The following is a 57,671-nucleotide window of genomic DNA, read 5'->3' as shown; positions in this document are numbered from 1 at the left end:
AAATTTATATATTAATTTTTGAAAAATTATTAACAAGGTGGACAACTCATGGCGAAAGAGCAAATTTTGACGCCCGAAGATGTGTTTTCGAAAGTCAAAGAATATATGAACGATGAACATGTCGCCTTCGTAGTAAAAGCTTACGAAGTGGCGAATGAAGCACATAAAGAGCAGCTCCGTAGTTCTGGCGAGCCGTATATAATACATCCGATTCAGGTAGCAGGTATTTTAGCGGAACTACAAATGGATCCAGAAACTGTGTCAGCTGGGTTCCTTCACGATGTCGTTGAGGATACAACGGTTACAAGAGAAGATTTAGTCCGTGAATTTAGTGAAGAAGTAGCGATGCTAGTCGATGGCGTAACGAAATTAGGGAAGATTAAATATTTATCCAAAAAAGAACAACAGGCTGAAAATCATCGAAAAATGTTCGTTGCAATGGCGCAAGATATCCGTGTCATTTTAATAAAGCTTGCAGACCGACTACATAATATGCGTACATTGAAACATTTGTCTGCTGAAAAACAACGTCGTATTTCAACTGAAACATTAGAGATTTTTGCACCTCTTGCTCACCGCCTCGGAATTTCGAAAGTAAAATGGGAGCTAGAAGATACGGCATTGCGATACTTAAATCCGCAGCAATATTATCGCATTGTTAGCTTAATGAAACGAAAACGTGTAGAGCGAGAAGCATATTTAGATAATGTGATGAAAGAAATTAATTCACAGCTTCACGATGTTGAAATTGATGCGGAACTGTACGGAAGACCAAAGCATATTTATAGCATTTATCGTAAAATGGTACTACAAAATAAGCAGTTTAACGAAATTTATGACTTATTAGCAGTTCGAATTTTAGTAGATAGCATAAAAGATTGCTATGCAGTACTCGGGATTGTGCATACTTTATGGAAACCAATGCCAGGTCGATTTAAAGACTATATTGCAATGCCTAAACAAAACCTGTACCAATCGCTTCATACGACGGTGATTGGGCCATATGGTGACCCGTTAGAAGTTCAAATCCGTACAAAAGAAATGCACAACATTGCAGAATACGGGATTGCAGCACATTGGGCATATAAAGAAGGCAAATCCATCACGAACAACAAAGAAAGTATCGATCAAAAACTTACGTGGTTCCGCGAAATTTTAGAATTCCAAAATGAATCGTCTAATGCAGAAGAATTTATGGAATCGTTAAAATTTGATCTTTTCTCCGATATGGTCTATGTCTTTACGCCAAAAGGAGAAGTAATTGAATTGCCAGCCGGTTCGGTTCCAATTGATTTTGCTTACCGTGTCCATTCAGAAGTTGGAAACCGTACCATTGGCGCAAAAGTGAACGGCAAAATGGTGCCATTAGATACACCGTTAAAAACGGGTGATATCATTGAAATATTAACGTCAAAGCAATCATTTGGACCAAGTAGAGACTGGTTGAAACTTGCTCAAAGTTCACAAGCTAAAAACAAAATTAAACAATTTTTCAAAAAGCATTTGCGTGAAGATAATATTGTAAAAGGGAAAGAATTAATCGAAAAAGAAATTAAAGCCCAAGATTTTGACATGAAAGAAGTTCTTTCAGCGGAAAATATGAAACGGGTTTTAGATAAATTAAACTACACAAATGATGAAGATTTGTATGCAGCAGTTGGTGTAGGTGGCATTACAGCGCAACAAATTGTGAATCGTTTAGCAGAGAAGAAACGGAAAGAACGCGAACAAGTAGAAGCACTTGAAAAAATTGTTAAGGAAATGCAAAATCCTTCTACAAAAAAGCGTAAAGCAGAATCAGGCGTCATCGTAAAGGGAATCGACAACCTTTTAATCCGCTTATCGCGTTGTTGTACACCTGTTCCTGGAGATGAAATTGTTGGGTTTATTACGAAGGGACGAGGCGTTTCAGTCCACCGCGCGGATTGCCCAAATATTCAAGAAGGGGATAATGCAGACCGCTTAATTGAAGTTGAATGGGAACATGGCGGGGAGGCACCAATCCGTAAAGAATACCCTGTAGACATTGAAGTTTCGGCTTTTGATCGTCCAGGTATTTTAAATGATGTGATGCATGCAGTAAGTGAAGCAAAAACAAATATTTTAGCTGTAACGGGTCGTGCAGATCATGATCGAATTGCGACCATTCACTTAACAATTTCGATTTCGAATATCTCCGGCTTGCATAAAGTGGTTGAACGTATCAAGCAACTTCCAGATATATATTCGGTTCAACGAGTAATTAATTAAGGCAGGGTTTGGAAATGAGAGTAGTGATTCAACGGAGTAAAGCGGCATCTGTAACGGTAGATGGACAAATTACAGGTGCTATTGATAAAGGCTATGTATTATTAGTAGGTTTGACGCATACGGATACGCTAGAAGATGTTCAATATGTCGCAAAAAAGATTGTAGATATTCGTCTTTGGGAAGATGAAGAAGGAAAAATGAACAAATCCATTATCGAACATGGTGGGGATATTCTTTCAGTTTCTCAATTCACTTTATATGGGGATACAAGAAAGGGAAGAAGACCTAGTTTTATCGAGGCCGCTCGTCCAGAAATCGCTTTACCGCTATGGGAATCTTTTAATGCAGAACTTCAAAACTATGGATTAAAAGTGGAAACGGGTATTTTTGGTGCGATGATGGATGTTGCTTTAGTAAATGATGGCCCGGTTACGGTCATTGTCGAATCTAAGAGTAAATAAAAAAACAGGAGTCAGGTGTGAATTCACACCGTGGCTCCTGTTTTTTCTAATCTAATTGATTATCAAAATAATTTAATAAACCTTGGTAAATTCCAAGCGTGGCCTGTTCTCGATAAAAATCACTTGTCACAACACGTTCTTCACTTGGATTACTTAAATAGCCTAATTCGATTAATATTGCATTTTGTTTATTTTCTCGTAGTACTAAGTAATTCCCCGGCTGAACACCACGATCACGTAATGACACTTTTTTTGCAAGTCCTTCATGAACATACTTGGCTAAAGGCTGCTGGTAAGAATTCATATAGTACGTTGTAAATCCTGATATGGAACTATCCTCTGTTGCATCATAATGAATACTAATAAAGGCATCTGCTGTATGTTGGTGAGAGATTGATACACGTTTACGTAAATCGACATAGACATCCGATTCCCGAGTTAAAATGACTTCAGCCCCACTTGCACGTAATTTTTCTGTAAGTAATTCTGCAGTTTTTATATTGATATCTTTTTCTTCCGTACCTCGAACACCCGTTGTTCCTACATCATTCCCACCATGACCAGGGTCAATTACAATCGTAACCCCTTTTAAAGTACCTTCTTTTCGTTTCTCTTTTGTTTCAGTTTTTTTATTTTCTTCAGATGATTCATTAATGGAAACAACCCAATTTGCTACAAAAGCGGTCGTATCGTCGGTTATTTGAACTTCAAACCAATCGCCTTGGGTACTAACAATCGGATATTTTTCCCCAGCACTTGCATGAACAGCTACTTCTGATGAGGTAGAAGGGGACGTTCGAAGGTTTGTCCCATTATAAATAATCGTCACGACTTGATCAAATGATGATTTTTTAGTTGAGTTTGTGGTTGTAGGCTGATCTTTTTGTTCTACATGAAATGATCCATAAAAACTATAAACCCACCCCTTTTTATTCCCGTATTGTATTTTAACCCAATTATTATTTCGCTCTAAAACCTCGTATTTTTCACCGTTTTTTGCTACTCCGATTTTTTTAGAAGAGAGGTCTGGTTTTTTACGGATATTAACAGCGTCAACCAAAATAGTAAAAGAATTTGGATCAATTATTACATTCTCTTTAGTCTCTGGCTCTTTCTCTTTAGGTACCTCGGTTGGTTTGTTTTCTTCGATTTTTTTTGTTTCATTCATCGAAACATATTTAGAAGAAACCCACCCAATTGTCCCATTATAATTGATTTGCACCCAGTCATTTTGCTGCTGCACGACTTGTGCTTCAACGCCTGCATTTAATTGATCTAGCACTGGCGAAGTAATAGAAGGTTCAGCACGTAAATTAAGATGGTCAACTTGAGAAATGACCGTCTTGTCAGGTTCAGTTTGGTTGTTCTTTTCTTTTGAAGAAGTTAACCAAGAGGCAACCCATCCCTCATAATTTTTAAATTTTACATGGTACCAATCATTTTGTTTTTCAATAAATGCAAGTTCCTGTCCATCAGTTAATGTCGTAAGAATCGGGTAGGACAATCCTGGCCCTTCCCTTAAATACAATTTTTCAGCTGATACAACTAAATCTACACTGTCATCTACATTCGCATAGACTAGATTAGAATGATCGGAACGGTAGAATGATGTGGAACAAAGTAAAATACCTGTAAGTATAAAGGTAATAATTTTATGCTTCATTTTTTACCTACCTTCTATAATAAACGTTGTAAGATTCATATATTTTCTATTGTAAAATCAAATCTCTACTAAAATCTACTTCTTTTTGACAAATTAGGTAATAAGCATTAGAAATCAATTTTGACCGTGGTCTGTTTCTCTTAAAATAGTTGACAACATAAGTCGACACAATTATGATAAGACTAATGTGAAAATTCATTACCATTGACCAAGAAAGTAGCAATTACCAATGCTGACAAGAGAGGGAAAGACTAGGCTGAAATCTTTCCTACAGTAAGTAAATGTGAACAACACTTGTGAGGTTTTTTTTCGAAAAGCGGATGGCTTAGTAGGGAAAAACGGAAGACGGCCGTTATCCGTTTACGAGAGGGTGTACTTAAGTACGCCAACTAGGGTGGAACCGCGGAAGATAACTAAGCTTTCGTCCCTTGCATTTGCATGGGATGAAGGCTTTTTTTATATTCATTAACAAGTGTATGGACAATTACGTTTAATCGTAATTGATTGAGAAAGGAGTATGAAAATGGCTTTTAAAGTACCTAGAGGAACACAAGATATATTGCCTGATCAAACACCGAAATGGCAAAAAGTTGAATCGATTTTACGTGATTTAAGTCGTGTATATCGTTATAAAGAAATTCGAACACCGATTTTCGAACAAACGGAATTATTCCAGCGTGGTGTAGGTGATACAACGGATATCGTTCAAAAAGAAATGTACACTTTCGACGATCGAGGTGGACGCTCATTAACATTGCGACCTGAGGGGACTGCTTCAGCGGTTCGTTCATATGTAGAGCACAAAATGTTCGGCTATCCTGATCAACCAGTGAAACTTTCTTACATTGGTCCAATGTTCCGCTACGAGCGCCAACAAGCTGGTCGTTATCGTCAGTTCGTTCAATATGGTGTAGAAGCGATAGGCAGTGCAGATCCAGCTATTGATGCAGAAGTGATTGCTCTTGCGATGGATATTTATCAAACAGTAGGGTTAAAGGATTTAAAATTAGTCATTAACTCATTAGGTGATAAAGAGACGAGAGATGCCCATAGAACGGCTCTGATTAATCATTTTGAACCAAGCATCAATGAATTTTGTTCAGACTGTCAAAACCGTTTAGAAAAAAATCCGTTACGTATTTTAGATTGTAAAAAAGATCACGAACATCCATTAATGAAGTCAGCACCTGCATTAACGGATTATTTAACTGAATCTTCAGCACAGTATTTTGACCAAGTGAAAAAATATTTAGATGTACTGGGTATTCAATATGAAGTAGATCCAAACTTAGTGCGCGGTTTAGATTATTATAATCACACTGCTTTTGAAATAATGAGCACGTCACAAGGCTTTGGTGCCATTACAACTCTTTGTGGTGGTGGTCGTTATAACGGGTTAGTTGAGGGCATTGGGGGTCCAGATGTACCGGGAATTGGTTTTGCCATGTCTATTGAACGTCTGTTGCTTGCGTTGGAAGCTGAAGGTGTAGAACTTGAGGTAGAAGATCGATTAGACATTTATGTAGTCGCAATGGGCGATGAAGCAAAGTTAAAATCAGCTGAACTCATTAGCTCATTCCGCACAAAAGGAATTGCAGCAGATATGGACTATATAGATCGTAAAATGAAAGCCCAAATGAAATCAGCTGACCGTTTAGGCGCGAAATTTGTCATCGTGATTGGTGACTCCGAGCTAGAAGAAAGCGCGGTAAACGTAAAAGAAATGGAATCAGGTAATCAAGAAAAAGTACCATTCCACAATTTAGTGAATTATATCCTAGATCATAAATAATTTTTGTCTATAACTGGAGGAAATAAAGAATGGCTCAGAGAACACATGCTTGTGGAGAAATAACAGAACAACACGTAGGGCAACAAGTAGTATTAAAAGGATGGGTACAAAGACGACGCGATTTAGGGGGACTAATTTTCGTTGATGTTCGCGATCGTACGGGTATCGTTCAAGTAGTTTTTGGTGATGAAGCAAAAGATGCATTAGCAATTGCTGATAAAATCCGTAACGAATATGTGATTGAAATTGACGGGAAAGTTATTTTACGTGATGAAAGTCAAGTAAACTCAAATATTCCAACGGGTAAAATTGAAGTTGTCGCATCTACTATTACAATTATTAATGAAGCGAAAACACCACCATTTGCAATTGATGATAAAGTGGAAATTGGCGAAGATATTCGCTTAAAATATCGCTATATTGATTTACGACGTCCCGTAATGTATAACACGTTCAAATTACGTTCAGACATTACACGTTCAATTCGTAACTTCTTACAAAATGAAAGCTTCTTAGAAGTTGAAACACCAATTTTAACGAAATCAACTCCAGAAGGTGCTCGTGACTATTTAGTGCCTTCTCGTGTACATGATGGTGAATTTTATGCATTACCACAATCACCACAACTATTTAAACAGTTATTAATGGTATCAGGCTTTGAAAAGTACTTCCAAATCGCGCGTTGTTTCCGTGATGAAGATTTACGTGCAGACCGTCAACCAGAGTTCACACAAGTCGATATCGAAACATCATTTATGTCAATGGACGAAATTATTGAAATGAATGAGCGTCTAATTCAAACGGTTATGAAGGAAGCAAAAGGTGTAGACGTAACACTTCCATTCCAACGTATGTCGTACAAAGAAGCAATGGACCGTTTTGGATCAGATAAACCGGATGTACGTTTTGGGTTAGAACTTGTAGGACTTTCTGAAATCGTAAAAGACTCTTCATTTAAAGTGTTTGCTTCTACAGTTGAATCAGGTGGAGAAGTAAAAGCAATTAACGTAAAAGGCAATGCAGATAAATACTCTCGTAAAGATATTGATGCATTAACAGAATTTGTTGCGATTTACGGTGCGAAAGGGTTAGCTTGGTTAAAAGTAACGGAAGAAGGCTTAAACGGACCAATCGCAAAATTCTTTGAAGGTGAAATTGCAGAGAATCTAATTTCTGCTATGAATGCAGAAGCTGGAGATTTATTACTATTCGTAGCGGATAAACCATCAGTAGTAGCCGCTTCACTGGGGGCATTACGTAATAAATTAGGAAAAGAGTTAAACCTAATTGACGAGTCACAATATGCTTTCTTATGGATTACAGATTGGCCATTACTTGAGTATGATGAAGAAGCTGGCCGTTATACTGCAGCTCACCATCCATTCACACGACCATTTGATGAAGATATCGAAAAAATGGATACAGATCCAGCTAGTGTTCGTGCACAAGCCTACGATATCGTATTAAATGGTTATGAACTTGGTGGAGGATCTTTACGTATTTATGAACGTGACCTACAAGAAAAAATGTTCAAACTTTTAGGATTTAGTGAAGAAGAAGCGCAGGAGCAATTTGGTTTCTTACTTGAAGCCTTTGAATATGGAGTGCCGCCACATGGAGGACTTGCATTTGGTCTTGACCGTTTTGTAATGCTATTAGCGGGCCGTACAAATCTACGCGACACTATATCATTCCCGAAAACAGCTACAGCAAGTTGTCTATTAACTTCAGCGCCAAGTGAAGTTTCAGATGCACAATTACAAGAATTAAACTTAAGTGTAACGAAGAAAAAAGAGAACTAATTTATAGTAAAAGGAGTCACCTGTGAAGTTGTAGGTGGCTCCTTTATTTATGCGATGAGGGATTTGAGTGCTTTTTAGTAGATTAGGATTTAGCGAGTATAATAGTTTTAAATATATAATAAGTATATGATAAAGATAACATTTATTATATAATTTCTTAAATTTAATGAATAAGACCTTCTTAGTTTTTGTCAAATAAATGTTAGTTTTAAAAATTTTTTAATATTTTTAAAAATTTATATTGAAAATTCAGATAATTGGTGATAAGATTAATTTAACAACGAATCCTGAACTGTTTGTAATCCCATTCATAACAGTTTTGACCGAACAATAAATCGTTGGGAATCCATATTTTGACTTGTGCAAACAGGCCCTCGAACGAGTTGGGGAAGTTTAAGCAGTTGAAGAGGTTACCCACCTGCAAGGGAAGCGGGTTCAAAACATTAAAGTTACGGCAATTTGGGATTCGTCCTTACTAACTCTTCTGAAATTTTACAGAAGGGTTTTTATTTTTTTGCCATACTACATTCAAGTTTTACATGATAAATTTACTTCATTATTTTGATATGATATAATTCCGAGTAGTAAAATGTAGATTGAGAGGCATAAAAAATGTTACATCAGTTTTCAAGAAACGAACTAGCAATAGGTAAAGAAGGGCTAGAAAAATTAAAAAATACGACTGTTGCAGTATTAGGTGTAGGTGGCGTTGGATCATTTGCCGCTGAAGCCTGTGCAAGAAGTGGTGTTGGTCGTATTATTTTAGTGGATAAAGATAATGTAGATATAACAAACGTAAACCGTCAATTAGTGGCATACTTATCAACAGTGGGCAAATCAAAATCAGCTGTGATGAAAGAGCGTATTGCAGATATTAACACTGAGTGTGAAGTGATTGATATGCACATGTTTTATACAGAGGAAACGTACGAGAAATTCTTTGAACTAGGAATTGATTATGTGATTGACGCTTCGGATACAGTCATGTATAAAATTCACCTAATGAAAGAATGTTTGAAACGAAATATACCGATTATTTCAAGTATGGGTGCTGCCAACAAAACAGACCCAACACGATTCCAAATTGCAGATATTTCAAAAACCCATACGGATCCACTAGCGAAAGTCATTCGTACAAAGCTTCGTAAAGAGGGAATTCGAAAAGGCGTAACCGTTGTCTTTTCGGATGAGTCGCCAATCGTGGTTCGTCCAGATGTAGTGGAAACGGTTGGAAATCCGAATGCACAAATTCGTAAAGCAAAAATGCCACCATCATCTAACGCATTTTGTCCGTCTGTTGCAGGACTCATTGCAGCTAGCTGGGTAATTAATGATATCTTAAAGGATATAAAAATTACACGAGTACAACAATAATAAAATGGTAAAAGGTGCGTCTTCAAAATGACCGCACCTTTTTCATTTACTGTCGAATGCTTAATGTATCTTGATACGTATCTTGTATATGTTGTGAAATTTGTTGTTGCTCCTTGTTGACAGTTGTTAAAACCGCGCTCAATTGTTCAACGGCAGCGGAGCTTTGTTCGATAATGGAAGCAAATTCACTTGTACTGGCTTGAATAGATTTCCCATTTTCTTCAATGGCATTGACCGCTTGAGCAAACTCTTTTATTTCAATTAAAATGTCATCCATTGAATGCATTAAAGCTGTAAATGTTTCGTTTGATTTTTCGGCCGTTTCAATTTGTGTAGTAATCTGCTTTAAACCACTCTGTAACTTTTTCAGGGCATCTTCGTTGTATAAATTTACTTCGCTTAGGTTTTCGTCAATTTTTGCTAATGTTTGATCTGTAATACCTGCGAGCTTTCTAATTTCGTCGGCAACTACTTTGAATCCATTCCCATGGCTACCAGCTCGAGCCGCTTCAATCGATGCATTAAGTGCAAGAAGGTTTGTCTGTGTCGTGATTTTTTGGATATCTAACGTAAATTGATTTGTTTCTGCAATTTTCTTTGACAATAAAAGAAAGGTTTCGTTCAGTAATGAGAAGAAACTTTTAAACGAATCGATTTCGTCTTTTAATTGATGCATTGCTTCTGTGCCATTTGAAGCATGTTGACTAGCGTTATCTACACTTTGCACAATCTCATTTAATTGATCTGTAATTCTAGAAATTTCGGTTGTGGTTGCATCGGTACTTTGCACAATATCAAGTACATAATCGGATTGACGTTGTGCTCCAACACTTACTTCTTGGATAGATGAAAGCATTTCATTTTGCGCTAACGAAGCGGTTTTCATACTCATTGTGATGGTTTCAAGCTTTGATGTAATTCGATCGACTAAAGTTTCTAAATGGTGGTGTAAGTTTTGTTCGTGAAATGCCTTTTCATTTGCTGATCTCATTAATGCTTCTATGTTAGTAAATAAATATTTGTTTTGACGAACTTGTAGTAAAATCCCTAATCCCATCAACGTATGAACGACAAAGACATTTGCAGGATCAACAGCAAAACCGGTTGTATCCAATGTAAAATTAAAAATTAAACAAATAAGAGAACCGACATATCCAACAGTAAATACCGTTAGTTTATTGTGTATGCTTCCTAATATTAAAACGAAGAAACTCAAGACAATCGTCGCTAAAGTTACTTTGAATGAGGCGATTGCTCCGTAAACCGTAATAATGCCTAATATTAAAACAATAAATGGGAAAGCTGGACGTAGCGTAACGATTTTACGTTGTACAATAAATAGCAAGCAGGCAATAGATACAGGAATTAATAGTGAAAGGGCTAAGCCAAGTGGTCGGCCAATAATAAATTGAGCAATACCTCCTAAGTAAGCAGCTAAACCATAGACAAGCATTAAGATTGAATTTTTCTTAAATAAGTCATCTTTCTTTAAAATATCGATGTTCATAAGAAAATCCTCCTTTCAAAATTTGAATTATTATTTTAATAAATAGATAGAAAGTATTGTACTTAAAGTTCTATATTATTTATCTATGATTTTCAAGGGATATACTTGCATAGTTTTTTAGAGAAATTTTCAAATTATTATATTAATAAAATAAAATGAGCGTGTTAGGAGTGTAGTATAGTGGAGAAATTTTTTGAAATGGAATATCGAGGATTAAATATCTTGGATGAAATAAGTGTAGTTGAACTAGCGATAAATCTAGAGTTACAGACAATCCATGTACTTGATCAACATCAAGTTGTTGAACCGGAGTATGACTTTTCTACTAAGAAGTTTCGTGAAAGTGAAGGGTTTATTAATATGACAAAAGTATTGTACGACAAATATTTTCTTAGAAAAAATATGGATGAAGATTTAGGGAATTGGGTGAAAAGAATGAAGTGGATTTTTTATGGATCAAAACAATGGATCTTCCAAATGGAGAATGGAAACGTGAAAGAAGTTATAAAAAAGACAGAAATAGATCACCAGGGTGTAAATGACCATGATTTTTATCGTAAATATATTGAGAGAATATTATAGACTGCTGAATATAATTGTTATCATAAAATAGTATAATTCGACAAAATACGATTGCGAAGATTCTGAATATAGCCGTTAGAATATTGTTGAAAATGAATAAATTTTACAGTTATATCCCATTTTTAGCGCATTTTTTTATTTTCTAAAAAAACATTTGAATATTATTGTTATAGTATTGAAGATAGAAAGTAAGGAGTTAAGGGAGGATTCAATATGACGACTAAAGTACCAATGGCGAATAATGCTTTAAATATTCTTTCACTCAAAGAGAGCATGGACGAAATCATTTTTAATTATATTGACACGAGTAAAAATTGGGAAAAAGCTTATTCAAGTATTGGTGAACTTTTAGATGATGCGGTTGAATATTTCAGTAATTATGTAAAAGGAAATAATGGGCAACTTCCAAATGAAAATACGTATTGGGTATTATTTATGGACCTTACTTCAAAATTACTTTATTTTCAAACACTTGCATTTTTCCGTTTAAAATTACAGAGAAAAGAAGTTGTGAGCGAAGAAATCAAAACATTATTTTTATTAGCTGCGAATTGTATTCCAGATGTACAAAAAATTGTGAATGCGCAATTTTTAAATGAGGTTGGAAGAACGTATGAAGAAATTGAGCTGTACGATGGCAAAGAAGGTGGTTTTGAACGATTAATTTTAAAACAAAATAATCGAGCAAAAGATTGTCTGGAAGCGTTTTCGAACTACATTCATAAATTTCATAGATAACTAAACCATTTAGGTGAAATCGAAAAGTCGGTTTCACTTTTTTTGTTTTCATGTCATAAATTCTTACATTTAAGTGGTAACTTCATTATTTAATTATAATTTTTTTTCAAGGAGTTCCACTTAGGAGAATTAAGTGTTTCTATTATTGAACAGGGGGCAATTGGGGCGAAATGTAGGTTGACAGATTCACGTCCCTGATTGAAAACAGCCATTTAATTGGCGTAAAATGGTATTAATTTATTATTTGAAAAATATTTCTATTTTAATAATGGATCTATTCGTAGGAGGGTGATCTGGAGTGGGTGCATTTGGATGGTTAAATTTTATAGAAGGACTTCCTCTATGGTGGTCATATAAGCTAAACGAAGGAACAAAAAAACAAAAAGAAGATATTTTTGAAAGTATTGCAAAAACTCGTGTAAATTTGTTGAATGGATGGGCAACAGATCGCTGGGTTTCACTCATTTCCAGAGCAGAAGAAATTATTCATTATCCACCTGAAAGCTATGATTCATATTTAATAGATTCCAAAAATAAAAGCACATATTTTACGGAATTGTTTTTATTAGACAAAGGAATCAATGTTATTGCCTCAAGCTATTCACCACATATTGGGACAAGCTATTCCACGGGGAAAACAATGGTATATCAAAAAGCAGTACGTAACGTATGGGAAACAGGTGAACCTTTACTGTATGGACCGTTTATTGATCCAATTACATTAAAAATTGGCGCAAGAACTTCAAAGTTTCACGATGTCGTAACATTATTATTTTTACAACCAGTCTATAAAGAAAATGTATTACAGTTTATCATGGCAGCTCGCGTCCCCAATGATGTGATTTCGGATTTAATACAACGCGAAGCAGGTCATATTTATGAAGATTCAGGCGACAACTATATCTTTATGACCAAGTCGAACTTAGATCCATCCATTGAGCCGGGGACCGCATTATCTCGCAGTCGCTTTGAAGATGAGACTTTTACATTAGGAGAAAACTTAAAATTAGGCATCTATACGAAACATTGGGGAATTGTAAAAATAAAGCATCATACAGAGTTTGAAATACGCTTTACAGATCCCGCAACGAAGGAATTGCATCCAGGTGTTATCAATACGATAAAAAATGGGTCCAATCTATTTGTAGAGTTTCCTGGATATTCCGATTATCGTCATATCCCCGTAATTGGAAAAGGTGTTACATTTCAGATGCCTCATAGTCCAGATATTTGGGGAATGATGTGTGAAGCTGATTTAGAAGAAGTTTATCGAACACGTTCCATTGGCTTTCATTTAGGCATTAGTTTTATTTCTTTCATGATGATGAACATTTTGCTATTCCAAGTTTTAACAGCCTTTCATGTACTACATCCACTCATTGTACTAGCCATCAATGTGACGTATGGAGTTATCGGAACATTTTATTTTACTCGAAAACGCTTGAAGCCGATTATCGATCGAATTAATCGCGTAACGGGCATGATTCAAACAATCGCTGAAGGTGAAGGGGACTTAACGATCCGGATAGATAAATCTTTGTTAGGGAATGATGAAACCGGTGAAATGGGACGCTGGGTAAATAACTTTGTCGATTCACAGGCAACACTCATTCAAAAAGTGCAAAAGTCAACAACCGATGTACAAACGACAAATTACCATTTGCAACAACAAACTAAAAATGTTGAAAATAGTTCGCATCAGTTAATTAACCAGATGAATGAAATGTTTATGACAATTCAACACCAATTAGATGATGTGAAAAATGCCATGTTCCAAGTGGATGAAATTAGTAAAACGATGGCGAGTATAGAGCAACAATCTCATCAACAATTATGTGCTGCACAAGATGAAGTGAGTGGAATCGATGAAAAAATGAGTACCATTGTTGAGAAAGTTCGAGAAACGTTGAAATTAACGTCTACCTTTGTGGAATCATCCACTAGTATTAGTAAAGTTGTTGTAACAATTAATGCTATTGCAGAACAAACAAATTTATTAGCCTTAAATGCTTCCATTGAGGCTGCTAGAGCAGGTGAGCATGGAAAAGGCTTTGCTGTTGTTGCAGAAGAAATTCGAAAATTAGCATTACAAACAAAAATAGCCACAGAAGAAATTGATACAACGTTAGAATTAATAAGTAAAAATTCAAACGTTATTCGTAACGCGATTGAAGGTAATAGTGTAGAAGTAGAAAAAGGTTCGGAATATATCCATGTTGTAAAAGAAGTGCTGGCAACGATGACAAATACACCTTCCCAACAAAAAAATGTGACCGATCAAATACGTGATATTATTCGAAATATTGCAGCGAGTAGTGAGCAGAATGTGCGCGTTGTAGAAAATGTAGAAGATACGATGAAACAGATGATTGAGTTAATTAAAAGTGCCCATTACGATACAGAAAGAAGCACATTATTAATCGGTACGCTATCGCAAAGTGTTTCAAAATTCCATATTAAACAATAAGAGGCTGTCTATAAGGTGGACAGCCTCAGTTTCCTCTACCTATCTTAGATACTCAAATTGAACAATAACATTACATTTTTCTAACACTATCAGTTAAATAAAAGTGAAAGGTAATGTATAATCATTAATAGTTTCTGTAAAATTTTTCAAAAGGGAGTAGGAGTTTAATTGTTTAGGAAAATCTTTTTATTCTTATTATTTATTTTTATAACTAGTCACCTTACTGGGTTACAAGTGAGTGCACAGTCGTTTGGAGTGCAAGAGGAAAAAACATATCGAACGCTTGTACCAATTCGAATGATATCTGAAGCGTTTAACGTATCGGTTGATTGGAATGCAAATACAAAACAAGTAACCATTGATCAATTTACGCTAACGTTAGGAAGTAAGTCTATTAAACAAGCTGGACAAGTAGTGAAAGAAATGGATTCCATTCCAAAAGTAATCAATAACTCAGTTTACGTTCCATTAAGAGATGTCGGTTTTATATTTAATACTCCCGTAAACTGGAATCAACAAAAAGGACAAGTTGAGTTTGAAGTAAATGGACAACCTATTCATATACCTGTTTATGCAGAAACTTTTGTTAAGAGACCGAAAGTTTCGTATACAAAGCAAACGATTAGTGCAGAAGGAAAGAATTTTAGTGTCAATGTAGTTACGGTTAATTTATTAGCTCCGAATACTTCCCTTCATGTGGAAGTAGCGAAAGATCAATTAGGAAGTGTTGAGTCACTAGCTTCGATTGCTAAAAGACATGGCGCGATTGCTGCGATAAACGGTAATTATTTTGATGCATATTCAGATAATACATACCGCCAAATATACAATGGACTAGTCATGAATGGAAAGTTAATGCAGACATTTGATAAAAAGTTTTCGGTTTTTTATACGATGAAAGATGGGCAAGTGGGGATTTTACCTGGGGCGAAATTTATGGAACTATTTGAGCGAGGCGACGTTCAAGAAGCAATCCAAGTTGGACCACGTCTAGTGACGAATGGTGCAATTACTGTAAATCCTATAGAAGAAGGTTTTAATAGCCATAAAATATTAAGCTCACCAGGAGCACGGAGCGCTATCGGCATAGTAAAAAATCGTCAAGTACTATTAGTGACAACGTCCGGTGCTACAGTTACACAATTAGCAACTATTATGCAAAAGCTCGGAGCAATTGATGCGATGAACTCAGATGGTGGGGCATCAAGTGGTTTAATAATGAACGGAAACTATATAACATCTCCTGGACGCCAAATTGCGGTGACATTATTAGCGAAATAAAGTAGATTAAAAAATGTACCAAAAACCTTTTAAGAAGAAATATCAACTTTTGCAAAAAAAAAACGGGGTTGTCTAGTGAGTGACAGCCCCTTATTTTTTCTTAAAACCTTTTAAACGTTCATAAATGGCGGCCATTCGTTTTTCCTCACCGGCAATCACTGGGTTATAAAATTCTAAGCTTGCAATGTTATCTGGTAAATATTGTTGATCTATCCAGCCGCCAAATGTCCCGATTGGGGTATCGTGTGGGTATTGATAGCCGATATGCCCTAAAACTTTTGCCCCCGCATAGTGACCGTCCCGTAAATGGGGTGGGATGTCCCCAGTTTTCCCGTCATGGATTGCGGCAATAGCATTATCTAATGCAGCATAAGCCGAATTGGATTTTGGAGATAAGCACATTTCAATGACTGCATTAGCTAAAGGAATTCTTGCTTCTGGTAGACCAAGTACTTTAGCAGATTCTGTGGCCGCATATACATGGGCGCCGACTGCCGGATTTGCAAGACCGACATCTTCATAAGCCATCACAAGCAATCTTCTACAAACCGCAATCAAATCACCGTTTTCCAGTAAGTGAGCTAAATAGTAAAGTGCCGCATTTGTGTCACTACCGCGAACGGATTTTTGCAAAGCGGATAATAAGTTGTAAAAATGAGAGCCTCCCTTGTCCCCATAAACACCAATTCGCTTTGCTAAATGTTCAATTGTATGATCTTTTACGATCGTTTGTCCATCTTCTTCATCTGATGCATAATAAACGGATTCGAGTAATGTTAATGCTTTTCTTGCATCCCCATTAGAAGCCATCGCGATATGCTCGATTTGCTCCTCGGTAATAATGATGTTATGTTTCCCAAGCCCTCTTTCAGTATCTGCCAATGCATTTGTTAAAAGTTGAGCTATGTCTTGTTGGGTGTGCCGTTTTAATTGTAGGATCTCCCCACATCGTGAACGAATAGCTGGATTGACATCGTGAAACGGATTTTCTGTTGTGGCGCCAATTAACACAATCGAGCCATTTTCAACATGAGGTAACAATGTATCTTGTTGTAATTTATTAAAACGATGAATCTCATCTAAAAATAAAATCACCTTCCCAGATATTCTTGCCTCGGTAACAATTTGTTCAACATCTTTTTTTCCAGCGTGTGTTGCGTTGAGGGAAAAGAATGGAAGATTGGAGCTACCAGAAATAGCATAAGCAATTGAAGTTTTCCCAATCCCAGGTTCCCCATATAAAAGCATGGAAGGGACGTGTCCGTTTTGGATCATTTTATACAATGTTGTATTTTTTCCTATAATATGTTGCTGTCCTACGATTTCATTTAAATTACGAGGGCGCATTCGATATGCCAGTGGTTCATTGTGCATGGATTTCCCTCCTAACTACTTTTCTTTAAATAATAGACCTTTTCCAAGTGGAATAAAAGGTGTTATGGTATACTAAGCATAGAAATGGACAAGAAAAATTGAGGTGTTATAATGAAAATTTCTACAAAAGGTAGATACGGTTTAACGATTATGATTGAACTTGGAAAACATTATGGAGAAGGGCCTATTCCGCTTCGCCAAATTGCAGCAGATAAGGATTTATCTGAGGCGTATTTAGAGCAATTAGTATCTCCGCTTCGTATTGCGGGCCTCGTTAAGAGTGTTCGTGGTGCATATGGTGGTTATTTATTAGCATTACCACCTAGTCAAATTTCAGCTGCGGATGTGATTAAAGTATTAGAAGGACCAATCCAACCTGTTGAAGGAATTGAAAATGAAGAAGCTCCTCAACAACAATTATGGATTCGCATTCGTGATGCAGTGAAAAATGTGCTTGATACGACTTCAATTGAAGATTTAGCAAAATATAATGACCAATCGGAATACGATGGGTATATGTTCTATATTTAACGAAAGAAATTAGATTGTCTATTAAAGGAGTTTTAATGAACAATGGAAACAATTTATCTAGACCATGCAGCGACGTCGCCTATGCATCCAGAAGTAATTCAAGAGATGACTTTAGCTTTCGGCGAAATTTTTGGAAATCCTTCAAGCATCCATACAGTTGGTAGGCAAGCGCGAAAGGTTTTAGATGATGCTCGCACAAAGCTCGCAAATGCAATTGGTGCAAAGGATACCGAAATCATTTTTACGAGCGGTGGGACAGAGGCGGATAATTCAGCAATTTTTGGTGTTGCACAAGCACAAAAATTAAGAGGAAACCATATTATCACAACTCAAATTGAACACCATGCAATTATGAATGCATGTGAAAAGCTTGAAAAAGACGGTTTTGACGTGACTTATCTGCCTGTAGATGAAACAGGACGTCTTTCTATTGAGACTTTTAAAAAGGAATTACGCGACGATACCATTCTTGTAACGATTATGTATGGCAATAATGAAGTCGGAACGATTCAACCGATTGCTGAAATTGGTGAAATTTTAAAAGATCATCAAGCAATTTTTCATACAGATGCAGTACAGGCATTTGGCATTGAAAAACTAAATGTAGATGAGTTGCAAGTAGATTTACTAAGTGTATCAAGTCATAAATTAAACGGTCCAAAAGGAATTGGCTTTTTATATCAAAGAACGGGAACGCCTTTAGTGGCAACATTTTTAGGTGGTTCACAGGAAAAGAAACGAAGAGCTGGTACCGAAAACGTGCCATCTGCAGTTGGCTTTGCACAGGCAGTGACAATTGCTCAAAATGAAATGCTTTCAAAACAAGAATTTTACAAACAGTTCCGCAAGCGCTTTTTAGAAGTTCTTGACGAAGAAACTATTCGCTATCATGTCAATGGCAATGAACAACATGCATTACCCCATGTATTAAATATTAGTTTTAAAGGGATGGATGTAGAGTCTTTCCTTATCAATTTAGATATGGTTGGTGTTTATGCGTCAAGTGGTTCAGCTTGTACGGCAGGTTCCATTGATCCGTCCCACGTATTGGTTGCGATGTTTGGGAAAGAGGCAGATGAACTGCGTAATTCCATTCGTTTTAGCTTTGGATATGGATTAACCGAAGCGCAAGTTGTGGAAGCGGCAAAACGAACTGCAAAAATTGTAAAAAAACTTGTGAATTAAAATAGAAAAGGTGAACGACCATGGTAGAAACAAAAGACCCATCTCAAATTCGTGTTGTTGTTGGAATGAGCGGTGGGGTCGATTCGTCAGTAGCTGCCTATTTATTGAAGCAACAAGGCTATGATGTAATTGGTATTTTTATGAAAAACTGGGATGACACAGATGAAAATGGTGTCTGTACCGCGACGGAAGATTACGATGATGTTATTAAAGTGTGCAATCAAATCGGTATTCCGTATTATGCAGTGAATTTCGAAAAGCAATATTGGGATAAAGTTTTCACATATTTCCTTGAGGAATACAAAGCGGGCCGTACACCAAATCCTGATGTGATGTGTAATAAAGAAATTAAATTTAAAGCTTTCCTAGAACATGCGATGAAATTAGGAGCAGATTATTTAGCAACAGGTCATTATGCACGTGTCGATGAGCGTGATGGAGAAGTGGTCATGCTGCGCGGTATTGATAATAATAAAGATCAAACCTACTTCCTAAATCAACTGTCACAAGAACAATTACAGCATGTGATGTTCCCAATTGGTCATATTGCAAAACCTGAAGTGCGTAAAATTGCAGAGGAAGCTGGATTAGCTACGGCAAAGAAAAAGGACTCTACAGGAATTTGCTTTATTGGGGAACGAAATTTCAAAGAATTTTTAAGCCAATATTTACCTGCCCAACCTGGGAAAATGGAAACGTTTGATGGACAAGTCATGGGTACACACGATGGATTAATGTACTATACGATTGGTCAACGTCACGGTTTAGGTATAGGTGGAGACGGTGAACCTTGGTTTGTATTAGGGAAAGATTTAAAACGCAATGTTCTTTATGTTGGTCAAGGGTTCCATCATGACGCATTGTATTCTACATCTTTAAAAGCCGTAAATATGGGCTTCACGTCAAACAAAACGAAACCAGCGAAATTTAGCTGTACTGCAAAATTCCGTTATCGCCAAGAAGATTCACCAGTAGAAGTTGAATTATTTGAAGACGGAACAGCGCATATTACCTTTGCAGAACCTGTTCGTGCTATTACACCAGGACAAGCAGTTGTTTTATATGATGGCGATGAATGCCTTGGTGGCGGAACGATTGATGAAGTGTTTAAAAATAGTGAAAAATTAACATACGTAGGTTAATCTAGACGGCCAAAAATGGTCGTCTTTATTTAAGAGGTGAAATAAATGAATTACAACGAAATAGGAATTAAAGCATTCCAAGAGAAACGCTATGAAGATGCAGCAAAAGCATTTACAGAGGCAATTGAGAACAATCCAGATGATGCAATAGGCTATGTGAATTTCGGTAATCTACTAGCTGCAATGGATGATATTGAACGAGCGGAACGTTTTTTCCAAAAAGCAATCACAATTGATGTTAATTGCGCAACGGCTTATTATGGATTAGCCAATTTGTATTACGATTCGGAACGTTATATTGAGGCGGCGAAACTATACCAACAATCGATTGACCATGGTATTGAAGGGGCAGATGCCTATTACATGCTAGGTAAATCCTTTGAACGGGATGAAAAACCTAAACTAGCATTACCTTATTTACAACGCGCGGCTGAGCTTGCTCCAGAGGATATTCAAATTCGTCTTTCGTACGGTATTTTACTATGTACATTAGAAATGTTTGACATTGCGAAGCCAGAGCTTGAATCTGTATTGGTCCAAGAGCCTAAAAATGCAGATGCTCATTATAACTTAGGTGTTTTGTATGCTGTCTCTACAGAAGATACAGAAAAAGCTCTACACCATTTAAAAGAAGCTTATACGCTTGAGCCGAATTTTACACAAGCGAAATATATACACGATATGGTAAGCCAACGCTTTAATTAATTTTTTACAAAGTCGACTAATAAAATGGTCGGCTTTTTTTCTGCTCATTTTGCATGAAATGATCAAAGAGAAGAAAAATAACAACATAAAGTAGGTGAACATATGAATGTTGTATGGGGATTAATTGGAATTTTTGTTGTCATTATGATTGCTTTTTTACTTTCTACCAATCGAAAATTGATTAAATGGAGGACCATACTAGCTGGTTTATTAATTCAATTAACATTTGGATTCATCGTATTAAAATGGGAATTTGGACGTGAGGTATTAGCGAATGTTTCCAATGCCGTCCAAAATTTAATTTCCTATGCGAATGAAGGGATTGCATTTTTATTTGGTCCTTTGGCAGATAGTGAAGCAATCGGTGGAATGATTTTTGCTGTGAATGTATTAACGGTTATCATTTTCTTTTCATCGCTTATTTCTGTTTTATACTATTTAGGGCTAATGCAAATCGTTATACGTTTTCTAGGTGGTGGATTATCTAAATTATTAGGAACAAGCCAAGCAGAGTCAGTGAATGCCGCAGCCAATATATTTGTGGGACAAACCGAAGCACCATTAGTAATTCGACCATTTATTGGGAAGATGACGAAATCGGAGTTATTTGCGGTGATGGTGGGTGGTTTAGCTTCTGTGTCGGGTTCTGTTTTAGTCGGCTATTCATTATTAGGCGTACCATTAGAATATTTATTAGCAGCAAGCTTCATGGCAGCGCCTGCAGGATTAGTTATGGCTAAGCTTATATTACCGGAAACGGAAGAAATTGATGAATCTAATTTTACGCTAGAAAGAAGCAATGATTCAGTCAATGTGATTGATGCCGCAGCAAAAGGTGCAGGAGATGGTTTAAGTCTTGCTGTGAACGTTGGGGCCATGTTACTCGCTTTTATTGGATTGATTGCCCTTATTAATGGATTGTTAGGTGGGATTACAGGTATTTTTGGCTTAAAAGGAATTACGTTAGAATTACTTTTAGGCTATGTTTTTTCCCCCATCGCCTTTGCAATCGGAGTTCCTTGGGATGAAGCGGTTAAGGCAGGTTCCTTTATCGGGCAAAAGATCATATTAAATGAGTTTGTCGCCTATTCAAATTTTGGACCAGTAATTTCGGAATTAAAAGAAAAAACGGTCATGGTTGTTAGCTTCGCATTGTGTGGATTTGCGAACTTAAGTTCTATGGCAATTCTAATTGGTGGATTGGGTTCCATGGCACCAAGTAGACGACCGATCATTGCAAAATTAGCAGTAAAAGCGGTTATCGCTGGTACTTTAGCTTCGTTATTAAGTGCTGCAATCGCTGGAATGTTTTTATAAGAAAAGCGGAAGTTTCGAAAGGGGCTAGGGCGCTGAGGCTAGACACTGTTCTAAATCCAAAGTTTTATACTTTCTTATTCTTTAAAAAGAGGCGATCACCAGAAAAAAACGGTGGTCGCCTTCACATTTTTTATTTACAGTAGTTTACTACATCCGTATAATGCAGATTTCCTCCAAAAATGTCTAGAGCGCTGCCAATTGTAACGTGAAGCTTGCCATTGGAAATGTCTTTAAACTTCTGCAAATCTTCTAATGATCGAACACCACCCGCATAAGTTGTTGGGATGGACGTCCAATTTGCTAAATCTCTTACTAATTCTTCTTGCATGCCACTTCTTTTACCTTCTACATCAACCGCATGAATTAATAGTTCATCACAAAATTGCTCGATGTATGAAATTGATTCTTGATTAACTTCAAAATCACTAAATTTCGTCCATTTATCCGTCACAACGAACCATTTACCATCTCGTTTTCTACAGCTTAAATCAATTACGATATGTTCTTTTCCTACAGCTTCAATTAATTGATGTAACCGTTCCATATCGAGCTTTCCGTCATGGAAAATATAAGAGGTTACAATCACATGTGTTGCACCAGCGTCGATGTATTTTTTTGCATTATCTGCTACAATGCCCCCACCAACTTGTAACCCATTTGGATACGTTTTAAGAGCGAGTAATGCAGCCTCTTCATTACCCGAACCAAGCATGATGACGTGGCCTCCTGTTAAGCGATCTTCTTTAAACATGTTTGCATAATAAGAAGAATCTTTTTCAGAAATAAAATTTTCTACTACTTCTTGGTCACTATGTCCAAGTGTACTGCCAACGATTTGTTTGACTTGTCCATCATGTAAATCAATACAAGGTCTAAATTCCACGCTTTTCACAAATCCTTTCTATTCCAACAAACTTAATTATACTTTATTTCAAACTATCCCTATCATATCATCAGGCTAAAGAAAATTCGAGGTGTCATTCGGTAGGATTATGTAAGACAGTCTATGGTACATATGGTAAAATCAATAATACTAGAATGGATGTAAAGGAGTTAAGTGGGATGGCAGAAAACCTTAATTTATTTGAAGTAAATAAGTTATTTATCCTTGGCCGTCCAATTGTATCGATTTTTCATAATGCGACGAATATGTATTCCATTGTTCGAGTGAAAATTCAAGAAACGAACTTACAATATGATGATAAAGAAATTATTGTCGTTGGTTATTTCCCACAATTAAATGAAGAGGAATTATACCGGTTTACGGGGATTTTAAAAACGCATCCAAAATACGGGCAACAATTTCAAGTGGAAACGTTTGTAAAAGAAGTCCCTGCTACAGAACAGGGAATTATTCATTATTTATCGAGCGACCTATTTCCTGGAGTTGGACGGAAAACAGCAGAAATTATTGTTGAAAAGTTAGGAATTGATGCAATCAAAATCATAATGGAAGATCCGTATGCATTGGATGTTGTCCCTCGATTAACAACTGAAAAAAAACAATCGATACGCCAAAATTTAGAGTTAAATCTAGGGCTTGAAAAAGTCATGATTCAGTTAAACGATTGGGGATTCGGCCCCCAGTTAGCAATGAAAATCTATCAAACATATCGTGAAGAAACGATTCAGCTCTTAACGGAAAATCCTTATCGACTAATTGAAGATGTTGAAGGGATTGGTTTTGGAAGAGCAGATGAGCTAGGTAGTCGACTGGGCATGACGGGCGCACATCCAGATCGAATAAAAGCAGCAGTATTACATATTTTAACAAACGCTGCATTATCAGAGGGGCATGTATTTTTAGATGCGGAGCATGTGTTACCATCCGTCAAAGCCATGTTGGAACAAAGCCAACCTATACAAATTCCATATGAAACGATTTCAAAAGCGATCATTGAAATGCGCGAGGAAAGTAAAATTTGTGGAGAAGAAACAAGACTATACTTGCCTTCCTTGTATTTTAGTGAAATTGGCATTGCTTCAAAAATTATCGAATTGCTTCAACATAATGAAAAGCATCAATCGTTTACAAAAGATGAAATCCGTAAAGCGATTGGTGAAGTAGAGGAACGTTTAGAAGTTTCTTATGCAGAAACACAAGTACAAGCCATTGAATGTGCGCTAAATTCGTCGGTTATGATTTTGACAGGGGGCCCTGGTACAGGAAAAACGACGGTTATTCGAGGACTAGTAGAAGTGTATGCAGAGCTTCACGGTTTGTCTTTAAATCCAAAAGAATATGCCGGAAAAGAAGAACCGTTTCCGATTGTCCTTGCTGCACCTACTGGAAGAGCTGCAAAACGTCTAGCAGAATCCACCGATTTACCAGCCATGACAATCCACCGCTTGCTTGGGTTTAATGGGCAAGAAAAGGATGAAGAGACAGAAAGAGAAGTCCAAGGGCGATTAATTATCATTGATGAAATGTCGATGGTGGATACATGGCTAGCTCATCAATTATTGAAAAGTTTAAGTGAGGATGTACAAGTGATTTTTGTAGGGGACCAAGATCAATTGCCACCAGTAGGCCCTGGACAAGTATTAAAGGATTTATTGGCATCGCATCAAGTTCCAACAGTCGAGTTAAAGGATGTATACCGACAAGCTGAAGGATCCACCATCATTGAACTTGCTCACCAAATAAAAAAAGGTGATATTCCACAAACGGTAGCGGAGAAAACATCGGATCGTTCCTTTATTAAAGCAAGTGCAGATCAAGTTGCCAGTGTTGTCACACAAGTTGTAAAAAGTGCCGTTGCAAAAGGCCAATCCATACGGGACATCCAAGTACTTGCCCCAATGTATAAAGGTCCAGCTGGCATCGATCAACTCAATAAACAAATTCAAGAATTAGTCAATCCAAATCCAGATGGCACGCGAAAAGAATTAGTGTTTGGGGACGTCATCTATCGCATTGGTGATAAAGTATTACAACTAGTAAATCAACCTGAAAGCAATATTTTTAATGGCGATATGGGCGAGGTCATTGCCATCATTCGTGCAAAAGAAACGGTAGAAAAGCAAGACTTACTCGTGGTTTCTTACGATGGCAACGAGGTGACCTATCAGCGCGGCGATTTGAATCAAATTACATTGGCTTATTGTTGTTCCATCCATAAATCACAAGGTAGTGAATTCCAAACCGTCATTATGCCAATCGTTCGAAGCTATTCCAAAATGCTGCGTCGGAATTTACTTTATACCGGTATTACACGGGCAAAAAACTTTTTAATTCTTTGTGGTGAGCCCGATACGTTTGCAAACGGATTAGCAAGGACAGATGACTTAGAACGGTTAACAAGTTTAAAGGCGCGGCTAAACCCAATGGATGAAATCGAAAACGTTCCAGTGCAAGAAAAGGAAGTCTCTTCAACAACGGATCATTCGATAGATGACAATCAACAACAACAAACCTTCTATGTGAATGGAAAAGCGCTGGAACCTATTTTAACGGCTGAAACAGCTCCATACGTTCACCCATTAGTTGGTTTAAATGGTCTTTCCCCTTATGATTTTATGGATGAATAACGAGTAGGAACAATGGTTCAAAGCAAAATAATGGGTTTAAATATCAAATGACAAACTTTCCATCAAACAAGCATATAGTATTCCTATGAACATGACGAAAGGTGGAAACGTTGGATTATACAAATGCCCATCACGGATCACATCGTATAAGAGTCATTACGGTTACGGGAAATGGGAAAATTGAAACAAAGCCGGATTATGTAGAACTGCAAATTGAAGTAAGAACCGAGGCGCAAGATGTTACGGAAGCCCAAAGAGAAAATGCTGTTAAAATGAACCGAGTCATCCAAGCTTTATTAGGTTTGAATATTGCCAGAACCGATATTCAAACGGCCTTTTATAACGTCTTTCCACGCTATGATTTTGTGGATGGCAAACAAGTGTTTAGAGGCTATGAAGTAACAAATGCACTGAGTGTGAAAATTCGAAACATTAATGAAGTAGGGACCGTCATTGATACTGCTGTAAAAAATGGAGCAAACCAAATTTCACAGTTATCCTTTAAATTAGAAAATGAAGATAATTACTATAAGGGAGCCCTTCAACTTGCCCTTCAAAATGCTAACGAAAAGGCACAAGCATTAGCAGTATCGTTACGCTTGTCTCATTTACCGCAACCAATCGAAATCGTGGAGGAGACAGGTGGAGGTCCAATTCTTTATAAAACCGTAGCCATGACAGGTGAATCCTTTACTACACCAGTTGAACAGGGAATGATTACAGTGGATGCGTCGCTTCGAGTAAAATATCAATTTTAAATTCGTTTTGAATAAAACGACTGAATGAGGAAGTGAGATTCTGTGGCAAAATACGAACAAAAAACAAAAGAAACCGATGCCAGTGTGATTGAATTTATCGAATCAGTCGACAGTCTGAAAAAAAGAGAAGATGCCTATAAGCTCTTACAAATTTTTGAGGAAACATCCGGGTATGAAGCAAAAATGTGGGGTCCTAGTATTATTGGATTTGGTTCTTATCATTACAAATATGCGACTGGACATGAAGGGGATGCACCTTTAGTTGGATTCTCACCGCGAAAAGCGAAAATTAGTTTGTATTTTGCAACAGGTGATACTGAACGAGAGAAGTTATTGGAGAGCTTTGGAAAACATACAGCGGGTAAAGCGTGTGTCTATATCAATAAATTGGCGGATGTCGATGAAGATATTTTAAAAGAATTAATTACGCAATCCATTACATTCCTTCAAAAAATGTACCCTTAAAGTGAAACTTCAATTAGTGGGGGTTTTTCTCAGCCCACTGATTGTTAGTTGAACCAATCGGGCTTTTACGGGCAGTTGATCTCCCACCTATCCTTATTGCTTTATTTAAGTCTTGAGGTGAGAGTCTTACTGCCCGTTAATGCGGGATAAAAATTAATTTTGGAAATGAAACTTTTTTACAAACGTGTACGTAAATAGACCATACTAAAAATTAGCAAGGAGAGCTAAATATGTCATTTTTTAATAAAATGTTAGCAAGTATTGGGATCGGTGCAGCAAAAGTTGATACAAAATTAGAGAAATCCAGTTACACAGCAGGAGAACAAATCCGCGGGGAAGTTGAAATTTACGGTGGCAATGTTGAGCAACAAATTGATGCCATTTATTTAACATTGTACACAACGTACATTAAAGAAATCGATGACAATAAAATTACAGCAAAAGCACCGATTGAAAAGTATAAAGTTAGCGAACCGTTTACGATTGGTGTCAATGAAACAAAAATTATTCCATTTTCCTTTACGATCCCTGTTGAGGTGCCAATTACAGTGGGAAGAACGCAAGTATGGGTTGCAACAGAGTTAGATATCCGTAGTGGTGTTGACTCACAGGATAAAGACTATATCGAAATTCGTCCATCGAAAATTGCTGCAAAAATCTTTGATGAAATTTCAGCACTCGGTTTTAGATTACGACAAGCAGAATGCGAGCAAGCATCCTATAAATATCGCCGTAACTATCCATTCATTCAAGAGTTTGAATTTGTTCCAGTGGGTGGCGCATTTAGAGGGCGTCTCGATGAACTAGAAATTATGTTTATGTCCCAATCTGAATCATCTGCTGAAATCATCATGCAAATCGATCGAAAAGCGCGCGGCTTCGGTGGCTTTTTAGCAGAAGCGCTTGATGCAGACGAAACCCATGTACGCATGACCATCACTCAACAAGATCTACATAACTTAGGGGAGACGTTGAGACAGACGATTGCGAGATATTCGTAATGACAAAAGCTCAAGGAACTTATGTTTCTTGGGTTTTTATTTTTTGCCTAGTTACAAGTTATTAAAGTTTACTTAATGAAAAAAATATGTGAAAGTGTATAGTAGTTATTGGAGGTATCCTTTCATGAACAATCAACACTGGCTTTCGCAAAATTATTTTATCTTTTTCTTCACTTGGGGCGTCTACTTACAATATTGGCCTGGCTGGTTAAGTGAGGCAAAGGGGTTAACGGTTTCAGAAGTCGGCTTCATCATGGGATTTGGCCTTGTGGCGCGTGCTATTTCTACGATGTTTGCGTTTCCCTTTGCAACCAAATTTATGAGTGAAAAGAAACTCATTTTAGGATTAGTTATTAGTTCACTTATTGTAACCATTCTCTATTTACCAGCAAACTCGTTCGAATCGTTATTTGTGATGACATTCCTTTTCAGCTTTATTTATCCTTCTCTTTTACCTGCCATTGAAAATAGTGCAACAACACTGATGCAACACAGCACGATTAATTATGGGAAAAGCCGATCATATGGCTCGATTGGTTTTGTCATTGCTGTTTTAATTATTAGTTTCATCATTGGTTCAGTAGGGGAAAAAGCGATTTTATGGTGTATGATTGGCTTCTTGTTCATTATGCTATTGATGCAAACAAGACCCGCACCAAATGTGTTATTAGTAAAGCCAACAACTGAGGATCGCGGCAAATCGTCTTCTATGCGAGGCTTGTTTAAAATAAAAGGTTTTCCAATTATTTTACTTATTGTCATCCTGCTACAAGGCTCTCTCGCATCGTATTACAACTATAGTTATATTTATTTGCAATATTTAAATGTAAACACGAATTATATTGGAATCATATTAAACATTGCGGTTTTATCTGAAATCATTTATTTAATGAAGGCAGATGCATTGTCTCATTGGAAAACGTCAACATTGCTATTAGTAGCTGGTATTGGCTCTACTTTACGATGGATTATCATTTTTTCGTTTCCAAATATATGGGCTTTTATTCTATCCCAAACGTTGCATTCCGTATCATTTGCAATGGCACATTTTGCTTTTATCCAATACATTTCAAAAACATTACCTAGGCAGCAATTGTCGAATGCGCAAGGTGTTTATTCAGCATTAGGAATGAGTTTAAGTGCGGCCCTTTTGACATTGTTTGGCGGATATTTATACGAAATCTCACCTGGTTTATCGTTTTTAGGAATGATTGTATTTACGATTCCAGCCATTTTCATCGTGATCGCTACAAGAAAAAAATATCAATATTAAAAGAAGTCGCTTCAATTAAGAGGCGACTTCATCTTTTTTATTTTTACGTTGTACATAAACTTTAACAGTTAATCCAATGGAAATAATGACGGTTACAACAATTGCTTCAAATGTATACATGGCCGTTTTTGTTTGGAAAAAATGAGCGACATATTCATCCTTTACGATCATTTTTGCTGCAGTCCAAGCAAGAATAGCGGCGCCCATCACAATGATAAATGGATACTTCTCCATTAAACGTGTTACCATCGTACTGCCCCAAATCACAATGGGAATGGAAATGATTAAACCAATTGCCACTAGTAACATATTTCCGTTCGCTGCACCTGCCACAGCAATAATATTATCCATGCCCATTAGGATATCTGCTAAAAGAATGGTCCCAATTGCTCCCCAAAAAGTTCTTTTACCTGGGTGAACATCTAGCTCCTCTTCTGTAAGCAATAATTTATAAGAAATATAGATTAACAATATTCCCCCAACTAGAAGTAAACCGTTAATTTCAAGTAATTTTACGGCTACTAACGTTAGTATGATTCGTACACCAATTGCTCCGATTGCTCCTAAAACAATAATCCTTTTTTGATGATGATGTGGTAAGTTTTTAGCTACTAGTCCAATTAATAATGCATTATCTCCTGCTAACACTAAATCTATAAATATAATTGATAGTAAAGCAGTGAGGAATTCGATAGAGAGAACATCCATTTATATCACTCCAATCAATAATTAAATGCTATGAGATTGACACAGTATATGTTGACTAAATATTTTCTAGAAGCTAGTAAACTTAAGAATTATTGAAACTCCTAGGGAATTATGATAGTTTGTTAATAATTTCAAGTAGGGTGGTGGAGTGAGAAATGATAAGAAAATTGACTTCGAATGACCATAAAAATGTAATGGCCTTAGTGAATAAAAAGCCGGCTGAAAATCTATTTATTATTGGAGATATTGAGGCTTATGGCTATGAAACTGAATTTCAATCCGTATGGGGGGAATTTAACGATTCAGGGGAGCTAGTAGCAATTCTATTACAATATGAAACAAATTATATTCCATATGCAGAAAGTAAGTTTGACGCAAAAGCTTTCGCAAAAATCATAAATAGTGATCCACGTATGCGCGAATTATCGGGACTAAAGGAAGTTGTGTTACAAATCAAGCCGCTCATTCAAAGAAAACTTCGTAGCGAAAATTCCTTCTATTATGCAAAGTGTCAGCAATTACAAATCACGAAAAGTGATAAAGAGCTTGAACACGTTCAAAAGCTAACAATTGATGAAGTGGAAGAAAACGTTCAACTATTAAAGAGTGTCCCTGAATTTAAAACGGCAACGATTACAGTAGAATCTAAAAAACGAGCACTTGAAGATAAAACAGGTCGGATATACTACATTCGAGTTGATGGTGTCATGGCGACCACTGCCTCAACCACTGCTGAAAATAGTAGTTCTGCCATGGTCATAGCTGTTGCGACAAAAGAAGAATATAAACGAAAAGGCTTAGCTACAGATTGTATGCTAAAGCTTTGTAAAGATTTATTAGCAGAAGGGAAAGAGCTCTGTCTGTTTTATGATAATCCAGAGGCTGGAAAAATTTATAAACGTCTCGGTTTTGAAGATATAGGCTTTTGGAATATGTATCGTTATGAGTCAATTGAAATATAGATATAATTGACATGGTAGACTCATTCTCATATAATTTACAACAGAATAGATGAAAACAATGATGGAACAAGTAAGTTTGAACTTACGAAAAAGAAAGAGATTCCTTAGGCTGAAAGAATCTTACGTACAGTTTTTACCGAATGCTACTCCAGAGTGCAGCTAATCCCTGCCGTTCACTTACGTTACAGTGCTTGAGATATAAGTGCGCTTTTGTTTACTTATAAATTAGGGTGGTACCGCGAGATTATAGTCTTCGTCCCTTTATGGGATGAGGGCTTTTTTATGTTACTTGGCGGATTTAGCTAGCATTTTGGCGGAATACAAAAGAAAGTTGGCGGAATTTTACTCAAAATTGGCGGGAATTTCCTCGATTTTGGCGGAATTCATTCAACATCAACAAGGCATAAACCATCATCAAACAAAATTTAGGAGGAATATTATAATGAAGGCATCAGAAATACGCCAAAAGTATTTAGAATTCTTTATTGAAAAAGGGCATGCCCAAGAACCATCAGCACCACTAGTACCAATTAATGACGCGTCTCTACTTTGGATTAACTCAGGTGTAGCGACGTTAAAAAAATATTTTGACGGACGTGTCATTCCAGATAACCCACGTATTACAAATGCACAAAAATCAATTCGTACGAACGATATTGAAAACGTAGGAAAAACAGCTCGTCACCATACATTCTTTGAAATGTTAGGAAATTTCTCGATTGGGGACTACTTCAAAAAAGAAGCAATTCACTATGCGTGGGAATTTTTAACGGATAAAAAATGGATGGGCTTTGATCCAGAACTTTTATCCATTACAATTCATCCAGAAGATCAAGAAGCGTACGATGTGTGGAAAAATGAAATTGGTATTCCAGAAGATCGTCTAGTACGTATTGAAGGAAACTTCTGGGATATTGGAGAAGGTCCATCTGGTCCAAACTCAGAAATTTTCTATGATCGTGGTCCAGAATACGGAAATGACGAAAATGATCCAGAATTATATCCAGGTGGGGAAAACGAACGTTATCTTGAAGTGTGGAACTTAGTATTTTCACAATTTAACCATAACCCAGACGGAACGTACACGCCACTACCAAAACAAAATATCGATACTGGGATGGGTCTTGAACGTATGGCGTCTGTTGTACAAAATGTGCCAACAAACTTCGATACAGATTTATTCATGCCAATCATCGAGAAAATCGAACAATTTGCAAGTCGCAAATATATGCGCCCTGGCGAAATTGATTTAAAAGAAATTTTCGGTAGTGAAGAAGATGTTAATACACCATTTAAAGTTGTGGCAGACCATATTCGTACAGTGGCATTTGCGATTGGTGATGGTGCTCTTCCTTCAAACGAAGGTCGTGGCTATGTATTACGTCGTTTACTTCGCCGCGCAGTACGTTATGCAAAACAGATTGGTATTGAAAAACCATTTATGTTTGAATTAGTACCAACTGTTGGTGAAATTATGCAAGACTTCTATCCAGAGGTAAAAGAAAAAACAGAATTCATTCAACGTGTGATTAAAAACGAAGAAAATCGCTTCCATGAAACATTAGATGGTGGTTTAGCAATTCTTTCTGATGTAATCGAAAAAGAAAAGGCTGCTGGTTTAAATGTCATTCCAGGAGCAGATGCTTTCCGTTTATATGACACATATGGTTTCCCTGTAGAGCTAACAGAAGAATATGCACAAGAAGCTGGTATGACGGTAGATCTTGAAGGCTTTGAAGTGGCAATGGAACAACAACGTGAACGTGCTCGTAATGCTCGTGCAGATGTTGATTCAATGCAAGTACAATCCGAAGTGTTAGCAAACATTACAGTAGAATCAAATTTCGTAGGATACGATACATTACAAAGTGAAACAAAAGTAGTCGCTTTAGTTGTGAATGGTCAAAATGCACAAGTAGCATCTGAAGGAGAAGAAGTACTTGTCATTTTAGCTGAAACGCCTTTCTACGCTGAAATGGGTGGACAAGTTGCAGACCATGGAACATTAGAAAATGATACATGTAAAGCATTTGTTAAAGATGTTCAAAAAGCACCAAATGGCCAAACTCTTCACACGGTCGTTATTGAATCAGGTGAGTTGCATTTAGATGATTATGTTACGGCAACAGTTGACCGCAACGAGCGAAATCTAATTGTGAAAAACCATACGGCGACGCACATTATGCAACGTGCATTAAAAGATGTGTTAGGGGACCATGTAAATCAAGCAGGATCTTATGTAGGTCCAGATCGTTTACGTTTTGACTTTTCTCACTTTGGTCCAGCTACAAAAGAGGAATTGGAGAAAATTGAACGTATTGTAAACGAAAAAATTTGGGATGATATAGAAGTAGTCATTGAAGAAATGCCAATCGCACAAGCAAAAGCAATGGGCGCAATGGCATTATTTGGTGAAAAATACGGCGATGTAGTACGTGTTGTTCAAGTAAGCGATTATTCTGTTGAGCTTTGTGGTGGTATTCACGTAGGAAGCACTTCTGAAATCGGGCTATTTAAAATTGTTTCAGAGGGTGGAATTGGCGCAGGTACACGACGTATTGAAGCAGTGACAGGTAAAGCAGCTTATGAAGCAGTGAAAGAAGAACAACGCGTATTAGAGGAAAGTGCGGCTCTTCTTAAATCGAACCCGAAAGATTTAGTAGCTCGCGTAGAAAATTTACAGCATGAATTAAAAGAACAACAACGTGAAAACGATTCATTATCTCAAAAAATTGCCAATGCACAAGCTGGTCAAGTATTAGATGCAGCACAAAAAATCGGGGATGTAACAGTTCTATCTACTCGAGTTGACGCAAAGGATAATAATCAACTACGTCAAATGATGGATGATTTAAAAGAAAAACTAGGATCAGCTGTCATTGTTCTTGGTGCAACAGATGGCGATAAAGTAATGCTTTGTGCAGGTGTGACGAAAGATTTAGTGGGTGGAAACTTCCATGCAGGTAACATCGTAAAAACAGTGGCAGAAGCATGCGGTGGTAAAGGTGGCGGTCGTCCAGATATGGCGATGGCTGGTGCAAAAGATGCATCAAAACTTGAAGAAGCGCTTAATTCTGTGTATGATTACGTTAAATCATTTTAAATAATTGGTTATATTTACTATTGATTATTTGATTGAATTATTTTATCGGTTATAATAAAGAAAATGGAGATGAATGTATGTCTCATCTCCTTATATCTGAAAGCGAGGTGCTGGTCTTGAGTTCGTTTGATAAAACAATGAAATTTAGTTTTCCAGAAGAATCAATGGAACAAGAAGTAAAGCAAGTGATGTTGAAGGTGTACTCTTCACTAGAAGAGAAAGGCTATAACCCTACAAACCAAATTGTAGGTTATCTTTTATCTGGTGATCCGGCATACATCCCTCGCCATCAGGATGCAAGGAACTTAATACGTAAGCTCGAACGTGATGAAATTCTCGAGGAACTCGTAAAATTTTATATTAGGAAGAATAATGAGGCATAATATCAATATGAGAGTAATGGGTCTAGACGTTGGATCAAAAACAGTCGGTGTTGCGATAAGTGATGCATTAGGCTGGACTGCGCAAGGTATTGAAACGGTTCAAATTAATGAAGAAGCAGGCGATTTTGGTATTGAACGTATTAAAAAGCTTGTTTCGGAATACGGTGTTACCGAATTTGTCGTAGGATATCCGAAAAACATGAATAATACAGTTGGACCACGTGGTGAAGCTTCTGAGAATTATAAAAAATTATTGGAAGAAACCTTTCATTTCCCGGTTAAACTATGGGATGAACGTTTAACAACGATGGCTGCAGAACGCATGTTAATCGAAGCGGACGTAAGCCGTAAAAAACGCAAGAAAGTCATTGATAAAATGGCAGCGGTAATGATCCTTCAAGGATATTTAGATAGCAAAGGTTCCGTCTAAAATTTGTTTTAGACGGAACCTTTGCGACGAGGATGGTCACATCTTGATTGACCACCGCAGAAGCAAGAATAAGCGAATTAGGTAAAAACGCCAATCAGTGCGTAAATTAAACAAAGAGGTGACCAATAATGGTACATGAACACGATCACGAACAAGAAGCAAGACATATTACAATTGTAGATGAAAATGGAAATGAACAACTTTGCGAAGTTATTCATACGTTTGACTCTGAAGAATTCGGAAAATCTTATGTACTATATTCATTAGTAGGTGCAGAAGAAGACGATGAAGGACAAATCGAAATCTTTGCTTCTTCATTTACACCTTCTGAAAACGGTGAAGATGGCGAGCTAGAGCCAATCGAATCAGAAGAAGAATGGGATCTAATTGAAGACGTGTTAAATGCACTTGAAGACGAATTAGACGACGAAGAAGAATAAAAATTAATAAGAAAGGGGACGTTCGAAAAGTTTTTTGGACGTCCCCTTTGCGACGAGGATAGTGACAATTTATTGATACTACCGCAGGAGCAAAGCTTTTAAGGGATATTTTATTATTAGAAGTGTAGGTAGATGTCCAGAAAGTGTAGTGCTTTCTGGACATCCCCATTTAACTTTTTGGAGGTGTTTTTGTGGACGAGCAATATTTTAATGTGACTTTAGAGGACGGTTCAGAACAAAAGTGTAGGGTGATACTAACATTTGATTCTAACGATCACTCTTATGTACTATACACATTAGTTGACGAAAACGGTCATGAGAGTGAAGAGGTCTCAGCACTACGATTTGAACTAGGTGACAATGGTGAAATGACAAATTTCACTTCATTAGAAACCGAAGAAGAGTGGGACATGGTAGACGAAGTACTGAACACATTAGTCGCAGAATTTGGTGATGGTGATGAAGATTATTTTACGATCTCTACGGAAGAAGATGAAGAGGTCCTTTGTGAAATCATTCATCGATTTGAGTTAGCAGACTTTAATAAATCCTACATCCTTTATGCCTATGCCGATCAGGAAGAGATCAATGAAATATTTGCTTCTGCTTATACTCCAGGTGAGCAAGGGGAAGTGGTTGAGCTATTACCAATCGAGACAGATCAAGAGTGGGAATTCGTTGAAAAAGAGCTAGCTTCTATTAATAACCAGCAATCATAATGGGAAATTGCTATGTCAACTTGGCATAGCTTTTTTTGTTGGTTAACATGAAAAAAATAATGTTTTTTGTGTAAGAAACTACTCGTAGCAAAGGGGTTGTCAAACGTAATAAATTCACCCTTTAGTATCAAAATGAATAATAATTTTTTTGTGTTTCAAATTTGTTGATAGTAATAGAAAACTACAAAAAGGGATCTAATATTAAACTACGTAGCGCTTAGGAAGTTAACTTAATTCAGAAAACGCGGCCTACGATTGTAAGCCGCGAACTAAATCACGAAAGGATTAGTTAGAGTTAATGGATGTGGGTGGACCTTACACAAAGCACTAAGACAAGTCGTAAAGACATGTACAACATGGCTTTGCGGCTTGTGTGCCAAGTCCGCCCACTAAGCAATACTTTATTAAAAATTACATTAGTATTTTTAATGTTAGCTCGTTTTTTGGAAGACTTATTTAGTTGCGCCTGTCGCAAGCTTTCGGCGCAGATATAAGACATCTCTAACCCGTGAGAGATGTCACCTTTGTTGCTCCTGCGCTGCAAGCATGCTCGTCGCAGACATCCCACATCTCTAACCCGCGAGAGATGTGGGATGTTGTCACCATTTGTGTTTTCTTGTATCATATTAGGAGATATAAGGGGGTACGTCAGTGGATAATGAATCTAAGAAACAAGAGATGATAGAGAAAATGAAACAACGTAAAAAAGAAGGCAAAGTGGTACGTCGCATTGTTGGGGTTGTGACACTTGTCGTTTTATTGCTTGTTGGAATTGTAGGGGTAAGCGGTTACTTTTATGTGAAGTCTGCATTACAACCAATTGATCCAGAATCTACTACTGAAATTCCTGTTGAGATTCCAATGGGTTCTGGTATTAGTTCTATTTCAACAATTCTAGAAGAGCAGGGTGTAATCAAAAATGCACGTATTTTTAAATATTATACGAAGTTCAAAAATGAATCGAGCTTCCAGGCAGGGAATTACACAATGTCTCAAGCAATGACATTTGATGAAATTATTGAAAGTTTAAAGACCGGAAAAGTTTATCGAGAACCAATATTTACGGTAACTGTTCCTGAAGGATTAACGTTAGTTCAAATTTCTGAAATCATCGGGAAAAATACAGAATTTACTGCTGAGCAGTTTATGGAAAAAATTGTGGATCCGCAATTTATTGATAAGATGGTAGGTGAATTCCCGGATTTATTTACAGACGAGATTAAGGATGGCAGCATTCGTTATGCGCTTGAAGGCTATTTGTTCCCTGCAACGTATCCATTCTATGAAAAAAATCCTTCATTAGAAGAGATTATTACAACGATGATTGCACAGACGAACACAATGGTTGTGGAATATAAACCATTACTCGAAGAAAAACAAATGACTGTGCATGATTTATTAACTTTTGCGTCACTATTAGAAGAAGAAGCCACAGCGCAAACAGATCGGGAAACGATTGCGAGTGTATTTTATAACCGTTTAGAAATTGATATGCCACTTCAAACCGATCCAACTGTCTTATACGCACTTGGGTCTCATAAAGATCGAGTTTTATATGAGGATCTAGAAGTAGACAACCCTTATAACACATACGTGATACAAGGACTACCGCCAGGACCAATCGCGAATGCGGGTAAAATATCAATTGATGCAGCCCTAAGCCCGACAGATACGGAATATTTATATTTCTTAGCAGATGCTGAAGGAAACAATCACTTTGCCAAAACATACGATGAACATTTACAAAATATAGATAAATTTTTACGTTAATCGTTGAAAATAGAGTAGAGTGATATGCGGATTATTTGTTATTTTTTCAGTTGAAAGTATGGTTTTTATTATTTTTCACTGAATTACGAATAAAGATAGTTCGCTTTCCTTCTATTTTCATGATATTATAAGTTGTGATTTTTTTGTCATATAGTATTTAATTTTTTGTGCCAACTATTTTGTTTGGTCTTTTTTCTTTTCTAGAAGAATAAGAAAGTATAAAATTTCGGACTTAGAACAGTGTCTAGCTTCAGCGCCCTAGCCCCTCGGAAACTTCAACTTCCTCCTACGCATGCAAGCATGCTTGTCGAAAGTCTCCGAAGTACAAGGATGTACGAGTGCCGACAATGCCATACGATGTGGCGTTTTTGTCGGCCAGTTTCTTTCGGGGTTGAGCGAGGGCGCTTGCGCTTTTCTTAACTTGTTTGCACAATAAGCGTAAAAGGGGTTCACCAAATGGAATTTTCAGATGTTTATATAGAATCCTTGGTTCAACCGCGCGATGAACTATTAATGGAAATGGAAACTTATGCGAAGGAAAACCATGTTCCGATTATGCAATTGCCTGCCATTGACGCATTGAATCAATTACTTCGCATTCAAAAACCTTCTAGTATATTAGAAATAGGAACAGCAATCGGTTATTCTGCATTACGTATGTCCCTAGCTCTGCCGAATTGTAAAATTGTTACAATTGAACGCGATCTAGAACGAGTAGAGATGGCAAAACACTTTCTATCGCGTTCACAAGCGGGCAACCGCATTACTGTTATTGAGGGGGACGCGTTAGAGGTAGATGTGGAAAAGATTCAGTCTACTTTTGATGCGATTTTTATTGATGCGGCGAAAGGACAATACCAACGATTTTTTGAAAAGTATTCGCCACTTGTCCCTTCTGGTGGCATTTTGTATATCGATAATATGTACATGCATGGATTATCAGATTTAGATATTAAAGAAGTTCCTCGTAGAAAAAGAACGATGATTCGGAATTTAAAAAATTTCACGGATTGGATTATGAATCATCCAGACTATGATAGTACATTTTTTCCGATCGGTGATGGATTGTTAATATGTTTGAAGAGGTGACGAAAGTGAAAAAACCAGAAATATTAGTTACACCAAAATCGTTGGATCATGTAAATGCTTTAATTGAAGCAGGTGCAGATGCTTTTATCATTGGTGAACAAAAATTTGGCTTACGATTAGCAGGAGAATTTACTTTAAATGAAGTAGAACAAGCGACTAAAATAATCCATGAAGCCGGTAAAAAAGTATATGTTGCAGTAAATGCGATTTTCCATAATGACCGTTTAGATGCATTGGATGATTATTTAAAACAATTGCAAAGAATTGGTGTGGATTCCCTAGTATTTGGTGACCCTGCAGTAGTAATGGCAGTTCGTGAACTAGGCATTACGATTCCATTACATTGGAATCCAGAAACAATCGCAACAAACTGGTTCCAAGCAAATTACTGGGAAGAGCGTGGGGCAAAACGAGCGGTACTTGCACGTGAGCTTTCTTTAGACGAAGTGTTAGAAATTAAAGAAAATGCAAAACCTGAAATCGAAGTTCAAGTACATGGAATGACATGTATGTTCCAATCGAAACGTTCTCTTTTAGGAAATTACTTCCTATATCGTGGAGAAGCAATGGAGATTGAAAACCGTAAAGAAAATAAAAATATGTTTTTACATGATAAAGAACGTAAAAATAAATACCCAATTTATGAAGATGAAAATGGAACACATATTTTTTCACCGAATGATATGTGTTTAATTGATGAGCTGACAGAACTGCTTGAAGCGGGGATCGATTCATTAAAAATTGATGGCGTATTACATAGTGAAGACTATATAACAACCGTTACAAATTGCTATCGCCAAGCAGTTGATGCCTTCTTCGATCAAGGTGAAGATGCTTATAATGCAATGAAAGACGAGCTATTAGAAAAAATTGAAGAAATCCAACCAAAATTACGTCCGTTAGATACAGGATTTATCTTCAAAGAAACAGTGTATTAGAATGGAGGGTCCGGCTTGTTACAACTAATAGAAAACGAAAAAATTCGAGAAGTAGTCGATGGAAAACGTGTCATTACGAAGAAACCAGAATTATTAGCTCCAGCTGGAAGTTTAGAAAAGCTAAAAATTGCGGTACACTATGGTGCTGACGCAGTATTTATTGGTGGACAAGAATTTGGTTTGCGTTCAAATGCGGATAACTTCTCTATTGAAGAAATGCGTGAAGGTGTTGAATTCGCCAAAAAATACGGTGCAGTTGTCTATGTTACAACGAACATTTTTGCCCACAATGAAAATATGGATGGTTTAGAAGAATACCTACAAGCAATTGAAGGTGCTGGTGTTCGAGGCATTATTGTGGCGGACCCATTAATTATTGAAACGTGTCGCCGTATCGCACCAAAGTTAGAAATTCACCTTTCTACTCAGCAATCTTTATCCAACTGGAAAGCAGTGAAGTACTGGAAAGAAGAAGGACTTCATCGTGTCGTATTAGCCCGTGAAGTTGGGGCAGAAGAAATGCTCAAAATGAAACAAGAAGTGGATATCGAAATAGAAGCATTTGTCCATGGGGCGATGTGTATTGCCTATTCTGGTCGATGCGTATTATCGAATCATATGACAGCGCGTGACTCGAACCGTGGTGGATGCTGTCAAAGTTGTCGTTGGGATTACGATTTATACGAGCAAGTTGATGGTGAAGAAAAAGCCTTATTTAATGAAGGGGAAGCACCATTTGCTATGAGTCCTAAAGACTTGAAATTAATTGAATCAATTCCTCACATGATTGAGTTAGGTATCGATTCGTTAAAAGTGGAAGGTCGTATGAAATCGATCCACTATATTGCAACGGTAATCTCTGTGTATCGTAAAGTGATTGATGCGTACTGTGCAGATCCAGAAAACTTTAAAATTAAAAAAGAGTGGTTAGAAGAATTAGACCGTTGTGCAAATCGTGCCGCAGCCTCTGCATTCTTTGAAGGGGAACCGAGCTATAAACAACAAATGTTTGGCTTCCATGCAGCGAAAATGAAATGGGATTTTGCAGGTTTAGTATTAGACTATAATGAGGAAACTCAAATGGTAACGTTACAACAACGTAACTACTTCAAACCAGGAGATACAATTGAGTTCTTTGGTCCTGAAATCGATTCATTTAAAATGGAAGTTGGTCAAGTTTGGAACGAAGATGACGAGGAAATTGAAGTGGCAAACCATCCGTTACAGATCGTAAAATTCAAAGTAGATCGTCCATTGTTCAAATTCAACATGATGCGGAAGGAGAATAAGTAAATGACAAAGAAGCGCCCTTTAGTTTTAGGGATTGCTGGAGGCTCATGCTCTGGAAAAACAAGCGTAACACATGCCATTTACGATGTTTTTAGAAATCATTCTGTCGTTGTAATTGAACAAGACTATTATTATAAAAATCAAAGTCATTTAACTTTTGAAGAACGTCTACAAACAAACTACGACCATCCATTAGCCTTTGATAATGACCTTTTATTAGAACATTTACATCGTTTGTTAGACCGCCAAGCGATTGATAAACCAGTATATGATTATGTAAATCATACGCGTGCTCAAGAAGTCATTCATGTTGAACCAAAAGATGTAATTATTTTAGAAGGTATTCTCGTATTAGAGGATAAACGTCTTAGGGACTTGATGGATATCAAATTATTTGTAGATACAGACTCGGATTTACGTATAATACGTCGAATTGAGCGGGATATTAAGGAACGAGGTAGAACAATTGATTCAGTCATTGAACAATATTTAACTGCTGTTCGTCCAATGCATAATTTATTTATTGAGCCAACGAAACGTTATGCTGATGTAATTATTCCTGAAGGCGGCGAGAATGAAGTTGCCATTGATTTGATGGTAACAAAAATTAAAACAATTCTTGAAACTACGACCAATGTGTAATATGATGAGTGAGTGTTGGAATAAATTAGTACTTTACAAATCAATTTAATATTGGTAAAAAATAAAATTCGGTTACTAGTTAAGTGGACAAACTACTTCTAATAGAAGGGCTTGTCTCATATGCTTAACTACTGACCGGGTTTTATTATTACACTCTATTTCTTTGTTTAACAGGGGTTTAAACAATTGTAAAAAGAGGAAATCTATTTAGGTTGTTTTCTATAACCGAACGTAAAAGTATAAACGTAAAAGAAAACGATTGCATTTTTACTTTTTACGTGTATAGTATTATTTCAAGTATTTAAGGAGTGATTGTCATGTCAAATGAAAAACAATATCCAATGACATTAGCAGGAAAACAAAAATTAGAAGATGAATTAGAGCACTTAAAAACAGTTAAACGTAAAGAAGTTGTGGAGCGTATTAAAGTGGCACGCAGTTTCGGAGACTTATCAGAGAACTCTGAATATGATTCAGCAAAAGAAGAACAAGGCTTTGTTGAAGGTCGAATTTCTGCCATTGAATCCATGTTACGTAATGCCATCATTATTCAAGAAACTGAAGGGGAAAGTGATGTCGTAACATTAGGTAAGACAGTTACGTTTATCGAGCTACCTGATGGTGATGAAGAGGAATATACAATTGTTGGTTCAGCAGAAGCAGATCCATTCGAAGGTCGTATTTCAAACGATTCACCAATTGCCAAAGCGTTATTAGGCAAAAAAGTAGATGATATTGTGAAATTAACAACACCAGGTGGAGATATGGAAGTTCGTATTGTGTCCATTAATACGGCGAAGTAATTCACCTAACTAATGGCTTAAACGATACATAGCCGAAATATTTGTGCATTAAAAGTCGACAAATCGAAACATTTGATTTGTCGGCTTTTTCTATTTAATCAAAAATTAATGTTGAATGAGTGAATGTTTATTTTATAACAAATACATTAAATATATGTCCTCAATATAGAATTATAAGAATGGTTGTTGATAAAATATAGTAGATTCAAAAATGCTTGGAAGGGGATTAACTTATCTCATGGAAAATGAAAGTCGAGATTACATGAATCGTTCTGAAAAAAGACAACGTTATCAGAATGATGGAAAACGTAAAAAAATGGACCGCCTTCTAAACATACTCATAGCAATTGTTTCCATCCTGATTATATTAAATCTGATTAGTATTTTTACGGACAAAGATCAGAACACTAAAAATGATGAAGTGGCAAACACAACGGATGAATCATCTAAAGACGCTAAAATTACTGATGATACAACGGAAGATCGTACAAGTGAAGAGGTAGATGAAGAAACGAGTGACGATGAAACCATTGATGAACCAATAGGAAGTGACGAAAACCTAAGCTCTGAACTAATTGTAGCACCTTCAGAAGATCCGATCGTCGATGAAGTGATTGTGAATCCAAATTGGCAGTCAACGCCGACAAAACAGACTGGAGAACATGTATCCGCATATACAGAAGGTCATATTGATTATGAAGAAAAACTTGAAACATTCCAAAATGCAGTTTCATTAGAACCGGAGAATATCATTGTCTGGTCAGTAAAAAATAATGGTAGTCCGAATTCTTCCGTGGCCGTTCTTACGTCGAAGGATGCAGAACGAACAGATAAATATCGAGTATACATTGAATGGATTGAAAACGAAGGATGGATTCCCGTAAAAGTAGAAAAACTAAATCAATTAGATGGAGCCTATTAATGTTCGAAAGGTTGACGGACAACGATTTATTCTTTAATGTTATTACTTGGAGAATGGAGGAAATATCATGAAAATTGCAGTAATTGGAGCAATGGAGCAAGAAGTAGAACTTTTACGAAATGCTCTAAGCAATCCGCAAGTAACGACGATTGCGAATAGTGAATATACTTCGGGTACATATGAAAATAAAGAAGTTGTTCTATTAAAAAGTGGTATCGGAAAAGTGAATGCAGCAATGTCGACAACGATATTACTACATGAATTTAAGCCGGATGTAGTCATTAATACAGGATCAGCAGGTGGCTATGACGCGGCTCTTGAAGTCGGAGCAATTGTTATTTCAGATGAAGTACGTCACCACGATGTTGATGTGACGATTTTTAATTATGAAATGGGGCAAGTACCACAGATGCCACCAGCATTTAAAGCCGATGCAGAATTAATGAAATTGGCGGAAGAAGCTGTCGACGAAATCGGTGAACATCAATATGGTGTGGGGCTTATCTGTTCAGGCGACTCTTTCATGAACGATCCACAACGAGTAGAGAAGGTAAGAACTTATTTCCCGCAAATGAAGGCAGTTGAAATGGAAGCGGCTGCAGTGGCGCAAGTGTGTTATCAATTTAACACGCCATTTGTAGTTATTCGTGCACTGTCTGATATTGCAGGAAAAGAATCAAATATTAGTTTTGATGAATTTTTACCGGTTGCTGCAAAACATTCAACTGAAATTGTGTTAAAAACAATTGAAAAGCTGTAGCGAATTCATTTGAAACACTCTTGAGGTTTTGAAAATATGCAAGTAATATGGAGATAGGATTTATTAGTTGTTAAAAATAGGAGGTTTTAATGATGTTATTATTAATGGGTGGTTCGGTTGCAATTACAGCGATTTTAGGAATACTTATTTACTTTGGTGCAAACACTGAAACAAGATATCGTTAATTACGAAAAGCTCATTTAAGACGATTAATGTCCTAAATGAGCTTTTTTTAAAGAATAAGTATAAAATTTCGGACTTAGAACAGTGTCTAGCTTCAGCGCCCTAGCCCCTCGGAAACTTCAACTTCCTCCTACGCATGCAAGCATGCTTGTCGGAAGTCTCCAGTTTCTTTCGGGGCTGAGCGAGGGCGCTTACGCTTTTCTTAGGTAGATTCGATTTCGGCTCTTTTATTTTCTTTCTCTGCTTGGCTATGCTTAAATTGTTGATACAGTTTCACCAGTGCTCGTTTTTCGATTCTTGAAACGTAACTTCGGGAAATTTTTAGCTTTTTCGCAATTTCCTTTTGAGTTAACGGGTCATTGTTATTTAAACCATAGCGGTAGACGATAATTTCTAATTCACGGGGTTCAAGCGTATTTAAATATGCATAAAGTTGTTCAAAGCTTTCTTTTTGTTCAATTTTGTCGATTGCGGGTTCTTCATCGAGTTGTAGTAAATCACGAATTTGCAATGATTGTCCTTCTTTATCCACCCCGATTGGTTCAAAAAGCGAAACGTCTTTTTGAACTTTCTTTTGTGCTCTTAAATGCATTAAAATCTCATTTTCTATACACCTTGCAGCATAGGTTGCTAGACGGGTTTTTTTGTCAGGCGTATAACTACTGACCGCTTTCATTAAACCGATTGTTCCGATAGAAATGTAATCATCGAGTTGTTCATGTTGAGGATGGAATTTTTTTACTACATGGGCAACGAGCCTCATATTTCGTTCAATTAAATCTAAACGTGCTTGTTCATCTCCTGCCATAAATCGTTCAATGGCTTTCGCTTCTTCTTCTTTTGTAAAAGGTCGGTGAAATGCCTGCCCCTTTAAATACCCTAAAAAAGATGGGATGTCTAGCCAAAGCTGCATAAGTGACGCAAAAATACCGCTCAATTACGTCATCCTTTCTGCCTTTTACGACATTATATGATAAGCTTTGCTAGAAAATGAAAAAAAAGTAGCAGAATCTTATGGGTAGAAAACACGATTTGTCGCATCGTAGTGGACATCCATAAAATCTATACTACCGTTTCGGTCAAAAAATAATCGATGCACTAGATAAAAATGCACCGATTGCGGTTAAACTTTTTTTAATTTAAAGTTGCTAATCATTAAGATTGAAAGTAGTGGAAACAAAAATAAATACGTGATAGGATTTACAATTGTTGTGAAGAAATAAGTAAACGTTAAAAATGTACCTGCAGCTGTGATTGGTAGACCTACGAAGTACCCTGTTGATTCAGTAATGTTAAAACGAGCTAAACGAAATGCACCTGAAGCAATATATAAAATGGTTAAGAGGGTTCCGGCCATTCCTAAATGAGTCATGATTATTTCATACATTAGTAGGGCTGGGGCTACACCAAATGATATAATATCACCCATAGAGTCTAATTGTTTACCTAGTTCAGATTCTAGGTTAAATTTTCTTGCCACTTTTCCATCATATCGATCTAAAAAAGCAGCGATAAAGATAAATAATACGCTATAACTATAAGCTTCATTTAATGTTGCCATAATGGAAGCACTACCAAAAGAAAGATTACAAATTGTAATTAAATTAGCAGCGTGGGATTTTACTTTTTTAATCGTGGTATCCACCATTTGGAGTAAAAACATGGAGAACACTCCTTTACGCTAAATGTATTAACTTAAAAAGAAATTTTCTAATGTTGAATAAGGTCTTACTATAGATGCGATCTATTTTCGTTACTTTTGCGAGCGCATTAGACTTTTCTTATTATACTTCTAAACCGTATAAATTGTAAGTAAATCAATATTTCTGAAAAAATGTTCCAACTTTATGATTAAATAAACATGTATACAAAAAAGTAAAGAACTAGGGGGTCATTATGAAAGAAAAGGTTTATCAACGTTTAATCGAATTAACGAACGGAAGATATAGCTCCCTTTTGTTAAAAAGCATTGTAACGTCTTCGTTTAGTAAAAAGCTTATTCGTGAGTATAGTAAAGTATACGAAATCGAATTAACTGAGGTTTCAAAGGATTATAAAAGTTTTTCAAGTTTACAAGATTTCTTCACAAGACAATTAAAAGAAGAGGCTAGACCAATAGATGCTCAACAACATACATTCGTTAGCCCTGTCGATGCAAAAGTCGAATCCTTTGGTAAAATTATTGAAGGTGCTATTTTTACAGTTAAAAATAAACCGTATACGTTAATGGATTTGTTTGGCAAACAAGAGCTTGTGGAGAAATATAAAAATGGTCAATATATCGTTTTTTACTTAAGTCCAGCAAATTACCATCGTATTCATAGTCCATTAGATGCGAAGGTCATTCGTCAATATGTGTTAGGAAAAAAATCATATCCTGTGAATCATCTAGGGCTAACTTACGGTAAAAAACCAATTAGTCATAATTACCGTATGATAAGTGAATTAGAATACCAAAATAATAAATATTTTACACTCGTCAAAGTAGGCGCAATGTTTGTTAATTCAATAAAATTGACAAATACTTCTTCAACTTGGAAAAAAGGAGAAGAGATAGGTTATTTTGCTTTCGGTTCAACGGTTGTGATGTTTTTTGAGGAAAATACAATACAATTTACAGAAGATATACAGCAAGGTGCCGAAGTGAAGATGGGAGAACCCATTGCAATTATGATATAATCGAAAAAAATATATTTAAGGGGTCAAAGTGTTGTTTAATTTTCTATTACCTAATGAATATGTAAATACTATATTCGAAATTACACCAGAAAAATTACAAAAACTAGGGATACGAGGTATTATTACGGACCTAGATAATACACTGATTGAATGGGACAGACCAGATGCAACCGAAGAAATTGCCCAGTGGTTGAAAATGCTTCAAGCTTCGGGAATCAAAATTATTATCGCTTCTAACAACAATGAAGTACGAGTAAATCGATTTGCAGAACCTTTAGGCATTCCATTTATCTATCGCGCTAGAAAGCCATTAGGAAGAGCCTACTATGCAGCGATGAAGGAAATTCGTTTAAAAAGCAATGAAGTTGCAATGGTTGGCGATCAGTTATTAACAGATATTATGGGGGCAAATCGCCTTCAGCTATATACGTTCTTAGTTCGACCTGTTGCAGAGTCGGATGGCTTTGTTACGCGTTTTAATCGATTTGTAGAGCGCCGCGTATTTAATACACTAGAGCGTAAAGGAATTAAAACTTGGGAGGAACAACAATGAACGAAATGCCAAATTGTATTGGCTGTGGAGCTATGATACAAACAGAAAATCCAAATGAGGTTGGCTATGCGCCTCTTTCATCGTTGGAGAAAGAAACTGTTATTTGCCAGCGATGTTTTCGTTTGAAAAACTATAATGAAATTCAGCCGGTCAGCTTAACGGATGATGATTTTTTACGAATTTTAAACGGCCTTGGCGAGCAAAAAGGTCTGATTGTAAAAATCGTGGACATTTTCGACTTTAATGGTAGCTGGTTACCAGGATTGCACCGATTCGTAGGGAACAATCCAGTACTATTAGTAGCTAATAAAGCAGACTTACTACCAAAATCTGTTAAACCTAAAAAAGTCATCAACTGGCTAAAACGAGAAGCGAAAAGCTTAGGATTACAGCCGATCGATGTCCTACTAGTAAGTGCCCATAAAGGAATGGGGATGGCTGAAGTAGTTGAGAAAATTGAACACTATCGAAACGGCCAGGATGTTTATGTTGTCGGTTGTACAAATGTAGGAAAATCAACATTTATCAATCGCATCATTAAACAAGCTACAGGAGAAGGGAATGTGATTACAACATCGCATTTTCCTGGTACGACGTTGGATATGATTGAGATTCCATTAGATGATGGATCTGCTCTTTACGATACACCAGGTATTATTAATCATCATCAAATGGCTCATCACATTGACTCAAGTGAGTTAAAATATATTATGCCGAAAAAAGAAATTAAACCTAAAGTTTACCAACAAAATGAAGGACAAACTTTGTACATTGGTGCTTTAGCAAGATTTGATTTTATAAAAGGTGAGCGTTCTGCTTTTACAGTGCATATCGCAAATGACTTACCAATTCACCGTACAAAACTAGAAAAAGCGGATGCGTTATATGCTGAGCATAAAGGTGAATTACTCGCACCACCAACTAAAAAATATATTGATCAGCTTCCGGAATTGGTTCGTCATGAATTTGCGATTAAAGAAGCGAAAACAGACGTGGTGATTTCAGGGCTTGGCTGGATTACGGTTCAGCATGCAAACGTTGTAGTAGCTGCACATGCACCAAAAGGAGTAGAGGTATTTATTCGACCTTCTTTAATCTAATTTAGGAAGAAAAGAGGATTTGAAAAATGAAAAAGTGGTTTGCAGTCATTGGGGATCCAATTGCGCATTCAAAATCCCCTAATATGCATAATATGTGGTTTGAAGCAATGAATATAGATGCAACTTATATTCCAATTCATGTAAAGCCAGAACAACTAGAACAATCCATTACATCGTTAAAAACATTAGGTGCAAGTGGCTGGAATATAACGATTCCCCATAAACAGGCAATCATTCCTTTCCTTGATGAACTAGATGAATTAGCGGAAAAAATGGGTGCTGTTAATACCGTAGTTCGCTTACCAGATGGCAAATTAAAAGGGTATAATACGGATGGTCCGGGATTTGTTCACTCGCTTGAAGAAAAAGTAGGAAAAGACCATAAAGCGAAAAAAGTATTATTAATTGGCGCTGGTGGAGCCGCAAGAGGTATCGCATTTGCACTACAACAATTCGGTTACAATGATTTAACCATTACCAATCGTACGACACAAAAGGCAGAAGCCATCATTTCTGAAATTGGTTCAGGACAAGCAGTATCATTACAAGAGGCAGAACAACATTTAAATCAATATGGGATTATCATTCAATGTACCTCTGCTGGCTTAGCGCAAAGTGAGTTTAGCCTACCTCTTTCTTTGGACAAACTACAAGAAGGAGCAATTGTTGCAGATATTGTGTATAATCCATTAATGACCCCATTTTTAGTTGAGGCACAAAAGAACAAGGCCATCGTTGTAAATGGTCTTGGAATGTTTGTACATCAAGGAGCAATTGCCTTTCATCATTGGTTAGGGCAATACCCCGATACAAATGGAATGACAAAAAAATTAACAGCAGAATTAGAACTAAGCACCTGTTAATATTAGGAGGAAATTTAAGTTTATGCTAACTGGCAAACAAAAACGTTTTTTAAGAGCAGAGGCACATCATTTAACACCTATTTTTCAAGTAGGAAAAGGCGGGGTAAATGATCAAATGCTACGTCAATTACGAGATGTGTTAGAAGCTCGTGAATTAATTAAAGTTCGTATACTAGATAACTGTGAAGAGGAAAAAGATGAAGTGGCTACTGCATTAGCAGAAGGTACTGGTGCTGAGCTCGTTCAACTAATTGGTCTTACAGTTGTTTTATATAAAGAATCTCGAAACAATAAAAAAATTGTTTTACCAAAAGTAAAAGAAAAGTAAGGTGTAAAAACGGATGAAAAAGGTTGGCATTTTTGGAGGAACGTTTAACCCTCCTCATATCGGACATTTAATAATGGCAAATGAAGCGTATGATGCATTGCAACTAGATGAAGTCCGTTTTATGCCAAATGCAATTGCACCTCATAAAAAACTTGATGATGATGCTTCAATTGAAAATCGCCATCAAATGGTAGAGATCGCAATTCAGCCCTATCAACAATTTCGTTTAGAAACGATCGAGTTGGAACTTGGGGGAATTTCTTATACGCATCACACGATCCTTGCGTTAAAAGAGCGAGAGCCAGATACAAAATTTTATTTTATTATCGGTGGCGATATGATCGATTCCCTTCATACCTGGTACAAAATTGATGAACTCATTCAATTTGTCCAATTTGTTGGAGTAAAGCGTCCTGGTACACATTCAACATCTACATATGACGTCAAAATGATAGAAGCGCCGTTAATTGATCTATCTTCAACTTTAATTCGCAAGCGTTTAAAAAATGGCGGAACATTAAAATTTTTGTTACCAGATGGTGTAGAGGACTATATTCGAAAGGAAGGTCTTTATGGAACGCGATGAGTATTTAGCCATTGTAAAAACGCGTATGCCTGAAAAAAGATATATTCATACTATTGGTGTAATGGAAACGGCCTGTGCGTTAGCCAAACGGTATGATGAGGATATAACATCGGCTGAAACTGCGGCAATTTTACATGATATCGCTAAATACGCTGATGAAGACTTGATGCGCCAAATCGTAAAGGAAAATGGTCTCGATGCGAGGCTCCTATCTTGGGGTTCAGAAATTTTACATGGACCAGTTGGAGCATGGATTGCTGAACATGAATTTAATATAAGAAACGAAGATATTTTAAATGCAATTCGGTTCCACACAACGGGACGTGCTGGAATGTCAAAGTTAGAAAAAATAATCTACATTGCAGATATGATTGAACCAAATCGAAATTTTCCAGGTGTAGAAGCGTTACGTGAAGCTGCCAAGGAAAATTTAGATGAAGCTATGGAGCAATGTATTAGCCATTCAATGTTATTTTTAGTTCAAACAAAACAACCAATATTCCCAGTCTCGGTGGAATGTTTTAATGATGTGGTTTCATAAAAAATGGAACGTAAAAAGAGAGGAACAGTGAAGAATGACGCAAAACTTATTACAAATTGCACATAAAGCGATCGATGATAAACGTGGGGAAGATATTGTTGTATTAAATATGCAAAATATCTCACTATTAGCAGATTATTTTATTATTTGTCACGGTAGCTCGGATCGTCAGCTTCAAGCCATTGCAAGAGAAGTGCAAGATAAAGCACAAGAAAACGGCTTTGATATAAAACGTATTGAAGGATTTGATTCGGCTCGTTGGATTTTAGTTGACCTTGGTGACGTTGTTGTGCACATCTTCCATAAGGACGAACGTGCATTTTATAACTTAGAAAGACTTTGGGGAGACGCACCTCAATTAGACGTACCAACAGTTGAATGATGAATAATAGCTACGAACGGTTTGCCTACATTTATGATCAGCTGATGCAAGACGTACCTTACGATCAATATTTACAATGGATACAACAAAATGCACCAAGTGAACAGTATCCAAAATTATTAGATATAGGTTGTGGTACAGGTACGCTTTCTTTACGCTTTCATCAAGCAGGCTATCAAGTAACAGGAATTGACTTATCAGAGGAAATGTTAACTGTGGCAAATAACCGTTTTCAAGAAGCAGGAGTAACAATTCCACTTGTTGCTATGTCGATGGACCAACTTGATGGGTTTTCTGAGATCGATGTTGCCTGTATTCCAATCGATTCGATTAATTATTTACATGATGAAAGTGCCGTTGTTGAAACGTTAAAAAGGGTTTATGGACTTTTGCGAAAAGGTGGAAAAATCTTTTTTGATGTGCACTCCCTTTATAAAATGGATCATATTTTCATGAACAGTCCATTTACGTATGACGATGGCGACATTACGTATGTATGGTTTACAGAAGAGGGAGATGATAATCATTCCGTCTATCATCAAATGACCTTCTTTGTAAAAGAAGAATCCGGGTTGTTTGAACGATTTGATGAAGATCATTTCCAGCGTACGTTCCCAGTTGAAACATATGTGAAGTGGTTAAAGGAAATTGGGTTTACAGAAATCATTGTTACAGCAGATTGGGAAGAATCAGAGCCAACAGACGAAAGTGAAAGAATCTTTATCCAGGCAATAAAATAAAAGTGGAGTGGGCTCGCCTAGCTCCGACAGACACTGGCCGACAAAAACGCCACGTCCTGTGGCATTGTCGGCACTTGCACATCCGTGTGCGGCGGAGACTTTTGACGAGCATGCTTGCATCTGTCGCAAGCTTTCGATGCAGATAAATTGCATGCGTGGGAGAAAGTTGAAGTGGCCTAGGAGCTAGCCCACGAAACTAGACACTGTTCAAACGTATAAAAATTTTACATATTAAAAAATAATAAAACATCTTTTCAACAGAAGGTAATTTTTGTATATTATTAATATACTCCATATGACTAACCTTCTGGAGTGAGGTGTTTTTTTATTGGTGCATCTTGTCAAAAAGTATGCAAAAACGGTGCTATTCCCCGGCATGGTTTGTATTGGAATCCTTTATTTTATCCTTCAACAAAATGATTCAAGCGGTGAAACCCTTGAAATTACAACAATTCCACAAGAACAAATAGAACAATTAAATAGCGAAGTTACAAAAGAAGTTGAGGAACCAACGAATAGTCCTGTTATGGTAGATGTGAAAGGCGCCGTCCATTTTCCTGGTGTGTATGAGTTAACAACAGAAGATCGCGTAATTGATGCAATCCAACTCGCTGGTGGGTACATTGAAGAAGCGGATACAAAAATGATTAATCATGCCCAAAAATTAGTAGATGAAATGGTACTATATATTCCTAAAAAAGGTGAGGATGTTGAAACAATTCCGAATGGACAAGTTGCTGTAGCGACGAATAATCAACATGCTACTTCAAGTCTCATCGACATAAACAGTGCAGATGAGTCCCAATTAACGACCTTGCCTGGAATTGGCCCGTCAAAAGCGCAAGCCATTATTAGCTATAGAGAAGAAAGTGGTGCGTTCAAAAGTATTGAAGATTTAAAAAAGGTTACAGGTATAGGAGATAAAACCTTTGAAAGATTAAGAGAATTCATCGAGGCAAAGTAAAACGTGATTCATAATCTAGCATTGCAACATTGGATTTTTCCATCTAAACTAGTAGAAACAATAGTTTGGAGGAAGTCATATGGAGCGAATAACTTGGGATCAATTTTTCATGGCACAAAGTCATTTATTAGCACTTCGTAGTACATGTACGAGACTTGCAGTAGGTGCAACGATTGTGCGTGAAAAAAGAATTATTGCAGGGGGCTATAATGGCTCGATTTCTGGCGACGAACATTGTACGGAAAAAGGTTGTTATGTAGTAGACAATCATTGTGTACGCACAATCCATGCAGAAACCAATGCACTGTTACAATGTGCAAAATACGGTACACCAGCCAATGGGGCAGACATTTATGTGACACATTTTCCTTGCTTACCATGTACAAAAACAATTATTCAAGCAGGGATTAAAAATGTTTACTATGCAACGGATTATAAAAATAATCAATACGCACTAGAATTGTTTGAAAAAGCTAAAGTTAATGTGGTTCATATTCCTTTTGATGAAGCAAAAATTGATTTTTTAAAGGATGAAAAATTAGAGTTAGCTTTTGAAATGTTATCGAAACTACGTAATCTTGGAGCAACGGATGCGGAATTAAAACCTTTTGAAGAGAAGGTGAATGCACTATTTGATCACGTTAAAATCTAAATTCATCTATTATGCCTTGTCCATTCTCGTTGCAACTCTAGCAGCTATTGAATCGGGAAGGCTTTTATTTTTATTAGTATTCTTTACGTTTTTTTTACTATATAAGCAAGAACATTTACTTCATATTATTGGTGTTATTTTCATGGGCTTATTATCATTTAGTTATGTTACGTTCGAAGTTAACAAAGTAGAAAAATCATTAACGCTGCCAACTACCTTAACTTGGACGCATGAATATAAAATAAATGGTGATAAGTTGCGCGGTTTAATGACAGACATGGAAGGTAGGAAAGTGTATATCGTCTATCAATTTACGACAGAAGAAGAAAAGGAATACTATCAACAAACCTCTTTAACTGGTAGACAATTTTTAGTTTATGGATCTCTTGAAGAACCGTCAAAGCCTGCCCATCAATTTGCGTTTAACATGAAGACCTATTTAAAAAGTAAAGGCGCAATTGGAATTGTTGAAATTTCCCAATGGTCCTATATGAATACAAAAGCGTCTTTTTATCAAAAAATGAATGAGCAAAGATTTAAATTAAAAACACATATTGAGAAGACCTTTCCCCAGTCCCTCGTAGGAGAGGCTCAGGCCCTGCTCATTGGATTGCAAGACTTAGTTGAGGATGAAGAGACACGAGCGTATCAAAAGCTCGGAATCACCCATTTATTTGCGATTTCTGGCTTACATATTGCCATCGTTTCATTTATCTTCTTTCAAGGGCTACTTCGTTTAAAGGTTCGGAAAGAATTTGCGACGGTCATTCTTTTAATCATCTTGCCTACGTACGCCTTGTTAGCTGGAGGAGCTCCTTCTGTATGGCGTGCTGTAGTAGTTGTTGAATTAATCATCCTCTGTAGGTTAAAGTGGTTTCTAACAATTGATGATGCACTGTCACTTAGCTTTATATTATTTTTGTTAGTTGAACCTTGGTCTGTTTTTCAAATTGGGTTTCAATTATCCTATTTAGCAACAGTAAGCTTAATTTATTCAGGGAAAATTATTCAACGTGATCCATCTTGGTTAATGCAGTCGTTTTTTATCACGTTTGTCTGTCAATTACTCGTTTATCCTCTATTGTTGTTCCACTTTTATGAAATTAGCATTTCCTCCTTTTTTGTCAACATTTTCTTTGTCCCATTGTTCTCATTTATCATTTTACCTATTAACATTCTTTTATTAGTCATCTCCTTCTTACCAGGTCCATTTGCAAAGCTCCTATTTGCCTGTTATGAACCGTTCCGAACACTTCTAACGGAGTGTATTCATTGGTTACAAGCGATTCCATATCAAATGTGGGTAGCCGGGAAACTGGGGCTGTTTGCTATTTGTCTTGCTTATGTAAGTGTATTTATTGTGTTTTACATGTTGGAAAATCGCAAACGCCTTTTTTGGGTCATGGTTGTTTTAGCAATTCCGGTCATGTTCATTCATTATTCAAAGCAGCTCAATCATGATTTAAAAATATCTTTTGTAAATGTTGGACAAGGCGACTGCATTATCTTAGAGCTGCCAAAACGGAAGGCTGTTTATATGATTGATACAGGAGGACTATTAAGATTTGAGCAGGAAAACTGGAAAAGGAGTCATAATCCATATGAAGTTGGGACTCAAGTTGTCGTGCCATATTTAAAAGGAAAAGGGATACAGAAAATTGATAAATTAATCATTACCCACGCAGATGCCGATCATGTGGAAGGAGCAGAAGAAATATTGCGTGAAATTAACATAAAGGAAATCCATGTTACGCCAAATTCATTGCAAAAGGAGATTATGCATGATCTTTTAAAAGAAGCTCGTAAACAGCAAATACCCATTCGCGAACAAATCGCAGGTAATTCATGGACGATTGACAATATGACGTTTCAATATCTGTGGCCACAAGATACAGACTATGAAGGAAATAATGACTCCCTTGTGCTTTTCGTAAAAAGAAATGAGTTTACAGCCCTTTTTACAGGTGATTTAGAACAAGAAGGGGAAGAACTGATCTTACAATCCTACCCGAATTTAAAAAACATATATTTATTGAAAGCGGGGCACCATGGCAGTAAAACATCCAGTAGTCAAGCTTTTGTTGAGAAATTAAGCCCGCATTTAACTATTTTTAATGCGGGAGAAAATAATCGATATGGGCATCCTCATGTTGAAGTGGTAGAGAGATTTAAATCTTTAAATTTACCCACATTAACGACTGGTGAGAAAGGAACAATTGAAGTTCGAGTCAATCATGGTAAAATGAGCGTTTTCTATTCCAATTAAAAAAAGAAAAAAAGACATACCCCTATATGAGATGTCCTTTTTTCTTATGTAGCATTAAGCTGCTACATCAATAATTGTTGCAATAATAAACATAAGTGCGAAGAATGCAAATGAAACACCGAATCCTACACCAGCATCGATTGCTTGGTTACGCATAGTTGCGCCATTTTCACCTTCAAAAGGATTATGTGTTACAACGTTTTCATTATTATGTGATGCCATACCTATCCCTCCTACTCAAAGACCATTATAAGTCAATATATACTAAAAATCTATATGGAATACGTCAAATTCTACTAATCACCTTTCGTAAATTGGACACAATTTATACATTCGATATGATAAAAGAAAAAATTGTGTATACTAGAAATGAAAAAGTGTAAGGAGTGACAATAATGTTTTCGAAAATATGGAAAGATATTAAAAATGGACAAATCGCTCCTATTTATTGTATTTATGGGGAAGAAACTTATTTTATTGACGAAACGATAAAAAAAATAAAACAGGCATTAAATACAACAGAAGAAACGGAAACAATTAACTTTGATTTAGAGGAATCCCCTGTAGATTTCGTTCTCGATGAAGCCGATACCTTTCCATTTTTTTCTGAAAAGAAGCTAATACTCGCAAAAAATGCTTCTTTTTTAAAGGCTATGGAAAAAGGAAAAGAAAAAATAGAACATGATCTAAAGCGTTTAGAAATGTGGCTAAACAACCCATCTGATTTTGCCATTGTTATTTTTATTGCACCTTATGAAAAATTGGATGAACGTAAAAAAATTACGAAATTAATGAAGGAAAAATGTACTGTCCTTCATGCAGAAACGCCCAAAGAAAATGATTTAGCCGTTTGGATTCGTACAGAAGTAAATCGCTTTAATAAAACGATCCAGGATGAAGCGGTCGATAAACTTGTTGAAATGGTCGGCGCAAATATGCTCCAACTGCAAATTGAAATCGAGAAAATTTGCCTGTATCTTGGCGAACAACCAATGATTACAACCGATATTGTGGAAGACCTCGTTGCCAAAACGTTAGAGCATGATGCGTTCAAAATGTTAAACGCTTATTTGTCCCATCAAAATGCAGAGGCTATCCAGATTTATCATGATTTACTCAGACAAAAGGAAGAACCGATTATGCTAGTTGGGCTGCTTGCATCGAATATTCGTACGATGAACAATGTTTATTATTTGCAGAAAAAAGGATATCATGCAACCCAAATTTCGAAACAGTTAAAAATACATCCTTACCGGGTGAAATTAATGGTGGAAAATCGAAACCGACCTTCTGAAGAGCGATTATTAAAGGCATTACATAGTTTATCGGAAATTGATTTAAAATTAAAATCGGTCGGGGGAAATCGCGAGCGGTTGTTGGAAATGTTTTTATTAAGGGCGTTATAAAAATTAGTTTATTTACCATCCTATTTTGGGTGGTTTTTCTTTTTCCCTGTGAATTTAGATTTTTTCGTGGCTTACAGTGGTAGGCCGCGTCTTCCGAAGTTAGAATCATTTTTGTTTTGGTATATAAAATTTGTTGTTTTTACAATGAAAAAAGACCAACTACCTAAAAAGGTAATTGATCTTTACGGTTTCATTAGTTAGCTTGTTTAGCTAGACGTGATTTTTTGCGAGCAGCTGCATTTTTATGGATAAGACCTTTAGAAGCTGCTT

Annotated in this window: 55 protein-coding genes, 1 other RNA gene and 1 other annotated feature (1 of these 57 only partly in view); of the genes, 47 read left to right on the top strand and 9 right to left on the bottom strand. The window is 36.7% G+C overall.

What is annotated here, in order from left to right; translation table 11 throughout:
- Positions 1-48 precede the first annotated feature (48 nt).
- Both EK386_RS01480 and dtd read left to right on the top strand, forming a co-directional pair.
- A complete protein-coding gene (locus tag EK386_RS01480) occupies positions 49-2,250 on the top strand; it encodes a RelA/SpoT family protein (RefSeq protein ID WP_126657231.1) in 2,202 nt (733 codons plus the stop codon).
- 14 nt (positions 2,251-2,264) lie between these two features.
- Positions 2,265-2,711: a D-aminoacyl-tRNA deacylase gene (gene dtd, locus EK386_RS01475; RefSeq protein ID WP_126657230.1), complete on the top strand. Its 447-nt coding sequence runs from the start codon at positions 2,265-2,267 to the stop codon at positions 2,709-2,711.
- A 46-nt stretch (positions 2,712-2,757) separates the two neighbouring features.
- Here the strand turns inward: dtd and EK386_RS01470 are convergent, their stop codons facing one another.
- Positions 2,758-4,374, bottom strand: a complete 1,617-nt coding sequence (locus EK386_RS01470) for an N-acetylmuramoyl-L-alanine amidase family protein (RefSeq protein WP_126657229.1) — start codon at positions 4,372-4,374, stop codon at positions 2,758-2,760.
- A gap of 195 nt (positions 4,375-4,569) precedes the next feature.
- Positions 4,570-4,806, top strand: a binding site (T-box leader).
- A gap of 91 nt (positions 4,807-4,897) precedes the next feature.
- Here EK386_RS01470 and hisS point away from each other — a divergent pair.
- The 4 genes from hisS (at position 4,898) to EK386_RS01450 (ending at position 9,342) form a co-directional block, all read left to right on the top strand.
- Positions 4,898-6,166, top strand: coding sequence for a histidine--tRNA ligase (gene hisS, locus EK386_RS01465; RefSeq protein WP_126657228.1), 1,269 nt, complete (start codon positions 4,898-4,900; stop codon positions 6,164-6,166).
- Positions 6,167-6,195: 29 nt separating this feature from the next.
- Entirely contained in the window at positions 6,196-7,968 is a 1,773-nt protein-coding gene (gene aspS / locus EK386_RS01460; protein ID WP_126657227.1) for an aspartate--tRNA ligase, read from the top strand.
- A gap of 281 nt (positions 7,969-8,249) precedes the next feature.
- Positions 8,250-8,438, top strand: a non-coding RNA gene (ssrS, locus tag EK386_RS01455) — 6S RNA.
- 142 nt (positions 8,439-8,580) lie between these two features.
- Positions 8,581-9,342, top strand: a complete 762-nt coding sequence (locus EK386_RS01450) for a tRNA threonylcarbamoyladenosine dehydratase (RefSeq protein WP_126657226.1) — start codon at positions 8,581-8,583, stop codon at positions 9,340-9,342.
- A 46-nt stretch (positions 9,343-9,388) separates the two neighbouring features.
- Here the strand turns inward: EK386_RS01450 and EK386_RS01445 are convergent, their stop codons facing one another.
- The gene (locus tag EK386_RS01445; protein WP_126657225.1) at positions 9,389-10,849 is read right to left on the bottom strand and encodes a methyl-accepting chemotaxis protein; all 1,461 of its coding nucleotides are present in this window, start codon (positions 10,847-10,849) and stop codon (positions 9,389-9,391) included.
- Between the two features lie 180 nt (positions 10,850-11,029).
- Here EK386_RS01445 and EK386_RS01440 point away from each other — a divergent pair, with 180 nt between their 5' ends.
- The 4 genes from EK386_RS01440 (at position 11,030) to EK386_RS01425 (ending at position 15,917) form a co-directional block, all read left to right on the top strand.
- Positions 11,030-11,431: a hypothetical protein gene (locus EK386_RS01440; protein WP_126657224.1), complete on the top strand. Its 402-nt coding sequence runs from the start codon at positions 11,030-11,032 to the stop codon at positions 11,429-11,431.
- 213 nt (positions 11,432-11,644) lie between these two features.
- Positions 11,645-12,169, top strand: a complete 525-nt coding sequence (locus EK386_RS01435; RefSeq protein ID WP_126657223.1) for a hypothetical protein — start codon at positions 11,645-11,647, stop codon at positions 12,167-12,169.
- A 298-nt stretch (positions 12,170-12,467) separates the two neighbouring features.
- Positions 12,468-14,636 carry a methyl-accepting chemotaxis protein gene (locus tag EK386_RS20135; RefSeq protein WP_126657222.1) on the top strand — a complete coding sequence of 723 codons (2,169 nt, stop codon included), beginning with the start codon at positions 12,468-12,470 and terminating at the stop codon, positions 14,634-14,636.
- A gap of 168 nt (positions 14,637-14,804) precedes the next feature.
- On the top strand, positions 14,805-15,917 hold the full coding sequence (locus EK386_RS01425; RefSeq protein WP_126657221.1) for a phosphodiester glycosidase family protein: 1,113 nt from the start codon (positions 14,805-14,807) through the stop codon (positions 15,915-15,917).
- Positions 15,918-16,007: 90 nt separating this feature from the next.
- Here EK386_RS01425 and EK386_RS01420 read toward each other — a convergent pair whose 3' ends face one another.
- Complete coding sequence (locus EK386_RS01420; protein ID WP_126657220.1) at positions 16,008-17,291, bottom strand: replication-associated recombination protein A; 1,284 nt, start codon at positions 17,289-17,291, stop codon at positions 16,008-16,010.
- 111 nt (positions 17,292-17,402) lie between these two features.
- Here EK386_RS01420 and cymR point away from each other — a divergent pair, with 111 nt between their 5' ends.
- From cymR to EK386_RS01395, 5 genes are all read left to right on the top strand, one after another.
- Positions 17,403-17,822: a cysteine metabolism transcriptional regulator CymR gene (gene cymR, locus EK386_RS01415; protein ID WP_126657219.1), complete on the top strand. Its 420-nt coding sequence runs from the start codon at positions 17,403-17,405 to the stop codon at positions 17,820-17,822.
- Positions 17,823-17,864: 42 nt separating this feature from the next.
- A complete protein-coding gene (locus EK386_RS01410) occupies positions 17,865-19,007 on the top strand; it encodes a cysteine desulfurase family protein (protein ID WP_126657218.1) in 1,143 nt (380 codons plus the stop codon).
- Between the two features lie 20 nt (positions 19,008-19,027).
- A complete protein-coding gene (gene mnmA, locus EK386_RS01405) occupies positions 19,028-20,149 on the top strand; it encodes a tRNA 2-thiouridine(34) synthase MnmA (protein WP_126657217.1) in 1,122 nt (373 codons plus the stop codon).
- A 45-nt stretch (positions 20,150-20,194) separates the two neighbouring features.
- Complete coding sequence (locus EK386_RS01400; protein ID WP_126657216.1) at positions 20,195-20,854, top strand: tetratricopeptide repeat protein; 660 nt, start codon at positions 20,195-20,197, stop codon at positions 20,852-20,854.
- Positions 20,855-20,956: 102 nt separating this feature from the next.
- Positions 20,957-22,171, top strand: coding sequence for a NupC/NupG family nucleoside CNT transporter (locus EK386_RS01395; RefSeq protein WP_126657215.1), 1,215 nt, complete (start codon positions 20,957-20,959; stop codon positions 22,169-22,171).
- A 130-nt stretch (positions 22,172-22,301) separates the two neighbouring features.
- On the opposite strand, the gene hisA is transcribed toward EK386_RS01395, so the two are convergent.
- Complete coding sequence (gene hisA / locus EK386_RS01390; protein WP_126657214.1) at positions 22,302-23,054, bottom strand: phosphoribosylformimino-5-aminoimidazole carboxamide ribotide isomerase; 753 nt, start codon at positions 23,052-23,054, stop codon at positions 22,302-22,304.
- A 179-nt stretch (positions 23,055-23,233) separates the two neighbouring features.
- Between hisA and recD2 the strand changes: the two genes are divergently transcribed.
- The 5 genes from recD2 (at position 23,234) to EK386_RS01365 (ending at position 29,199) form a co-directional block, all read left to right on the top strand.
- A complete protein-coding gene (recD2, locus tag EK386_RS01385) occupies positions 23,234-25,702 on the top strand; it encodes an SF1B family DNA helicase RecD2 (protein ID WP_126657213.1) in 2,469 nt (822 codons plus the stop codon).
- 110 nt (positions 25,703-25,812) lie between these two features.
- Complete coding sequence (locus EK386_RS01380; protein WP_126657212.1) at positions 25,813-26,460, top strand: SIMPL domain-containing protein; 648 nt, start codon at positions 25,813-25,815, stop codon at positions 26,458-26,460.
- Between the two features lie 42 nt (positions 26,461-26,502).
- Entirely contained in the window at positions 26,503-26,925 is a 423-nt protein-coding gene (locus EK386_RS01375; RefSeq protein WP_126657211.1) for a DUF1801 domain-containing protein, read from the top strand.
- Positions 26,926-27,155: 230 nt separating this feature from the next.
- Positions 27,156-27,926 carry a sporulation protein gene (locus EK386_RS01370; protein ID WP_126657210.1) on the top strand — a complete coding sequence of 257 codons (771 nt, stop codon included), beginning with the start codon at positions 27,156-27,158 and terminating at the stop codon, positions 27,924-27,926.
- 124 nt (positions 27,927-28,050) lie between these two features.
- On the top strand, positions 28,051-29,199 hold the full coding sequence (locus EK386_RS01365; protein ID WP_126657209.1) for an MFS transporter: 1,149 nt from the start codon (positions 28,051-28,053) through the stop codon (positions 29,197-29,199).
- 15 nt (positions 29,200-29,214) lie between these two features.
- Here the strand turns inward: EK386_RS01365 and EK386_RS01360 are convergent, their stop codons facing one another.
- Positions 29,215-29,907 carry a TerC family protein gene (locus EK386_RS01360; protein WP_126657208.1) on the bottom strand — a complete coding sequence of 231 codons (693 nt, stop codon included), beginning with the start codon at positions 29,905-29,907 and terminating at the stop codon, positions 29,215-29,217.
- Between the two features lie 155 nt (positions 29,908-30,062).
- Between EK386_RS01360 and EK386_RS01355 the strand changes: the two genes are divergently transcribed.
- The 14 genes from EK386_RS01355 to mtnN all read left to right on the top strand — a co-directional run bounded on the left by EK386_RS01355 (position 30,063) and on the right by mtnN (position 44,158).
- Positions 30,063-30,869: a GNAT family N-acetyltransferase gene (locus EK386_RS01355; protein ID WP_126657207.1), complete on the top strand. Its 807-nt coding sequence runs from the start codon at positions 30,063-30,065 to the stop codon at positions 30,867-30,869.
- Between the two features lie 442 nt (positions 30,870-31,311).
- Positions 31,312-33,972 carry an alanine--tRNA ligase gene (gene alaS, locus EK386_RS01350; RefSeq protein WP_126657206.1) on the top strand — a complete coding sequence of 887 codons (2,661 nt, stop codon included), beginning with the start codon at positions 31,312-31,314 and terminating at the stop codon, positions 33,970-33,972.
- Positions 33,973-34,088: 116 nt separating this feature from the next.
- Complete coding sequence (locus EK386_RS01345) at positions 34,089-34,355, top strand: IreB family regulatory phosphoprotein (protein WP_036176121.1); 267 nt, start codon at positions 34,089-34,091, stop codon at positions 34,353-34,355.
- Positions 34,356-34,362: 7 nt separating this feature from the next.
- A complete protein-coding gene (gene ruvX, locus EK386_RS01340; protein WP_126657276.1) occupies positions 34,363-34,785 on the top strand; it encodes a Holliday junction resolvase RuvX in 423 nt (140 codons plus the stop codon).
- A gap of 128 nt (positions 34,786-34,913) precedes the next feature.
- Positions 34,914-35,225 carry a DUF1292 domain-containing protein gene (locus EK386_RS01335; RefSeq protein ID WP_126657205.1) on the top strand — a complete coding sequence of 104 codons (312 nt, stop codon included), beginning with the start codon at positions 34,914-34,916 and terminating at the stop codon, positions 35,223-35,225.
- Positions 35,226-35,416: 191 nt separating this feature from the next.
- Complete coding sequence (locus EK386_RS01330; protein ID WP_126657204.1) at positions 35,417-35,944, top strand: DUF1292 domain-containing protein; 528 nt, start codon at positions 35,417-35,419, stop codon at positions 35,942-35,944.
- Positions 35,945-36,595: 651 nt separating this feature from the next.
- Positions 36,596-37,714 carry an endolytic transglycosylase MltG gene (gene mltG, locus EK386_RS01325; RefSeq protein ID WP_126657203.1) on the top strand — a complete coding sequence of 373 codons (1,119 nt, stop codon included), beginning with the start codon at positions 36,596-36,598 and terminating at the stop codon, positions 37,712-37,714.
- Positions 37,715-38,170: 456 nt separating this feature from the next.
- A complete protein-coding gene (locus EK386_RS01320; protein WP_126657202.1) occupies positions 38,171-38,803 on the top strand; it encodes an O-methyltransferase in 633 nt (210 codons plus the stop codon).
- 5 nt (positions 38,804-38,808) lie between these two features.
- The gene (locus EK386_RS01315; protein WP_126657201.1) at positions 38,809-39,741 is read left to right on the top strand and encodes a peptidase U32 family protein; all 933 of its coding nucleotides are present in this window, start codon (positions 38,809-38,811) and stop codon (positions 39,739-39,741) included.
- 15 nt (positions 39,742-39,756) lie between these two features.
- On the top strand, positions 39,757-41,034 hold the full coding sequence (locus tag EK386_RS01310; protein ID WP_126657200.1) for a peptidase U32 family protein: 1,278 nt from the start codon (positions 39,757-39,759) through the stop codon (positions 41,032-41,034).
- On the top strand, positions 41,035-41,673 hold the full coding sequence (gene udk / locus EK386_RS01305; protein ID WP_126657199.1) for a uridine kinase: 639 nt from the start codon (positions 41,035-41,037) through the stop codon (positions 41,671-41,673).
- Positions 41,674-41,990: 317 nt separating this feature from the next.
- Positions 41,991-42,476, top strand: a complete 486-nt coding sequence (gene greA, locus EK386_RS01300) for a transcription elongation factor GreA (protein ID WP_126657198.1) — start codon at positions 41,991-41,993, stop codon at positions 42,474-42,476.
- A gap of 238 nt (positions 42,477-42,714) precedes the next feature.
- Entirely contained in the window at positions 42,715-43,398 is a 684-nt protein-coding gene (locus EK386_RS01295) for a YrrS family protein (RefSeq protein ID WP_158674355.1), read from the top strand.
- 67 nt (positions 43,399-43,465) lie between these two features.
- Positions 43,466-44,158, top strand: coding sequence for a 5'-methylthioadenosine/S-adenosylhomocysteine nucleosidase (gene mtnN, locus EK386_RS01290; RefSeq protein WP_126657196.1), 693 nt, complete (start codon positions 43,466-43,468; stop codon positions 44,156-44,158).
- Positions 44,159-44,543: 385 nt separating this feature from the next.
- On the opposite strand, the gene sigK is transcribed toward mtnN, so the two are convergent.
- Positions 44,544-45,278 (bottom strand): RNA polymerase sporulation sigma factor SigK, encoded by a 735-nt coding sequence (sigK, locus tag EK386_RS01285; RefSeq protein ID WP_126657195.1) that lies wholly within the window; start codon positions 45,276-45,278, stop codon positions 44,544-44,546.
- Between the two features lie 186 nt (positions 45,279-45,464).
- On the bottom strand, positions 45,465-46,004 hold the full coding sequence (pssA, locus tag EK386_RS01280) for a CDP-diacylglycerol--serine O-phosphatidyltransferase (RefSeq protein ID WP_126657194.1): 540 nt from the start codon (positions 46,002-46,004) through the stop codon (positions 45,465-45,467).
- A 233-nt stretch (positions 46,005-46,237) separates the two neighbouring features.
- Here pssA and EK386_RS01275 point away from each other — a divergent pair, with 233 nt between their 5' ends.
- From EK386_RS01275 to EK386_RS01220, 12 genes are all read left to right on the top strand, one after another.
- Positions 46,238-47,020, top strand: coding sequence for a phosphatidylserine decarboxylase (locus EK386_RS01275; RefSeq protein ID WP_126657193.1), 783 nt, complete (start codon positions 46,238-46,240; stop codon positions 47,018-47,020).
- Between the two features lie 28 nt (positions 47,021-47,048).
- Positions 47,049-47,573 carry a YqeG family HAD IIIA-type phosphatase gene (locus EK386_RS01270; RefSeq protein WP_246027550.1) on the top strand — a complete coding sequence of 175 codons (525 nt, stop codon included), beginning with the start codon at positions 47,049-47,051 and terminating at the stop codon, positions 47,571-47,573.
- Positions 47,570-48,673, top strand: coding sequence for a ribosome biogenesis GTPase YqeH (gene yqeH, locus EK386_RS01265; RefSeq protein ID WP_126657191.1), 1,104 nt, complete (start codon positions 47,570-47,572; stop codon positions 48,671-48,673). The genes EK386_RS01270 and yqeH overlap by 4 nt, the downstream gene beginning before the upstream one ends.
- 26 nt (positions 48,674-48,699) lie before the next feature.
- Positions 48,700-49,536 (top strand): shikimate dehydrogenase, encoded by an 837-nt coding sequence (gene aroE / locus EK386_RS01260; RefSeq protein WP_126657190.1) that lies wholly within the window; start codon positions 48,700-48,702, stop codon positions 49,534-49,536.
- Between the two features lie 22 nt (positions 49,537-49,558).
- Positions 49,559-49,864, top strand: coding sequence for a ribosome assembly RNA-binding protein YhbY (gene yhbY, locus EK386_RS01255; RefSeq protein ID WP_126657189.1), 306 nt, complete (start codon positions 49,559-49,561; stop codon positions 49,862-49,864).
- A 13-nt stretch (positions 49,865-49,877) separates the two neighbouring features.
- The gene (locus EK386_RS01250) at positions 49,878-50,450 is read left to right on the top strand and encodes a nicotinate-nucleotide adenylyltransferase (protein ID WP_126657188.1); all 573 of its coding nucleotides are present in this window, start codon (positions 49,878-49,880) and stop codon (positions 50,448-50,450) included.
- Positions 50,437-50,991 carry a bis(5'-nucleosyl)-tetraphosphatase (symmetrical) YqeK gene (gene yqeK / locus EK386_RS01245; protein ID WP_126657187.1) on the top strand — a complete coding sequence of 185 codons (555 nt, stop codon included), beginning with the start codon at positions 50,437-50,439 and terminating at the stop codon, positions 50,989-50,991. Before EK386_RS01250 ends, yqeK begins: the two co-directional genes overlap by 14 nt.
- A 34-nt stretch (positions 50,992-51,025) precedes the next feature.
- A complete protein-coding gene (gene rsfS, locus EK386_RS01240; RefSeq protein ID WP_126657186.1) occupies positions 51,026-51,373 on the top strand; it encodes a ribosome silencing factor in 348 nt (115 codons plus the stop codon).
- The gene (locus tag EK386_RS01235) at positions 51,373-52,113 is read left to right on the top strand and encodes a class I SAM-dependent DNA methyltransferase (RefSeq protein WP_126657185.1); all 741 of its coding nucleotides are present in this window, start codon (positions 51,373-51,375) and stop codon (positions 52,111-52,113) included. Before rsfS ends, EK386_RS01235 begins: the two co-directional genes overlap by 1 nt.
- Positions 52,114-52,444: 331 nt before the next feature.
- Complete coding sequence (locus tag EK386_RS01230) at positions 52,445-53,077, top strand: helix-hairpin-helix domain-containing protein (RefSeq protein WP_246027554.1); 633 nt, start codon at positions 52,445-52,447, stop codon at positions 53,075-53,077.
- Positions 53,078-53,156: 79 nt separating this feature from the next.
- Positions 53,157-53,729 carry a ComE operon protein 2 gene (locus EK386_RS01225; protein WP_126657184.1) on the top strand — a complete coding sequence of 191 codons (573 nt, stop codon included), beginning with the start codon at positions 53,157-53,159 and terminating at the stop codon, positions 53,727-53,729.
- Complete coding sequence (locus EK386_RS01220) at positions 53,701-55,995, top strand: DNA internalization-related competence protein ComEC/Rec2 (protein ID WP_126657183.1); 2,295 nt, start codon at positions 53,701-53,703, stop codon at positions 55,993-55,995. The genes EK386_RS01225 and EK386_RS01220 overlap by 29 nt, the downstream gene beginning before the upstream one ends.
- 54 nt (positions 55,996-56,049) lie before the next feature.
- On the opposite strand, the gene EK386_RS01215 is transcribed toward EK386_RS01220, so the two are convergent.
- A complete protein-coding gene (locus tag EK386_RS01215; protein WP_126657182.1) occupies positions 56,050-56,217 on the bottom strand; it encodes a YqzM family protein in 168 nt (55 codons plus the stop codon).
- 173 nt (positions 56,218-56,390) lie between these two features.
- Here EK386_RS01215 and holA point away from each other — a divergent pair, with 173 nt between their 5' ends.
- A complete protein-coding gene (gene holA, locus EK386_RS01210) occupies positions 56,391-57,401 on the top strand; it encodes a DNA polymerase III subunit delta (RefSeq protein ID WP_126657181.1) in 1,011 nt (336 codons plus the stop codon).
- A gap of 193 nt (positions 57,402-57,594) precedes the next feature.
- Here holA and rpsT read toward each other — a convergent pair whose 3' ends face one another.
- Positions 57,595-57,671: the 3' portion of a 30S ribosomal protein S20 gene (gene rpsT, locus EK386_RS01205; RefSeq protein WP_126657180.1), read on the bottom strand. 175 nt of this gene lie beyond the right edge of the window; 77 of the gene's 252 nt are visible here — the last part of the coding sequence; the start codon falls outside the window, past its right edge; the stop codon is at positions 57,595-57,597.

This window comes from Lysinibacillus antri (assembly GCF_003977595.1).
GTDB classification, from domain to species: domain Bacteria; phylum Bacillota; class Bacilli; order Bacillales_A; family Planococcaceae; genus Ureibacillus; species Ureibacillus antri.
This window is presented reverse-complemented; position numbering and strand designations above follow the sequence as displayed.

What these genes read in the sequence shown, in the direction of transcription:
- EK386_RS01250 (WP_126657188.1), top strand. Translation starts at nt 49,878, where the DNA reads ATGAAAAAGGTTGGCATTTTTGGAGGAACGTTTAACCCTCCTCATATC.
- EK386_RS01420 (WP_126657220.1), bottom strand. Translation starts at nt 17,291, where the DNA reads ATGCACAATGAACCACTGGCATATCGAATGCGCCCTCGTAATTTAAAT.
- udk (WP_126657199.1), top strand. Translation starts at nt 41,035, where the DNA reads ATGACAAAGAAGCGCCCTTTAGTTTTAGGGATTGCTGGAGGCTCATGC.
- holA (WP_126657181.1), top strand. Translation starts at nt 56,391, where the DNA reads ATGTTTTCGAAAATATGGAAAGATATTAAAAATGGACAAATCGCTCCT.
- EK386_RS01320 (WP_126657202.1), top strand. Translation starts at nt 38,171, where the DNA reads ATGGAATTTTCAGATGTTTATATAGAATCCTTGGTTCAACCGCGCGAT.
- EK386_RS01470 (WP_126657229.1), bottom strand. Translation starts at nt 4,374, where the DNA reads ATGAAGCATAAAATTATTACCTTTATACTTACAGGTATTTTACTTTGT.
- yqeH (WP_126657191.1), top strand. Translation starts at nt 47,570, where the DNA reads ATGAACGAAATGCCAAATTGTATTGGCTGTGGAGCTATGATACAAACA.
- EK386_RS01370 (WP_126657210.1), top strand. Translation starts at nt 27,156, where the DNA reads ATGTCATTTTTTAATAAAATGTTAGCAAGTATTGGGATCGGTGCAGCA.
- EK386_RS01275 (WP_126657193.1), top strand. Translation starts at nt 46,238, where the DNA reads ATGAAAGAAAAGGTTTATCAACGTTTAATCGAATTAACGAACGGAAGA.
- EK386_RS01225 (WP_126657184.1), top strand. Translation starts at nt 53,157, where the DNA reads ATGGAGCGAATAACTTGGGATCAATTTTTCATGGCACAAAGTCATTTA.
- hisS (WP_126657228.1), top strand. Translation starts at nt 4,898, where the DNA reads ATGGCTTTTAAAGTACCTAGAGGAACACAAGATATATTGCCTGATCAA.
- EK386_RS01215 (WP_126657182.1), bottom strand. Translation starts at nt 56,217, where the DNA reads ATGGCATCACATAATAATGAAAACGTTGTAACACATAATCCTTTTGAA.
- EK386_RS01410 (WP_126657218.1), top strand. Translation starts at nt 17,865, where the DNA reads ATGGAAACAATTTATCTAGACCATGCAGCGACGTCGCCTATGCATCCA.
- EK386_RS01450 (WP_126657226.1), top strand. Translation starts at nt 8,581, where the DNA reads ATGTTACATCAGTTTTCAAGAAACGAACTAGCAATAGGTAAAGAAGGG.
- EK386_RS01480 (WP_126657231.1), top strand. Translation starts at nt 49, where the DNA reads ATGGCGAAAGAGCAAATTTTGACGCCCGAAGATGTGTTTTCGAAAGTC.
- recD2 (WP_126657213.1), top strand. Translation starts at nt 23,234, where the DNA reads ATGGCAGAAAACCTTAATTTATTTGAAGTAAATAAGTTATTTATCCTT.
- yhbY (WP_126657189.1), top strand. Translation starts at nt 49,559, where the DNA reads ATGCTAACTGGCAAACAAAAACGTTTTTTAAGAGCAGAGGCACATCAT.
- dtd (WP_126657230.1), top strand. Translation starts at nt 2,265, where the DNA reads ATGAGAGTAGTGATTCAACGGAGTAAAGCGGCATCTGTAACGGTAGAT.
- rsfS (WP_126657186.1), top strand. Translation starts at nt 51,026, where the DNA reads ATGACGCAAAACTTATTACAAATTGCACATAAAGCGATCGATGATAAA.
- pssA (WP_126657194.1), bottom strand. Translation starts at nt 46,004, where the DNA reads ATGTTTTTACTCCAAATGGTGGATACCACGATTAAAAAAGTAAAATCC.
- yqeK (WP_126657187.1), top strand. Translation starts at nt 50,437, where the DNA reads ATGGAACGCGATGAGTATTTAGCCATTGTAAAAACGCGTATGCCTGAA.
- mnmA (WP_126657217.1), top strand. Translation starts at nt 19,028, where the DNA reads ATGGTAGAAACAAAAGACCCATCTCAAATTCGTGTTGTTGTTGGAATG.
- EK386_RS01445 (WP_126657225.1), bottom strand. Translation starts at nt 10,849, where the DNA reads ATGAACATCGATATTTTAAAGAAAGATGACTTATTTAAGAAAAATTCA.
- EK386_RS01400 (WP_126657216.1), top strand. Translation starts at nt 20,195, where the DNA reads ATGAATTACAACGAAATAGGAATTAAAGCATTCCAAGAGAAACGCTAT.
- aroE (WP_126657190.1), top strand. Translation starts at nt 48,700, where the DNA reads ATGAAAAAGTGGTTTGCAGTCATTGGGGATCCAATTGCGCATTCAAAA.
- EK386_RS01435 (WP_126657223.1), top strand. Translation starts at nt 11,645, where the DNA reads ATGACGACTAAAGTACCAATGGCGAATAATGCTTTAAATATTCTTTCA.
- EK386_RS01365 (WP_126657209.1), top strand. Translation starts at nt 28,051, where the DNA reads ATGAACAATCAACACTGGCTTTCGCAAAATTATTTTATCTTTTTCTTC.
- EK386_RS01335 (WP_126657205.1), top strand. Translation starts at nt 34,914, where the DNA reads ATGGTACATGAACACGATCACGAACAAGAAGCAAGACATATTACAATT.
- cymR (WP_126657219.1), top strand. Translation starts at nt 17,403, where the DNA reads ATGAAAATTTCTACAAAAGGTAGATACGGTTTAACGATTATGATTGAA.
- EK386_RS01395 (WP_126657215.1), top strand. Translation starts at nt 20,957, where the DNA reads ATGAATGTTGTATGGGGATTAATTGGAATTTTTGTTGTCATTATGATT.
- EK386_RS01355 (WP_126657207.1), top strand. Translation starts at nt 30,063, where the DNA reads ATGATAAGAAAATTGACTTCGAATGACCATAAAAATGTAATGGCCTTA.
- alaS (WP_126657206.1), top strand. Translation starts at nt 31,312, where the DNA reads ATGAAGGCATCAGAAATACGCCAAAAGTATTTAGAATTCTTTATTGAA.
- mtnN (WP_126657196.1), top strand. Translation starts at nt 43,466, where the DNA reads ATGAAAATTGCAGTAATTGGAGCAATGGAGCAAGAAGTAGAACTTTTA.
- greA (WP_126657198.1), top strand. Translation starts at nt 41,991, where the DNA reads ATGTCAAATGAAAAACAATATCCAATGACATTAGCAGGAAAACAAAAA.
- EK386_RS01360 (WP_126657208.1), bottom strand. Translation starts at nt 29,907, where the DNA reads ATGGATGTTCTCTCTATCGAATTCCTCACTGCTTTACTATCAATTATA.
- EK386_RS01295 (WP_158674355.1), top strand. Translation starts at nt 42,715, where the DNA reads ATGGAAAATGAAAGTCGAGATTACATGAATCGTTCTGAAAAAAGACAA.
- EK386_RS01220 (WP_126657183.1), top strand. Translation starts at nt 53,701, where the DNA reads ATGCACTATTTGATCACGTTAAAATCTAAATTCATCTATTATGCCTTG.
- aspS (WP_126657227.1), top strand. Translation starts at nt 6,196, where the DNA reads ATGGCTCAGAGAACACATGCTTGTGGAGAAATAACAGAACAACACGTA.
- ruvX (WP_126657276.1), top strand. Translation starts at nt 34,363, where the DNA reads ATGAGAGTAATGGGTCTAGACGTTGGATCAAAAACAGTCGGTGTTGCG.
- EK386_RS01235 (WP_126657185.1), top strand. Translation starts at nt 51,373, where the DNA reads ATGAATAATAGCTACGAACGGTTTGCCTACATTTATGATCAGCTGATG.